Origin of the sequence: Bacillus sp. MM2020_4, assembly GCF_011250555.1 — a bacterium.
GTDB lineage: Bacteria > Bacillota > Bacilli > Bacillales > Cytobacillaceae > Neobacillus.
Genome location: NZ_JAANMZ010000039.1, coordinates 1 through 46,063, shown reverse-complemented (window position 1 = coordinate 46,063; position 46,063 = coordinate 1). Strand labels below are relative to the sequence as shown.

The 46,063-nt window shown below is 38.9% G+C and carries 44 protein-coding genes; 23 read left to right on the top strand and 21 right to left on the bottom strand.

Features of this window, described 5'->3' with window-relative positions:
• Window positions 1–303: 303 nt before the first annotated feature.
• Both G6554_RS19660 and vanR read right to left on the bottom strand, forming a co-directional pair.
• A complete protein-coding gene (locus G6554_RS19660; protein WP_166244958.1) occupies window positions 304–1,407 on the bottom strand; it encodes a sensor histidine kinase in 1,104 nt (367 codons plus the stop codon).
• Window positions 1,400–2,095: a vancomycin resistance response regulator transcription factor, VanR-F/VanR-M family gene (gene vanR / locus G6554_RS19655; protein WP_166244946.1), complete on the bottom strand. Its 696-nt coding sequence runs from the start codon at window positions 2,093–2,095 to the stop codon at window positions 1,400–1,402. Before vanR ends, G6554_RS19660 begins: the two co-directional genes overlap by 8 nt.
• Window positions 2,096–3,847: 1,752 nt before the next feature.
• Between vanR and G6554_RS19650 the strand changes: the two genes are divergently transcribed.
• Window positions 3,848–4,369: a DinB family protein gene (locus tag G6554_RS19650; protein ID WP_166244944.1), complete on the top strand. Its 522-nt coding sequence runs from the start codon at window positions 3,848–3,850 to the stop codon at window positions 4,367–4,369.
• A 434-nt stretch (window positions 4,370–4,803) separates the two neighbouring features.
• Here the strand turns inward: G6554_RS19650 and G6554_RS19645 are convergent, their stop codons facing one another.
• The gene (locus G6554_RS19645; RefSeq protein WP_166244942.1) at window positions 4,804–5,505 is read right to left on the bottom strand and encodes a Crp/Fnr family transcriptional regulator; all 702 of its coding nucleotides are present in this window, start codon (window positions 5,503–5,505) and stop codon (window positions 4,804–4,806) included.
• Between the two features lie 439 nt (window positions 5,506–5,944).
• Between G6554_RS19645 and G6554_RS19640 the strand changes: the two genes are divergently transcribed.
• The 3 genes from G6554_RS19640 (at window position 5,945) to G6554_RS19630 (ending at window position 8,052) form a co-directional block, all read left to right on the top strand.
• Window positions 5,945–6,388: a carboxymuconolactone decarboxylase family protein gene (locus tag G6554_RS19640; RefSeq protein WP_166244940.1), complete on the top strand. Its 444-nt coding sequence runs from the start codon at window positions 5,945–5,947 to the stop codon at window positions 6,386–6,388.
• A 328-nt stretch (window positions 6,389–6,716) separates the two neighbouring features.
• Window positions 6,717–7,367 (top strand): peroxiredoxin-like family protein, encoded by a 651-nt coding sequence (locus G6554_RS19635; RefSeq protein ID WP_166244939.1) that lies wholly within the window; start codon window positions 6,717–6,719, stop codon window positions 7,365–7,367.
• A 178-nt stretch (window positions 7,368–7,545) separates the two neighbouring features.
• Complete coding sequence (locus G6554_RS19630) at window positions 7,546–8,052, top strand: redoxin domain-containing protein (RefSeq protein ID WP_166244937.1); 507 nt, start codon at window positions 7,546–7,548, stop codon at window positions 8,050–8,052.
• Window positions 8,053–8,245: 193 nt separating this feature from the next.
• On the opposite strand, the gene G6554_RS19625 is transcribed toward G6554_RS19630, so the two are convergent.
• From G6554_RS19625 to G6554_RS19595, 7 genes are all read right to left on the bottom strand, one after another.
• Window positions 8,246–9,475: a molybdopterin-dependent oxidoreductase gene (locus tag G6554_RS19625; protein WP_166244935.1), complete on the bottom strand. Its 1,230-nt coding sequence runs from the start codon at window positions 9,473–9,475 to the stop codon at window positions 8,246–8,248.
• A 13-nt stretch (window positions 9,476–9,488) separates the two neighbouring features.
• Window positions 9,489–10,529: a sensor histidine kinase gene (locus G6554_RS19620; protein WP_166244933.1), complete on the bottom strand. Its 1,041-nt coding sequence runs from the start codon at window positions 10,527–10,529 to the stop codon at window positions 9,489–9,491.
• On the bottom strand, window positions 10,529–11,239 hold the full coding sequence (locus tag G6554_RS19615; RefSeq protein WP_166244931.1) for a response regulator transcription factor: 711 nt from the start codon (window positions 11,237–11,239) through the stop codon (window positions 10,529–10,531). The genes G6554_RS19620 and G6554_RS19615 overlap by 1 nt, the downstream gene beginning before the upstream one ends.
• 68 nt (window positions 11,240–11,307) lie before the next feature.
• The gene (locus G6554_RS19610; protein WP_166244929.1) at window positions 11,308–11,595 is read right to left on the bottom strand and encodes a hypothetical protein; all 288 of its coding nucleotides are present in this window, start codon (window positions 11,593–11,595) and stop codon (window positions 11,308–11,310) included.
• A 477-nt stretch (window positions 11,596–12,072) separates the two neighbouring features.
• Window positions 12,073–13,815, bottom strand: a complete 1,743-nt coding sequence (gene nagZ / locus G6554_RS19605) for a beta-N-acetylhexosaminidase (RefSeq protein ID WP_166244927.1) — start codon at window positions 13,813–13,815, stop codon at window positions 12,073–12,075.
• Window positions 13,816–13,963: 148 nt separating this feature from the next.
• The gene (locus G6554_RS19600) at window positions 13,964–15,748 is read right to left on the bottom strand and encodes a M56 family metallopeptidase (RefSeq protein WP_166244925.1); all 1,785 of its coding nucleotides are present in this window, start codon (window positions 15,746–15,748) and stop codon (window positions 13,964–13,966) included.
• A gap of 17 nt (window positions 15,749–15,765) precedes the next feature.
• Window positions 15,766–16,146 (bottom strand): BlaI/MecI/CopY family transcriptional regulator, encoded by a 381-nt coding sequence (locus G6554_RS19595; protein ID WP_166244923.1) that lies wholly within the window; start codon window positions 16,144–16,146, stop codon window positions 15,766–15,768.
• 237 nt (window positions 16,147–16,383) lie between these two features.
• Between G6554_RS19595 and G6554_RS19590 the strand changes: the two genes are divergently transcribed.
• From G6554_RS19590 to G6554_RS19575, 4 genes are all read left to right on the top strand, one after another.
• On the top strand, window positions 16,384–17,157 hold the full coding sequence (locus G6554_RS19590; protein ID WP_166244921.1) for a DUF6448 family protein: 774 nt from the start codon (window positions 16,384–16,386) through the stop codon (window positions 17,155–17,157).
• Between the two features lie 83 nt (window positions 17,158–17,240).
• Window positions 17,241–17,945 (top strand): response regulator transcription factor, encoded by a 705-nt coding sequence (locus tag G6554_RS19585; RefSeq protein ID WP_166244919.1) that lies wholly within the window; start codon window positions 17,241–17,243, stop codon window positions 17,943–17,945.
• A complete protein-coding gene (locus tag G6554_RS19580; protein WP_166244917.1) occupies window positions 17,926–19,386 on the top strand; it encodes a HAMP domain-containing sensor histidine kinase in 1,461 nt (486 codons plus the stop codon). The genes G6554_RS19585 and G6554_RS19580 overlap by 20 nt, the downstream gene beginning before the upstream one ends.
• A gap of 292 nt (window positions 19,387–19,678) precedes the next feature.
• On the top strand, window positions 19,679–20,974 hold the full coding sequence (locus G6554_RS19575; RefSeq protein ID WP_166244915.1) for a globin-coupled sensor protein: 1,296 nt from the start codon (window positions 19,679–19,681) through the stop codon (window positions 20,972–20,974).
• A 201-nt stretch (window positions 20,975–21,175) separates the two neighbouring features.
• Here the strand turns inward: G6554_RS19575 and G6554_RS19570 are convergent, their stop codons facing one another.
• The 6 genes from G6554_RS19570 to G6554_RS19545 form a co-directional block, all read right to left on the bottom strand.
• Window positions 21,176–22,399, bottom strand: a complete 1,224-nt coding sequence (locus tag G6554_RS19570; RefSeq protein WP_242637857.1) for an MFS transporter — start codon at window positions 22,397–22,399, stop codon at window positions 21,176–21,178.
• A gap of 80 nt (window positions 22,400–22,479) precedes the next feature.
• Entirely contained in the window at window positions 22,480–23,058 is a 579-nt protein-coding gene (locus tag G6554_RS19565) for a DUF2087 domain-containing protein (protein ID WP_166244912.1), read from the bottom strand.
• A gap of 420 nt (window positions 23,059–23,478) precedes the next feature.
• Entirely contained in the window at window positions 23,479–23,949 is a 471-nt protein-coding gene (locus tag G6554_RS19560) for a GNAT family N-acetyltransferase (protein WP_242637856.1), read from the bottom strand.
• Window positions 23,950–24,202: 253 nt separating this feature from the next.
• Window positions 24,203–24,880 (bottom strand): DUF4386 domain-containing protein, encoded by a 678-nt coding sequence (locus G6554_RS19555; protein ID WP_166244910.1) that lies wholly within the window; start codon window positions 24,878–24,880, stop codon window positions 24,203–24,205.
• A 48-nt stretch (window positions 24,881–24,928) separates the two neighbouring features.
• Window positions 24,929–25,162: a helix-turn-helix transcriptional regulator gene (locus G6554_RS19550; protein WP_166244908.1), complete on the bottom strand. Its 234-nt coding sequence runs from the start codon at window positions 25,160–25,162 to the stop codon at window positions 24,929–24,931.
• Between the two features lies 1 nt (window position 25,163).
• Window positions 25,164–25,610: a hypothetical protein gene (locus tag G6554_RS19545; protein WP_166244907.1), complete on the bottom strand. Its 447-nt coding sequence runs from the start codon at window positions 25,608–25,610 to the stop codon at window positions 25,164–25,166.
• A gap of 287 nt (window positions 25,611–25,897) precedes the next feature.
• Between G6554_RS19545 and G6554_RS19540 the strand changes: the two genes are divergently transcribed.
• The 11 genes from G6554_RS19540 (at window position 25,898) to G6554_RS19490 (ending at window position 36,870) form a co-directional block, all read left to right on the top strand.
• Window positions 25,898–26,623, top strand: a complete 726-nt coding sequence (locus G6554_RS19540; RefSeq protein WP_166244952.1) for a 3-ketoacyl-ACP reductase — start codon at window positions 25,898–25,900, stop codon at window positions 26,621–26,623.
• A gap of 207 nt (window positions 26,624–26,830) precedes the next feature.
• The gene (locus G6554_RS19535) at window positions 26,831–27,040 is read left to right on the top strand and encodes a hypothetical protein (protein ID WP_166244905.1); all 210 of its coding nucleotides are present in this window, start codon (window positions 26,831–26,833) and stop codon (window positions 27,038–27,040) included.
• A 354-nt stretch (window positions 27,041–27,394) separates the two neighbouring features.
• On the top strand, window positions 27,395–28,228 hold the full coding sequence (locus tag G6554_RS19530) for a hypothetical protein (RefSeq protein WP_166244903.1): 834 nt from the start codon (window positions 27,395–27,397) through the stop codon (window positions 28,226–28,228).
• Between the two features lie 105 nt (window positions 28,229–28,333).
• On the top strand, window positions 28,334–28,555 hold the full coding sequence (locus G6554_RS19525) for a heavy-metal-associated domain-containing protein (protein WP_166244901.1): 222 nt from the start codon (window positions 28,334–28,336) through the stop codon (window positions 28,553–28,555).
• Between the two features lie 18 nt (window positions 28,556–28,573).
• Entirely contained in the window at window positions 28,574–29,284 is a 711-nt protein-coding gene (locus G6554_RS19520; RefSeq protein WP_166244899.1) for a Crp/Fnr family transcriptional regulator, read from the top strand.
• Window positions 29,285–29,504: 220 nt separating this feature from the next.
• Entirely contained in the window at window positions 29,505–29,777 is a 273-nt protein-coding gene (locus G6554_RS19515) for a hypothetical protein (RefSeq protein WP_242637855.1), read from the top strand.
• Between the two features lie 4 nt (window positions 29,778–29,781).
• Window positions 29,782–31,137: a tripartite tricarboxylate transporter permease gene (locus tag G6554_RS19510; RefSeq protein WP_166244897.1), complete on the top strand. Its 1,356-nt coding sequence runs from the start codon at window positions 29,782–29,784 to the stop codon at window positions 31,135–31,137.
• 46 nt (window positions 31,138–31,183) lie between these two features.
• Window positions 31,184–32,146: a mevalonate kinase gene (mvk, locus tag G6554_RS19505; protein ID WP_166244894.1), complete on the top strand. Its 963-nt coding sequence runs from the start codon at window positions 31,184–31,186 to the stop codon at window positions 32,144–32,146.
• 22 nt (window positions 32,147–32,168) lie between these two features.
• On the top strand, window positions 32,169–33,206 hold the full coding sequence (gene mvaD, locus G6554_RS19500) for a diphosphomevalonate decarboxylase (RefSeq protein ID WP_166244892.1): 1,038 nt from the start codon (window positions 32,169–32,171) through the stop codon (window positions 33,204–33,206).
• Window positions 33,207–33,253: 47 nt separating this feature from the next.
• Complete coding sequence (locus tag G6554_RS19495; RefSeq protein ID WP_166244890.1) at window positions 33,254–34,402, top strand: phosphomevalonate kinase; 1,149 nt, start codon at window positions 33,254–33,256, stop codon at window positions 34,400–34,402.
• A 101-nt stretch (window positions 34,403–34,503) separates the two neighbouring features.
• A complete protein-coding gene (locus G6554_RS19490) occupies window positions 34,504–36,870 on the top strand; it encodes a nitric-oxide reductase large subunit (protein ID WP_166244948.1) in 2,367 nt (788 codons plus the stop codon).
• A 120-nt stretch (window positions 36,871–36,990) separates the two neighbouring features.
• On the opposite strand, the gene G6554_RS19485 is transcribed toward G6554_RS19490, so the two are convergent.
• Window positions 36,991–37,605: a DedA family protein gene (locus tag G6554_RS19485; protein WP_166244888.1), complete on the bottom strand. Its 615-nt coding sequence runs from the start codon at window positions 37,603–37,605 to the stop codon at window positions 36,991–36,993.
• Window positions 37,606–37,933: 328 nt separating this feature from the next.
• Here G6554_RS19485 and G6554_RS19480 point away from each other — a divergent pair, with 328 nt between their 5' ends.
• Window positions 37,934–38,416, top strand: a complete 483-nt coding sequence (locus G6554_RS19480; RefSeq protein WP_166244886.1) for an SRPBCC family protein — start codon at window positions 37,934–37,936, stop codon at window positions 38,414–38,416.
• 25 nt (window positions 38,417–38,441) lie between these two features.
• A complete protein-coding gene (locus tag G6554_RS19475; protein WP_166244884.1) occupies window positions 38,442–38,840 on the top strand; it encodes a VOC family protein in 399 nt (132 codons plus the stop codon).
• Between the two features lie 318 nt (window positions 38,841–39,158).
• Here the strand turns inward: G6554_RS19475 and thrS are convergent, their stop codons facing one another.
• A complete protein-coding gene (thrS, locus tag G6554_RS19470) occupies window positions 39,159–40,370 on the bottom strand; it encodes a threonine--tRNA ligase (RefSeq protein ID WP_166244882.1) in 1,212 nt (403 codons plus the stop codon).
• A 634-nt stretch (window positions 40,371–41,004) separates the two neighbouring features.
• A complete protein-coding gene (locus tag G6554_RS19465) occupies window positions 41,005–41,583 on the bottom strand; it encodes an HAD-IA family hydrolase (RefSeq protein WP_166244880.1) in 579 nt (192 codons plus the stop codon).
• Window positions 41,584–41,713: 130 nt separating this feature from the next.
• On the opposite strand from G6554_RS19465, the gene G6554_RS19460 reads away from it, so the two are divergent.
• On the top strand, window positions 41,714–42,829 hold the full coding sequence (locus G6554_RS19460) for a DUF1835 domain-containing protein (RefSeq protein WP_166244878.1): 1,116 nt from the start codon (window positions 41,714–41,716) through the stop codon (window positions 42,827–42,829).
• A 19-nt stretch (window positions 42,830–42,848) separates the two neighbouring features.
• Window positions 42,849–43,460, top strand: a complete 612-nt coding sequence (locus G6554_RS19455) for a LysE/ArgO family amino acid transporter (protein WP_166244876.1) — start codon at window positions 42,849–42,851, stop codon at window positions 43,458–43,460.
• A 156-nt stretch (window positions 43,461–43,616) separates the two neighbouring features.
• Here G6554_RS19455 and G6554_RS19450 read toward each other — a convergent pair whose 3' ends face one another.
• Both G6554_RS19450 and G6554_RS19445 read right to left on the bottom strand, forming a co-directional pair.
• Window positions 43,617–44,606: a peptidoglycan recognition protein family protein gene (locus G6554_RS19450; protein ID WP_166244874.1), complete on the bottom strand. Its 990-nt coding sequence runs from the start codon at window positions 44,604–44,606 to the stop codon at window positions 43,617–43,619.
• A gap of 189 nt (window positions 44,607–44,795) precedes the next feature.
• On the bottom strand, window positions 44,796–45,995 hold the full coding sequence (locus G6554_RS19445) for an MFS transporter (protein WP_166244872.1): 1,200 nt from the start codon (window positions 45,993–45,995) through the stop codon (window positions 44,796–44,798).
• Window positions 45,996–46,063: the final 68 nt, after the last annotated feature.

The following is a 46,063-nucleotide window of genomic DNA, read 5'->3' as shown; positions in this document are numbered from 1 at the left end:
ATATAAGGGTAGAAGGATTCTGATAACTAATTTCACCTTCGTATTTATAAATATTTGCTGTTTAACACAATAAGTAATTAAAATAAAGAGCCTAAGATATGCAATATTTGTCTATTTCGGCTCTTTTTGCTTTTATAAAATACTGCCATAATCAGCATTTATTAATTACCAAAACATTTTGGCTGGGTTAATAAGTGAATAACGTTCATAAAGCTTCCATTGAAATTGACCTTTGTTATTAACCTAGTCTCCAGTTAAGTGTTTCACTTATATGAGCAATAATTGTGTCATCTTCCTTGGCGGTTACATCTGTTCAATCTCCTGTGGAAAACGGATTTCAAACATGGTTCGTATGACATTACTTTCAGCATGTATCTTTCCGTTATGCTGCTCTACAATGTTCTTCGCAATAAATAGACCTAAACCTGTACTATCCTTTTGATCCGTTCTTGCCTTGTCACCCGTATAAAACATATCGAACAGATGGGGCAGGTCTTCTTCTGGTATATAATCTCCATAATTAATGATCTGGACAACCACTTCTTCTGCTTCCATATAGCCATTCATATCGATAAATTGACCATCATCTCCATAATAAGTGGCATTGGTTAGAATATTTTCAAACACACGTGCTAACAAGTCGCCGTCACCTAAAATCAGTAAATCAGGCGAAATATTCATGCGAACGGTCAAATTACTTTTTTCAAAAATCGGAAATAATTCCTCGTTTAGCTGAAAAAGCAGCTCACTTATATTCACTTGTTTTTGTTCAATGGGTAACATCCCATAGTTCATTCTTGTTATTTCAAATAATTCATCAATAAGCTTTTCTAAACGCTGAGATTTGGTAAAGGCAATCGTTAAAAAATGTCTAACTTGTTCTTCCGTCAAATCATTTTCTTTCAGAATTAAATCCAAATATCCTAAAACAGAGGTCAGAGGTGTACGTAAATCATGTGCTAAATTGACGACTAACTGTTCCTTGCTGCTTTCCGAGAAATCTCCTCTTGCTATCGCTTCTTGTAACTTTTCACTCGTCTGATTAATATCCCTGGCAATCTGTTCAAATTCATCATTCGATTTCAGTTGAACGCGATAGGTGAAATCCCCCTGAGCAAGATAGCGAATACCAGTGGAAATCTCCTTGAAATACATTGAATAACGCTTTGTAAATAAATAAAAGAACAGGAAGGAAAGGGGGATAAAGATCAGTAAAAAGAAATTAATATCGCCGGTATCTTTCAAGATTTGCCGATAAAAAAATAGTGTTTCACCGAATTGGACGTATGTATGATAATAAAATTGGAGTCCCTTAAAGATTAAATAGGTGATGGTTCCTGATAGCAGCATACTTAAGCCAAATAATAGAACCATCATGGATCGAAAACTGCGTACAGCCTTACCCATTGAATGCATACCCGACGCCCCATACCGTTTTGATCCATGTGTTTTTTCGGGCATCTTCTTTCAATTTTTTACGTAACGTACGTATATGTACCATAACGGTATTTCCACTTTCATAATAGGCATCTCCCCAAACTTGCTGGAAGATATTTTCCGCACTGTATACTTTCTTTGGATGGCTGGACAGTAAATACAAAATATCAAATTCTTTAGGAGTTAACTCAATATTTTCGCCATATAACGTAACGGTACGCTGCTCAGGTGAAATAACTAAGCCGCCAAATTCTAGTAAAGAATGATGATCATTTTGGGGTTGATTTAGCTTCATAAAGCGTCTTAATTGCGCATTGACACGTGCAACCAATTCAATAGGGGTAAATGGTTTGGTCATATAATCATCTGCCCCTATCACGAGTCCCTGAACCTTATCGAAATCAGAAGTTTTGGCACTTACAAATATAATCGGCATATTATGCTGTTTTCGAATCAGGCTGGTGAGTTCGTATCCATCCATTCTAGGCATCATAATATCTAAGATAAGCAAATCAATAGGTTGGGACTGGATAACTTGCAGCGCTTCTTGACCATCAGATACTTTAATAACATGGTACCCCTCTTTCTCTACATGGATGGCAATCAGATCAGCAATCTCCTGTTCATCATCCGCTATTAAAATAGATATCGGTTTCATCTATTCTCCTCCTATTTTATCGATACATTCAGTGGATGATTATCCACATTGAATATCCTAACGAAAATTCCCCCAAAGACTCATCTAGCTGGAATGTTAAATAAATCGGTTCTACTATAGTATATTCTATTATTTCCTTGTCTTTTTCAAGAATATGGCCCGATTGCGATATATGATAATAAAAGATTTAATGAATGTATTTATGGGACAAAAAATGGATGTGTTATTTTGTAAAGGGTTTCGTTTTGAGGTGCATTTCTAATAATACGTGCCGAAATGAATGCTGTATTGGCATCATGATTGGTATATAAAAAAGTAAAACTCGCCGTAATTGGCGAGAAGACAAAAACCTTTTTTAAATATAATCTCACTTTACTTGTGATGCGTTTCATCATAATCTTTTAAATATGATATCTGCTCCCTTATCTCGGAATTAGCAAAAGTAAATAAGCAGAGAATTTCCGGTTAAATGCAGAATGGAGCATGTTTAGGGGTAAATAAGGGGAGCTTTTCCGCTTATGCACAGCAAAATCCCCCATTTTTGAATTCTTCGAGTCAATAGGCGGAATCTCTCCATCTATTTCAGCCCTTTTTAATAAAAGTTACCAATTAGGCGAAATTCTTCCGTTTATTTATCAGTTAGGGGGTCTTAACCTGATCCCCTAACTGATAAGTGCGGACCCTTTTGATCCTAGATAAGGAATCAGCATTGTTCCATCAACCAGCATAAAAAATCATCGGCACTGCTAATGACAGAAATTTTGACCATCTTTATTAATTATACAATACATATTGTCCATCATAATAATGATGTCAATTGCAATGTCAATGTTAATGATATTTCGTAGAAGCGTTGATAAATAAAGGAAAAGACGTATGCCAATTCATACGTCCATTCTTGTGTCATTTATTAAGAATTCACCCGAAAACGGAACTCTTTAGTTATTTTGGGGAACGTTTAATTCTTTATTGAACAAACGATGCAGGATACTTTAAGAACGATTATAATTGAATAATGAACTTAACTAGAGATGGTGCTGTTTCATAATTAGGGAGGTATATGGTGAAGTTTTTTATAAAGTTAAATACGATTAGTATCTTAAACGCTTTGGCGTTGTTTATAGCAATAGAACTCATAGTAAATGTATCGCATATTAGTAGGTTAACTGGCTGGAAATGGGATAATGTTTACTTAATAATTGCTGTTATTAATGTTATAGGACTCCTACTTTCGACCATTTTCTTCATTTACTTAACAAAAAAATGGACTCTAGGTAGAAAATACAGCTATTTGTCACTCCTTTTGTGGTTACCATATTTTATTCTTTGTTTCTCTTTTTTCCCTGTTGTTTTTCCTATTAATGCAGGAGTAACACTTTTCCCAAGATTTAGCCTTCTGATTTATGGGTCTGTCATTCTGTATCCTGTTTACCTATTATTTATTAACCTATATGCAACACCGCTACGTACAGATTATGAGGAATAAGGTGTAAATCATGAGGGTCACTTTTAGCACCTACTCATCCTGCTTATTGAACCAACTGGTGAGTTGATTTAAGAAGGATTAACGCTTATTTTATGAATTAACGCTTATTTTTGTGGAAATTCTTCAACAACAGTCAGTTTAGTGGAAGAATCGACCGTAGCTCTTATTAAACAATCGAGCCAGATTGTGGAATATTTTTATTTAAAAGAAGGATACATCCATTTTTAATAGAATGTAAGTATTTTAATTAGAGGAGGTTGATCTTGTTGGAGAGAAGAACTTTACTGGTGACTTCATTACCAGAGTATGAAGAAGAGATTGGAAGATGGCTATGGTGTCTAGAGGATGTTCGATGTACTCTTGTAACTGAATTAACTGGAATCAGCCAAAGCTTAATTGACAGAAGATTAGGCGAAAGACAATCAATTGGGACACTTTTGTATCACATAGCATTGATCGAGGCAGATTGGTTATATGTAGAAGTACTGGGAACTGATTGGGATCCTGAAATTAGCGCATTATTTCCTTTAGAACATCGAACTGACGGCAATTTAACTCACTTTGAGGGAGAAAGTATAGAGGAACATTTTTATCGCCTTAATAAGGTACGCGAAATATTTCTTTCTCACTTTCGTTTAATGGACTTAACCGATTGGCGTAAACCGAGAGTACTTGAACATTATGACGTCACACCTGAGTGGGGTGTTTACCATTTGATTGAACATGAATCGCATCATAGAGGTCAAATTTTTCAAATGCTTCGGGATTTACGAAATGATAAGTGCTAAAGGGAGGGAACTATAATCCATCTTGAATGAACGGAATGGCTTTAGATAATTATAAAATCAATCATTGATGTTTGAGAATCGTTTGCTTATATTCCCATTAATAGATAAATCAAGTGGTGTAGTTATTTCATTAAAGGGCGCACTTCTATAATTAAGAGGTTGCCCTTTTTGAATCTTGCCAGATTATTGAACAACAACTTCCAAAGCAAACTGGATATATATGTTAAAATATAGGTATGATTGTGAACAAGGGGAATAATAATTAAGGAAAGTACAACATCAATAAGATGAAGTAATAGGGCGATACATATTAGTCATGTCTAATATATATCGCCCTTTATTTTTAAGACTTTTTACAATTTAGGTCTTGATAAATTCTAATGCTGCACTTAAGTAAAAGCCAAGACCATCGGAAATCCGGTGGTCTTGGCATATCAATGTGTAGAGTTTCGAGGAATATTTTCTTCAAGTATTGTAACAGCAAGTTGAACAGACAGGCGTGATGTCTTAACGACGCCCTCCTTGGCAAGCTCGCTCATCACGCTACTGACTGCTTCGCGGCTAGCACCGATCATATTGGCAATCTCTTGATGGGAAAGCGGCAGATCGATCAACGCATATCCGTCTTGAATGACGCCGAATTTCGCGCTCAGTGTGGAAAGGAGATGGAGAACGCGTTTTCTAAGACCATGAAGCGCAAGCTGTTCCAATTGATCCTCCCGCTCTTTTAACCGTTCACTTAGTGCTTTAAGAAATTTGAGCGCGAGCTGAGGCCGATTGATCATCAGCCGTTCGAACTGAGGCTCGGACATGGTGCAAAGAAGCGACGATTCCATCGTTTCAATATAAACTCTCCTGGTTCCGAATGAGAAGGAATTAAACTCTCCGAATATATTTCCTCTTGTAAGAATACCAAGAGTGAACTGTTTTCCGTTGTCGTTCAGTTTATAGAGTCTAAGCTTGCCCTCCTTGACGAAATAGAGTCCCTCGCGCGCGGACTCCGGGGTTTGGATCACTGTGTTTTTTGTAATCCAATTGATATGATGGATGGTATCTAGCTTATCGATCTCTCTCATTTCTTCTTGCGACATTTCTTCAAAAATACTTATTTGCGATAAATACCAAAGCTTGTTCATCGGATATATCGTTCCTCCCAATCATCCGGTCTCTGACCTCTTGTTTCAATGGTCACATCTTGGCATTCCAGAGTAATATTTGGACTAACCGGCGACCGAAAAACGCTGTTCCACCTAAAACGAGAATCTTCAGCTATATTCTCCTTTCAAGTTTGTATCCTTATTTTATTAATTGAGCGAATTTCCTCCTGCCATCCAAGACAAAATAAAATTGACTGATAACTCAATGGTACTTGGTGGTTTAGTTTACAGGTTAACATGCTAACTGAATGGGCATCTGTAATCTACATTACATTGTTTTGCCGTTTTACACAATTTCAAATATAAAATGGAGAACTGTAAACTGCATTACAGTCCTTCGATTTTTTTAGAATTATAATCATGCTATTCAAATCAATTATTTATTGAATTGAATAAACGTATTAAGGAGGAAATAACATTGACACAAAGAATTGATTATTACCATGTAGCACCAGAAGCATTTGACATCATTGGGAAGTTGGATAAGTATACGGCAACTACAGGTATAGACCGTAAACTCCGTGAACTTATTAGACTTCGTGCTTCACAAATTAACGGCTGTCCACTTTGTATGTATATGCACACAACAGATGCCCTGAAAATGGGTGAAACAGAAGAAAGAATATATTGTATTAGTGCTTGGGAAGAGTGTGAATTTTACACAGAAGCAGAAAAAGTAGCTTTAGAATTGACAGAGCACGTAACATTAATCCCGACAAAACGTGTGCCAGATCAGCTTTATCAACGAGTGCGTAACCACTATGACGAAAAACAGTATGTTGACCTTGTTCTAATCATTAATCAAATTAACACTTGGAATAGAATGGCTATTGCAATGGGGCAAACAGCAATTGAAAAATAATAACTCATAAAAGGACCGTCGGGTGTGTATATAAAATGTACCCTATAGAGTAGACACTTTGAAAAAGGACTACTTTATAGGGTACATTTTTGTGTATTTTACTTAAAAAGAAAAAGACTATGCATGCCCTTCATGACGAAATAAAGTCCCTCCTGCGCGGACTCCAGGATTTGGACCACAGTATTTTTGGTGATCCAATTGAAATGATATTGTCCACCGTTGTTCACACTTTCAAAAATAAAATGGAGAACTGTAAACTACATTACATAACTTCGATTTTCTTAGAATTATAATCAAGCTATCATTCGATATTGGAGGTTTTAAAACGATGATCAACCAAAATTTATCCGAACAGCTGGAAGTAGCCGCACAACAGTTTAAGGCCAATTCACCGATTGAAGCGCAGTTCAAGATCGGTCAAATGATTGAGGAACTTCAGAAATCGGGGATCGCTTCCGGGAAGCAACCAGGCGAAAAGGCGGTGGACTTTAAATTAACAAACGCACTAGGCGGGGATGTAATTTTATTTGAAGAGCTTGCGAAAGGGCCGGTTGTGCTGGTCTTCTATCGCGGAGGATGGTGTCCTTTTTGCAATATGCAATTAAAGGCTTACCAGCAGATATTGCCGGAAATCCAAGCGATGGGGGCGCAGCTTATAGCGATTAGCCCGCAAAAGCCGGATCATTCGTTATCCCTTCAGGAAAAGGAAGGATTGAAATTTCAAGTCCTTAGCGATCCTTACGGCTTGGTAACGGCCAAGTACAATCTGCTCTTCGATGTTCCGTCGGGAGTAAGGGAAGTCATGGAAGGTATCGGACTGGATCTTGCAGAGTACAACAATATCTCGAAATGGGTTTTGCCGGTTCCAGCTACTTTCATGATTGATGAGAGCGCCAATATTCGCTCCTCCTATGTCAATCCGAATTTCATGCAGCGTCAAAGCCCGGAAGAAATTTTGTGGGAACTAAGAAAACTGTAACGCGCGTTGGCTCTCAAAAACCGTATAAGATAAATGGATCCGGAGGAAATCAGTGCTCAATTAAAGAAGCTTTGAAAAATGCATTAAAGGGTTCGCCCACAGTAGTCTAATTGATATCTTTATAATAATAGTAACTTAATTTCAAATAAATATATAAATTACTTTAGGAGGTCTTTTTGTGAATAAATTTAATTTAGGAGATAAAGTTCCTAACTTTGAACTCCCCTCTACGTCCGGTTTCCAATATGATTTCGAATCTTTTCGTCATGATAATAAAGGCTGGCACCTAGTCATCTATTTTAGAGGTTCTTGGTGCCCTGTATGTGTGGAAGATCTAAAAGAACTAGAGAAAAACAAAGGTTATTTTGAAAGCAAGGGTGTGTATTTTACAGTTGTTTCTACAGATAACCTTGATAATTTGAACCAAATGGTTGAAAATCATAATTTTACATTCCCTGTTCTGTTTGATCAGGATTTAAACTTTTTAAAAGCTTATGATGTCTTTTACCATAATGATAATGATCTCTATGAGGACCACGGTGCTCACGGCGAACCTGCATACTTCTTAACAGATGAAGAGGGCAGCTTGCTTTATCAACAAAAGCAAACAAGCCCATTTGGTCGCCCAACAGCAACAGAGCTCCGAAAAATTGTTCAATGGATCAAAAAGAAACTTAAAGCTTAACATTTAGGAGTTGCTTAAAAAGAGGCATGAATATGCCCCATCAACGGCTTACAAAAAAGGCAACATTCATTTTATCAGTGGCATTGTGGATGGCCAACAATCACACGCAGCGCCAATGCCACTGGCAAAGAATCCGGCATTGACGCTGTATGCAAACAAGGAGGGAGGAGAAAAATGATGGATGGCAGCATCTTTATATTTTTCCAACCCAGGCATTTTCTGAGTATCCACGTTTTTCCCAGTAGCCAATATGTTTATCTTTAATGAGTTCAATCCGGTTTAACCATTTAACGGATTTGTAAGCGTACATTTTCGGGACGATTAATCGAACAGGACCGCCATTTTGGTGATCAATCAATTTTCCATCTAACAACATTGCGACCATTATATCCTCCTCAATGGCTTGCTTTATGGTTAAGGTATCGGTGTATGCGCCGTCAGCTGAATAAAATTTTACATATTTTGCCTCTTTTTTAATACCTGCATTCTCAAGAAACTTCTTTAATGGGATACCTTCCCATGTGATATTATAAACACTCCAGCCTGTTACACAATGGAAATCACTTACTTGTACATCCCGCTGAAGTTGAACAAATTCACTCCAATGAAACTGTTTCTTCGTTTCAACTAGACCGTCAATCGTCAAATTCCAATTCTCATTGGTTAAATAAGGAGCTTCTGTAACGGTATAATACCGAAATTCCCCCTTCTTACCACCTCCAATAGGGGGGGAGGAATTGGGAGCGGGTTCGGGCAATGGTGTTAATTGATTACCACCTGTTATACCAGTTTTCACCTTTGCAGGGAGATACGACTTTAACCATTTGGTGAAGCCTGGTAAAAAGGTAATTGCGATTAGGCTCCCACTTAACACTTTTAGAAAGGTTCTTCTTTTATAAATGGGGTTCAGGTCATCCATGATGAAAGGCTTCTGTAAAATGTTTTCTGGTTGTTTTCCTTTCCCTATTCGATTAAACCATTTACTGCGGGTAATACTGTGATAGATAGCATATGGGACCCCCATCCATGTGGTGATATCATGGACGAACAATGACAAGGAACTAATATACGGGGGAAATTGTCTATGAAAGGTTAACAAAAAACCTGAAACAATCAATAGCAGTAAGATGGTAAAAATTCGATAGAGATTGCGGCGATTCTTTTCCTTTTTTTGAAGGGTCCTAAGATGCTTCTTCATCTTAGGAAGATAAAATAGTAATGGTAGACAAAGAATGACTCCTAGCCAAATATGAAGATCCCTAATCCATACTCTGACGGATGGAAAAATGGAACGAAAGGAAGATGAAAAAAGGATCAAACCTGTTACACTTAATACTAGAAATAAAATGGCATTAGAATAATGTAGTCGAATCAGTCTTTTGCCGAAATTCAACTTCCTTTGAAAAAAAAGTCTATAATTCATCCCTAACACCAACCTAACATTTAATAATGGGGATCGTGACAGTAAACGTACTCCCTTTTTCAATCTCACTTGTCACATGAATAGTGCCGTCATGACTTTCCACAATCGTTTTTGCTATGGCTAACCCCAGGCCAGCCCCTCCAAACTGTTGATTACGTGACTTTTCCACACGATAGGTCCTTTCAAAAATATGTGGAAGCTCAACACTAGAGATTCCCTCACCATAATCACAAATGGAAATTTCAAGCATTTGATCCGAAGGTAGGCACACTTTGATCATAATAGTTCCATTTACTTCAGAAAACCTGATGGCATTATCTAAAAGATTAAAGAGTAATTTTTGAAAATAGGAAACATCTACATAAATGGTAGGGATCTGTTTAGGAAGGTCAGTAATTATTTCTAAGTTCTTTTTTTCTAAATGGATTTGCTCGTGCTGTAGTACGGAAAGCAATAATTCATCAACATGGATTCGTTCTTTCTTAAGCTTAATGGCTCCTGAATCTAACAGAGAAAGCTGAAAGAGCTGTTTAATAAGCTGGTCCATTCTTTCCGTCTCCAGTAAAATGGTTTTTAAATAACGTTGGAAGGTTTCTTCGTCCTCAACCACTCCATCCTCAATTGCAGTTACGAAGGCCTTGATAGATGACATCGGCGTTCGCAGGTCATGAGATATATTAGCCACTAATTGTCTTCGAGATGCCTCTGACTTTTTAATTTGAAGAAATGCCTCATCCAACTGTGTATTCATAATATTAAAGTGTCTCGTAAGTTCTTTTATCTCTGTTGGTCCTTCTTCAGGAAGAGATCCGGCAAATTTTCTTTTCGCAATTTGTTGCGACTGCATCGTGAGTAACTGAATAGAGCTTTCAATTGGTTTCGTAAATAAGTAATGGATAAAGCTCGAGAGGATCGATGAAAAAATCGTAATGAGCGATAACCACATGATCACCTTATTAGGTAAAACCATATACAAATAACTAATGAACAAGAATGTAAACATGATAAGGACACTAACACTATTAGCAATGAGAAAAATCCACTTGATCCTCATTAGCCTTCACATGGCATAAATTTATAGCCAATACCCCAAACGGTTAGAATAAATTTAGGCGAGGAAGGATTTTCTTCCACTTTCTCTCGTAATCTTCTGATATGAACGGTAACAGTGGTAGTATCACCGTCAAATTCTGTTTGCCAGACCTGGTAAAGAAGCTGCGTGCGCGAAAATACCTGCTTGGGGTGTGAAGCAAGCAGGTAAAGCAAATCAAATTCTTTCATCGTTAAATCGATTTGGCTTTGATTCAAAAAAACTTCCCGATTGACCACGTTTATCGTGAAAGGAGCGGTTGTAATCAGGGAAGATTGATCCCGATCGGTTACGTGGGAATTGTTTCGGTATTCCAATAGGCGACAAATGCTATTGACTCTCAGGACTAGTTCTCTTGGATTAAAAGGCTTGGTTATATAATCATTTGCTCCAATGGTCAGACCAACCAAACGATCATATTCCTCACCTTTAGCTGTTAAGAAAATAATTGGAATATCATCACTTTCTCGAATGGCCTCACAGACTTTCCAGCCATCCATAACAGGCATCATTAAATCTAAAATGATAAGTGTAAAATCAACATTTTCCCATAATTCAATGGCTTCTTTCCCGTTCTTTGCGGTCCAAACAAGGAAGCCCTCGCGCTCCAAATACCGCTTACAAACATCCAAAATCGAAGGCTCATCATCCACAAGTAAAATTCGCTTTTCCAAATGAGACTCACCCCTTTAAACCATTTTCCTTCATTTTATCATGCTGAGGGGGAAAGTAATAAGCTATCCTATTTCGTCTCCATTTTCTCCTTGCTCTTCATTTCTTTACTCGAATCCATCCCCTTGTCGGAATCCATCATTTCGTCCTTGTCCATGGCATCTTTGTTGCTCATTTCCTCTTTCTGATCCATCATTTCCCCTTTGTCCTTGCTATTATTGTTATCCATGTCTTCCTTCATTTCACTTTGATTCATTTCACCTGATTTTGAATCACCCATATCTCCATTTCCACACGCCGCTAGAAATAACAATCCTACCGTAGCCATCGTCATACCTAATACTTTTATATTTTTCATGTTGTTCTCTCCTTTGTTTTTTTTGATATGTCTAATCATAAAAAACACATCTTACATGGAGCATAACAAAATATTAAATAAGTCTTACAAATTTCATTGATTAAAAATATCTAACCCACACGGATTCCCGCACATGCTTGCTACATTTTTCAAATAAACAATCTAAGAAATTTGACAAATGTCTACAATATATTTAGGGGATATTATACTAAACTAATAATTCATTCTGGATATGTTTCTTTGGTATGAAACTATTACTACTGTCAGGGCCGAAGCCCATGGACAGTTACGTTCTACCCTGGCTACTGATATAATAAGACCAAAATAAATAAGGTCAACCAGAAATATTTAGCATACTGGCCAACCTTATAATATGAACGAGCAGGTTAACTAGGGATTAATTGTTGATGTGCTTACACACCTCGCTACTATAGATAAGAATCCGATTGTGAAAGAAGTAATCCTATTACCCACAAACTATTTTATAGACTCCAGAAGACTATTGATGGAGCGATTTAGTTCATTTATGTTAGCACTTTCTACAGTCGCATCTTTAAGGTTATATTTCTTTTTTAGTTGAATAATTCTTTCTATACCTTCATTTACTCTTTGTACTGAAATTTCCCCATTTTGAACGGCAGTTTTTAGAGAGGAAACAATTTTCACAACATTATTATAGTCATGCCCTACTAAAATAATATCGCTTCCTGCCTTTACTGATTCCACCGCTGCTTTGCCAATATCAAAATGTTCGGTAATGGCCCCCATTGTCATATCGTCCGTTATGATGACTCCCGTGAAACCAAGTTGTTTTCTAAGAAGATCCGTCATGACAGCTTTTGACATGGACGCTGGATTAGTTTGATCTAATTGAGGCAATAAGATATGGGCAACCATCACAACATCAGCTCCACGATCAATCGCACGTTCAAAAGGAATTAACTCTAGTTTCTTAAGCTCTTCAAGACTCTTATTTACAATTGGGAGCTCCAGATGGGAATCAACCGACGTATCTCCGTGACCGGGAAAATGCTTAACGGTAGAGATGATGTTTTGCGATTGAATTCCTTTCATCGTTTGAATCCCAAGTTCACTTACTACTTCCGGATTATCTCCAAAGGATCGATCACCGATTACGGGGTTATTGGGATTGCTGTTAATATCAAGAACAGGAGCAAAATCGAGATTTAAACCAAATTCATTTACTTCCTGACCTAAAAGTGTTCCAACTTTATAAGAAAACTGAGGACTATTTACCTTTCCAATCTGTGTATTTGGAGGAAAGTTTACAAGACCACCTGGCAATCTTGTTACTCTTCCTCCCTCTTGGTCAGTGCCTAAAAAAAGCGGTAGATTCGAACTATTTCCCTTTTTCAGTTGGTTTATAAGCTGAACGGTTTGTGCAGGAGTTTCTAAATTATTTTTGTAAAAAATAATTCCTCCGACATGGTATTGGCTTAGTAACTTTTTTGTGTTTGTATCCATCGTGGTTCCGGAAATTCCAGCAAGAATCATTTGGCCAATTTTATCTTCTAAGCTCATTTTAGAAATGGCTTCTGAAATAGTTTGATTTTCTTGTTGAATGGGTGCCTTTTCCAGCTGCGTTAAGAGTGAGATATGGTCAACTTTAGGATTTGGCTCCTGCTCTGTTTTTATTGGTAAAACCCACAATAAATCAGCAGAAGTAGTTGCATGATAGACAAGTATCATTTGGTTATGAGTTGAATCTTTATAGTATCGAATGGCATCGGGTTCTCCACCATATTTCTTAATTTCATTTAAAGAAATATTTTGTAGTTCTGAATCATAAGATCGGATATCAATCACAGTATTATTGGTATAGCCGATTGAAGCGTGATGACTTTCGTACTCCTCATACCTGCCTTTAGCAGTCTCCGAAATTTGGTCTGATTTTCCCCACTCTTGATTTACTTCCTTCCATTCTGTTTTGCCGGAAATGAAGGAAATGTTCGGAACCTTACCATCCTTAGACAAGGCAAACGTTTCTTTTACCAATCTCTTAAGACTTGAGGTCTGATCCTTGTTCGAATCCACTATATTCTTATCGGGAGGATTAGTTATAATGGGGCGATCTTTCACTGGCGTTTGTTCGCTATGATTTGCTTTTATTGCATAATAAGCTCCAATGATTAAGGCCAACAGTAGAAGTAGAATTGTCAAAACAAGTAATTTATTCCGAGAATTCCTTTGTCTTTTCATTTCCAGTTCCCCTTTCTAACCTAGTCTTTATCATAAAAAAGGATGAAACCATTATGATTTCATCCTCTATTTAAGCGTCAATTATAAAGTTTGCACCTTATAACGAAACTCGTTTTCAATAGTCAATCCTTTTTTGTTTCATATTTTATCACCATTGTCTTCCCGGATCGTTTGACATATTATTAAAGGTCCCCTTAGGGTAAAGTACGGAATAGTGGTCCATTACCGGGTTCTGATGGCTATTCGAAGGCTGAGGAAATACTAACAAGATCTTGTATTCCGAACTTGCAATATATCCTATAATTTCCTCACCATTACTCTTTACATCATATGCCGGAGTTCCATATACTTTCTTCACCATAGAAAGTGATAATTCATTTAATTTCTTATCAAAGGATCTCGCCTCAAAAATACGCTCCCCTTTGTTGAAACCAAATACCACATTGTGTTTCGAAAATACAGCATAATTCCCTTTAGCACTAGGCACCCAATCAACCTTATCCGGCTCTCCTAGCTTTTTCTCTGCGTCTTCTATAACAGTAGTTTTAACAGGAAACTCCGAATTTATGATTTTCCCTTGCTTTGCCAATTGCATGATAGTAGAGAGAAGCTGTCGCTGAATACCCTCATTAGATGATGAAGCAGCGGAATTGTCATTCGATGCTGGGGCATGGCTTGTATTGTCTTGTCCTGCATTGCTTTGTGATGCTTGGCTTGTATTATCTTGTTTTACATTGCTTTGTGATGCTTGGCTTGTATTATCTTGCTCTGCATTGCTTTGTGATGCTTGGCTTGTATTGTCTTGTTCTGAATTGCTTTGTGATGATTCATCTTGAGTTGTTTTATCCACTGATGAAGTAGAAGTATTTGTGCTGCTGTTATTATTTGGGCTAACCTCTGAACTTTCTTGTTTAATGGTGCTTGAGCAACCTACCATAATTGTAAGAAATACAGCTAAAGCGGCACATAATGCCGAACTTTTTTTAAATCCTGTAATCATAATAATTCGCCTCTTATTGTATTTACTTGCATATCCTAATGTCCCAGTAATGGTCTTTTTTTCAGAGAATAATCTAAGCATGTTGATCATAGTCTGACCGTATTTTTTGACTTCTTCTGTCTTTAAAGTTTGGAGGACAGCCGCATCACAAGCGATTTCGCAATCTTGTTTTACCTGGTTAAGTGAAAACCAGATTAAGGGATTGAACCAATGTATGGCTTTAACAAACATAAGCAAGGTGTTTACCGCTAAATCCTGGTTCTTAATATGAGTTAATTCATGGCTGAACACAAACCTAAACTCTTCCGGGGTTAATTTGTCTATAAGGTCCTCTGGAATTAAAATTTTAGGACGTATCATCCCGTAAACTGCAGGTGATTTCGAGAAATTGCTATAAATAATTTTTACCTTCGAATTTATGTTAAGCCTTGATTTTTCTGCTTCAAGAATTTCAATTACGTCTTCTTTATGACAGATTGAACACTTTTTCAATTTAGCTATCATCAAAATATTTACGCATAGCATATACAGTAAAGCTGATGAAACACCTATTATCCACAGTATTGCTGCCGTATCATAATTAAAAATAGCTCCTTTAATACCTGGGTCAGCTAATGCCTTGCTGTCTTCTTTAGACGGTGCATTTTCGGTTTTAATCGTACTGGTTGATAGTATGTTAGGAATATATTGCTCTGCTATAAGATGAGTATCAAGGTTCTTCTGCTCATTTGGAATAAAATTCAGCAAGCTTATATGACTTTGAATGCCTATTGGCAGTATTAGCCTAAGGACAAGCATAATCCATATATAATAATGAAGCCTTGCGCTAAGCCTTTGTCTAAAAATAGCCTTAATAGCAAGTATTCCTAAAGCTAAAATACTACCCATAAGTGACAGTAATAAGACTTCTTTAAATACTGCAGATAAAACCATGCATCAATACCTGCCTTTTACTCGTTAATTTTTTCATCAAGCAATCTTTGAAGTTCTTCTAATTCCTTTTCAGAAATCTTCTCATCCTTAATAAAATTGGCGAGCATAAGGTGGAGAGAACCATCGTATACCTTTTGGATAAACGACCTTGTTTCTTCCAGTATGCAGTCTCTTTTATCCACCAATGGATAAAACTCATACTGAGGCATCTCCTTATTCACACCTAATGCTCCTTTTTTTACCAGTCTGCTTATTAAGGAATGAATGGTTTTCGGGCTCCATGTCTTGATAGAACTAACTGCCTCTATAATCTTCGCAGATGTTAATGGAGCTTCCTCCCATAGAACCTTCATGACGATCCACTCTGCATCAGATATTTTGCAATCCGCTTTCTTCATCTTACTTCACCATCCTACAAGTGTAATCTGAACTTCAGACTACACTTGTAGGATGATGTTGTCAACATATATTTTTCCTAGAAAAAAAATGCACAAAAAGGCACTTTTCTTTAGACACCTTGGACGAAAAAGTTCACAAATAGTCCCTATGAAGGACAAATTTGCTTTCTATTATAAAAATATACTCAAGCAAGCTAAAAATGGACTTGGGTAATATTTTATGAGGAGGCAATATAGATGAAAAGGGTCAAAAGGTCAAAATTTATAGGGGCGCTGCTAATGGCTTTAGTTATTTTAGCCATCGTGCCGACAATGGCTAGTGCGCATTGCGATACGATGGATGGGCCTGTGGTGGGAGACGCACATAAAGCACTGGAATCGAATAATCCCAGCTATATTTTAAAGTGGGTCCAGCCAGAGGATGAAAAAGAAATGTCCCAGATCTTTGCGCTTACAATGAAAGTGAGAAATGCAAGCCCTGAAGCCCAAGAGGTCGCCGATCAGTACTTATTTGAGAATCTAATCAGAATTCATCGGGCGGGAGAGGGTGCGGCGTATACGGGTGTAAAACCCCATGGTACTCCGATTGATGAAAAGGTAGCCGCTGCGGACAAGAGTATTGAAGTCGGGAATTTATCGCCTTTAGAAAAACTTGTCCCTCAAGATCAGCTCCCTGAACTTCAAGAGCGCTTGGATAAAGTCCTTTCTTTAAAAGATTATGATGTTAATAATGTATCGGCCGGAAGAGAATATATTGAATCTTACGTGAGCTTCTTCCATTTTGCTGAAGGGGAAGAAGAGGGGCATGAAACCGGTCATACTGAACAGAGCAAAGAGGATGCACATGCAGGCGATCAACACGCTAGTGCAGATGTAAGTAAACAAATCCACGAGGAAGACAGCCAAAAGGGAGCTGGTACTTTACCGTTAATCCCATGGAGTGTCGCAGCCATCCTCTTTGTGACAACGCTAATCTTTGCTATTGCCTATCATCGGGAGCATTCAAAATAAGGAAATACCCCTAGTACTTGATACAAATCAAGTACTTTTTTTCTGAACAATGCTAAGTTACATCTAAAATGGAGGGAATTCCAATGGATAAAAAAAGGATTCTGGTGGTAGATGATGAGGAAAATGTATCCGATTTACTTGAATTGTACTTAAAGGCAGAAGATTTTGAAGTACAGACAGCAGCGGATGGTGTGAGCGCATTGACACTGGCCCATCATTTTAAGCCGGATTTAATCATCCTTGATATCATGCTTCCCTTTAAAGATGGCTGGCAAGTAGCAAAGGAACTAAGGCTGACGATGAATACACCGATTATGATGCTTTCTGCAAAGGGAGAAGAGTCCGATAAAATCCTTGGATTAACAATTGGAGGAGATGACTATGTCACGAAACCGTTCTCTCCGGGAGAAGTTGTCGCTAGAATTAAGGCCATTTTGCGAAGGTCGCAACCAGATGAACAGGCTAACAATCGACTGGAATTTCCCAACCTTGTGATTGATATGGAAAAGTATGAAATTGTCGTAGATGGAGCAAAAATCGTAAGCACGCCTAAAGAAGTAGAACTGTTATGGCTCCTTGCTAGCCATCCTGGCAAAGTATTTATTCGAGAACATTTGTTGGATAAAGTTTGGGGATATGCGTATCTTGGGGATTCTCGCACAGTTGATACCCATATGAAACGGCTGCGGCGAAAGATTGAGAGTGGACAGCCTTATACGTATCTGCAAACGGTATGGGGAGTGGGCTATAAATTTGAGGTGGTACGTAATGAAGAAAAGCCTCTTTAGTAAGCTTCTGAAAACCTATGTAATTGTGACTCTTCTTAGCATTGTCGTCGTTAGCTTTTTTTTCTACCTTTTTTTTAAAAGCTATTATTTTGGTGTAAAAGAACAGCAAATGATTGCCCAAGGTGAGAAAATGGCCGGTAGTATAAGTCCATATATCATGAATCAAGACTTTACACGAAGTAATGAAATTATCCATTATTATAATAAAATAAATAGCTCACAAATGTGGATCGTGAATAAGGACGGAAAACTGATTAACGGCTTGGAGGGACAGAAGAATTTCAATCATTTACACCCGAGAACGAATCAATTAGAGCGGGCACTTAAAGGGGAAGTTGTTGCGAATCAAGGGACGGTAAAATATGTTGAGGGTCCTGTCCTTACAGTCGCCGTACCGATCTATGCGGGGAGTCAAGTGGCGGGAGCTGTTTTTGTCTGTAATCCCCTTTCTGAGATTACAGATAGTATAATTCAGACATTGCAAATCGTGATGTTTGCCGGAATTATTTCGATTGTCATCGTAGCGGTTGTAAGTTTTTTTATCTCTCAGTCGATTACCAAACCTATAAAGGAAATAACGAAAAGCTCGTTGGAAATGATCAATGGGAATTTTACAAAACAAGCCAAAGTACATTCATCCGATGAAATAGGGATATTAGCTGGAACCTTCAATAAGATGATGAGGACGCTTGATACATCACTAAGGGATCTGGAACATGAGAAGAATAAAATGGCGGCAATGGAAAGAATGCAAAGAGAATTTGTCGCAAATGCCTCTCATGAACTTCGAACCCCTTTGACATCAGTCCGCGGATACCTTGAAGCCCTATTGGATGGTATGGTAACCAGCGAAGAACAAGAAAATCGATACCTTAGAATTACGCTAAAAGAGACCCTGAGACTGCAAAGATTGGTCAATGGTCTCCTAGATTTATCAAAAATGGAATCAGGGCAAATGAAGTTTCATAAAAAGGAATTACATCTTTCCGAAATGATCGACCGCATCGTCATCAATCTTGAATCGTTAGCCGAGGATCGTGCACTTTCTTTAAGGTCGGCTGTGCCGGAATATGTACCTGCCGTTTTGGGGGACGAGGACTTAATTGAACAAGTTCTGATTAACTACATCACGAACGCAATCCGTTTTACGCCTGAGGGTGGGGAAATTACCGTAAAGGTCGTAATCCACGAAGATGAAGTCCATGTGCATGTCATCGATACAGGGGTTGGGATTCCACCCGGTGAACTTCCACAGGTTTGGAAAAGATTTTATAAAATTAATTCCGTTAGTCCGTCTTCGAAAGAAGGGGCGGGTTTGGGGTTATCCTTAGTCAAAGAAATAATGGACCGTTTAGATGGAAAAGTTTGGGCGGAAAGTACGCCAAATCAAGGCTCTATCTTTAGTTTCAGTTTAAAAAGAATATCACTGCTGGAACTTTAATTACCATTGCAAGTGACCTTATTAAGATGGCGGTGGTTCCAGTGCTAGGCTAAGAACATAATAGGAAGCTTCTTCTTGAGGAAGAGGCTTTTTTATTATAATAAGATAAGTTTTCCTTACGGACGTAACAAGATTCTTTTCATAAAACCTTTAACTTAGTATTCATCATTTATTATAAAAATTTATATATCATTTTCCTTAGCAACATAGTAAAATGTTCACATCTATTTTAAAAAAAGATTCCCACTATAGAGAAATTTTAAAGAATTTTTAGCTAGATGGAGGAAAGTAAATGTTCCAGCAACATATAAAAATTAGCAAAAATCTTAAGTGGTTAGGTACCTCGTCAAAAAAGGGAATAATCAATGTGTCAGACCCCAAGATTAAAGAAAAACTCAACATGATTCAGCTAAACGAGGAACATCTTAGCCACGTTATATGTGTTCAACCTATTGTAGAATTACATATTGAAGAGTTAGTTGAAGAATTTTATAAGACTGTGCTGCAAGTTCAAGAACTAAGGGAAATCATTGAATCCCATAGTACCGTCAATCGATTGCGTCAAACACTACGTGTACATTTAATCGAGTTGTTTGAAGGAAGACTTAACCATGAATTTTTTGAAAAGCGAATAAGAGTGGCGAAAATCCATTATCATATTGGCCTAAAACCAGCCTGGTATATGGGGGCATTTCAGAATCTTCAATATGAGCTTTTTCAAGTTATGATAAATGAAGTGACAGATCGTGATGAGTTCCGTTTGATTTGGGCATCGATAATGAAATTACTTAGCCTTGAACAGCAATTAGTTTTAGAAGCTTATAACCAAGAGACAGAACAAAAGATTCAAGAAATATTTGCGGAAGGTCAAAAGGATTTACAGAATAAGATCTTGGAAGTTAGTGAAGGGTTGGTAGCTGTATCAGAACAAACCCATGCTTCAGTGGAAAATCTTATCTCAAACAGCAGAGATGTCAACTTTTTAGTCGAAGGAAGTTACGAACAAGCCAAAGAGATTCAATCTCAAGTTAGAGAAGGGGAGAATGTCGTTCACACACTCCTAGAACAAATGAATACAGTTGAGATGGACACGCAAATTATGAGGCACACGGTTAAGCTGTTAGAAAGTTCATCCCAAAAGATAACCGAAGTGGTTCAGATGGTTCATGCAATTGCCAATCAAACAAATCTCTTGGCCTTGAATTCGGCAATTGAAGCCGCAAGAGCTGGGGAGCATGGCAGAGGATTTTCAGTTATCGCTAAAGAGGTTAAGAAACTTGCAGAGAGAGCCAAAGATTCGATTGGAGTTATTCAGAAGCTTGTAGACTCATCGCAAACGTATACAGATGAGGTAACTACTGTACTAAAACGTGTAGAAGCTGCGGTTAAATCTGGTGCGGATGCATCGAATTCGACGAACACAACTTTCCAAGCGATACGAGCTTCCATCGAAACGAATGAATCAAATCTAAGTTCTATGAATCTACAAATAGAGGGACTGGTCAAGGTTATTGAGGGAATTGGGGATGCCACGACAAATGTAAAAAAATCGGCTGAAAAGTTAACTCAAGCAACTCAAATATTATAATTATTGCAGAGGTCGGTTGTCAGAAAGATGGGGAAGAAGAAAAAACCAACGACATTGGCAAATCGAGATACCAGAAACTAATCAATAGTAGGTATAATAAACGGCAGCCCATATTCACCGAATAAATCCCGTGTTTAACCATTACAATAGTGGATATCTTTGTACATGGGATCTACTTCGATGAATACGGAGATGAAGAGTCTAATAATGAAGGGATTGGCTCCTCTTCTGATAGGCTTTTGATGAAATGACTGCTAGTAAGAGCATGGCTATTAGAATATAGGCCCCACCGCCAATCATGCCCAAAGAGCGTGGGGCAAGATAGTTTAGAGCAATACCTGATAAAAACATAGATAGGCCTAAAATGGTGTTCCCGATGGTGGCTAACAGGCCAAACATCATTCCCCGGTGTTCCTCCGGAATCTCTTTCATTAAAATGGTATCAAAACAGGCATTTCCAATCCCGGACATAAATGCCACACTGCAAAATAGTAGAAAAGCCAGCCCGACGATATGGATTCTACTTAATAGTAACAGCGAAGCTCCCTCTATCATTAAGCAGACTAAACCCGTGACCAGGAAATTTTTCCTCAAGCGATTTGCAATGAAGTAGCTTAAGGTTAAACCAATCCCTAAGGCTCCATAAAATAGACCGACACCGATATCGCCCAGTTGAAACTCATTTACGGCATATACGCTAATGAGGACATTATCGATTCCGTTCATGGAGGCAATTAAGACTTCGCAAATCAGGAGGATGAGAACAGAAGCGGACATCAAAATGACTTTTTTGAATACAGTGAACGGGGCTTCCATTTTAGGCACAGCACCTTCCTGCGCTCGTTTGTGCTCGGGAAACCTTATTGTTGAGATAATAGCAGCTGCTCCTAGGAAAGAGGCGGCATTGAACCAAAAGGTTACATGGGCTCCAAAAATAAACGACACAATTCCTCCGGAAAAGGCCCCTCCGATTAAGACAATCCCGATTAAAACTTGTTCTAAACTATTTACTTTTATCAGCTTTTCCTTGTTTACAAGAAGAGGAATGGCAGACTTTCTCGCCGGGCTATAAATAGCTTCACCGGCTGCTAAAAAAAATGAACTGAGATACACGATCCACAGATCCTCTTCGCTATGAACCCATAAAAAGGATAGGGCAAATAGGATACGAAACAGATCGGTTGCCACTAATATCGACTTTTTAGGAACCCTGTCAGCCAGCCAGCCCCCTAATGGTCCGAAAAAGACAAATGGGATTAATCGAATAGCTAACGTCATGCCTACTGCCAAGCCTGATCCGGTTATCTGTAATAGCATCGCCAATATGGCAACGGAACTAAAACGATCGCCAATCCCATTCACAACCCCAGCCAAGAATAATTTCCGATATTCTTTTTCAACTTTGATCATGGAATTTTCCATCATTATTACCTTCTTTCATCATAGTCTAATTTTATATATATCTAATTGGATTGGTGTAAAAAAGAGGCGCCGGGTGACGCCCTTTAACTTAACCACCATAATTCAACAGGATTTAATTCATATAGATTATTTTCCCGGTACATATACTGACACATGATGAGTTCACGCCGTAATGTTGCATAATCTTCATGGAATTGCTTTAAATAGTCATTGATTTCTTTCTCTTGATATACTTTTCCAAATTCTAATCCCTTTGCCATTTGTTCCAGGACAACAAGCTTTTTCTTTCGTTGAGCAGGGTAATTTTTCAATTTCCCTTCTTTTGTGAAGAAGTTGTGGAGAATGACAGCTCGTTCCTCAGCAGTTACGGACATTTCCACGCGAGCTTCACCACCTGTTCCAACCGTGAGAATGGCTTTGGCATTACTTTCTAATGCCTTTAGGTTAAGTGAAAAATAGATGGTGTTTTTGTCACGTTGTTCCTTGATCAGGCCAACTTCTCGCAACTTTGCCATATGATGGGTAATCGTCGGCGGTTTGAGCCCGAGCTTTCCCGCAATTGCTTGCCCGTGTAAAGGGCCTTGTTGGAGGAGGCCAATAATCCGAACACGAGTAAGGTCCCCCAATGCTTTATGAAATTCAACAATTTTATTTAATTGCATAATCAACACACCTTATTCAATTAGTATCTAATTAGATACTAATGGAATTGGGGCGACTTTGCAATAGGTAAAATAGTTGGAATATTACTTGACTCCCTATTAAATAAGATGACTCGTCCTTAATCGAGTAACCAGCAAAAGAAAAATAAGCGGAGATTTTCCGGTAATATACAGAACGGGGCTCGTTTTTAGGAAAATATGGGGAGATTTTCCGCTTATGCAAAGAAAAACCTCCTATTTTTGAATTTTTCAAGTCAATAGGCGGAATCTCTCCGCCTAATTAGGTCTTTTTTAATAGTAATTACCAATTAAGCGGAATTTTTCCGTCTATTGATCAGCTCGGGTGCCTACCTGAACCCCCAACCGATAAGTGCGGATCCGCTATTTAATTGTACAATACTTATTATCCATCATAATTTCCTAGGTTACCTTTTTACTCATTCTCCATAATGGATATTTTTCATGTTCCTCTCTAACCTTGGTCATTCCGGCTTTTGTATACAAGCGAATTGCCGGCAGATTGGTTGGAGAGACACGTAAGTGATATTCAGAGACATTCGCTTGTTTGAAAAAATCCTCGGCATAGTGGATGAACTCCATTCCTAGCCCTTTATTGCGATATTCGGGGATTAAATAGTATAGATTTACATATCCAATCGAAGTTCCTTCAAATTCTTGAATATGCAGTTCCATTTGACCGATAGGTATGCCGTCTAATTCCACTATTACGTGTCCATCTGGGAATTTCACAACTTTTTCACTCATACGCTGAAGGTAATTGGTTTCATCTCCGAATCCATCTTCCGAACCGAAACTTACAGCAAAAGCATCCTTCCTATACTTGATCATTATCTCTTTGTCATCTTCAACATTCATCCTCCGAAAGTACAAATGAATCCACCTCTTTTCTTTTTGTTTTAAAGTGAAATATTAAGGATGTCCTTGTAAGATGAAAATAATTAAAGTATTATACCAATATATTCCTATTTTAAATAATATAAAATTTTGTGACTGACCCCCAATGCAAAATATAAAAAATGGACTTGGTATTGGAGTTTTATAACGATTTGGATAACGGATTACCTAACACAAGCTTTTCACAACTGTTTTTTTAAAACTAAATTTCTTGAATAAAAAGGGGCAGTTAGACTGCCCCTTCTTTGAATCCTTTAACGAGGAGCCATACCGCTAAAATCATTTCATTAGCTGCTACTGGGAGGGCCAATATCCCACCCCAAACAGAAACCTGCTGAATAACACCAAACATGACTAACAAGGCACAAATAAAAACGAGAGCTGCCCCTGTCAAACCCAATATGGATATAAACCTCGGTACGAGCTTGGTTTTATAAAAGATAAAACTGTACATCATCGTATTGATCCCAAGCATGAAAAGGGGGCCAAGCATAAATGTCCAGTCATGGATTGCTTTTAATACTGTACCGGAAGTTTGAAACGAGACGGAATCCGGAGCTCCTGCGGCTACAAATTCCCGGCTTAAGGTTAATAGTGATAATATGCTGATTACACCAACTGTTATGATAATGGCTTCAAGGAACCGGAAACAAACATGCCAGAGCGCAATCGTTTCATTATACTTTCTTAATATGGGAAACATGGTCGCTGCCGTTCCTATTGCTGATGCGACAAGAATTAACTCCATTAGCGCTCCTACTATCACCTGATTGGAGTTTTCAGCACCTTCCATCAGGTAGTTGGGGCCTTTTAGTATGGGATTATATAATTTAAGACCTATTACTGCTGTTACGGCAGCAAGTATAAACAGCACACCCACAATTTTTGCCGCTCTGTTTGAATTCATTATTTATCTCCCCTTCATTTAATAAATTCATTACCGTAAAAAAAACGATTATAAGCTCTTACCGCTTGTGTGATCCCCGTAAAAAAATACTTCTTCCAACGGTAAGTTAAAGGCAATGGCAATGCGAAAAGCGAGTTCTAGAGAAGGGGAGTAATTTCCCTTTTCGAGTGCCACGATGGTTTGTCTTGTTACGCCTACCTTGTCAGCTAATTGCTGCTGGGTCATTTCATTTTGGTTGAATCGTAATTTACGGATATGATTGCCGACAAGCTTTTTTCCCATATTAGACTCCTTTCCGATAGTGATAGAGTTTGGTAATGGAGCCGGTTACATCGGAAAGGAATCCTGAAATGACTAGGATAATGAACATTATCTGTGACGGCTGATAGATAATCAGCGATGCCATGGCAATAAGAAAGCCGAAGATGAACACAAAAAAGGAAATTCGGTTCGCTTTCAAGTCTATTAACCTATCCAATTCATCTGCAAATGCTGGTTCTCTTTCTTTAGTCGTCATTCTAAATACGATGTTAAAAATAATGCTGATTATGATATGCGCAACAATTGAAACCAAAGTCAGATAGAGAACGAAGGATCCCCAATAGCGGAAGGTTTCTGCTGACTCCAGGCCCCCTTCTGGGTAGCGCGGGTACATGTACAAGCAATAGAAGCCGAAAATGAGTATTGCACTAATTAACGTGACGATGCTCTTCTTTTCTTGGTAGGTCATGGTTTCCACCTCCTGTAAGGTCACATTTACATCAAGTAAGGTATTCTATGCATGATGTAAAGGAAAGTATACATCATGTTATGCACAGCTTACATTGAATATGACGGACACAAAAAAGAACCTGTTCCCCCGATGCGTTAAAGATTTAATACGCTGGGGGGACAGGCACTTTTTTTTCGGATCTGTTCAACAAAGGAGGTTAGTCTGCCTCTTTTTATTTTTGTGAGCATACTGTTAGAATAATTTTCTCAAAATAATATAATGAGAGCTAGAAGGAGTTGTTGATGATGACACAATCATTAAAAGGAAAAGTAGCGTTTGTAACAGGAGCAGGAAGAGGTATTGGAAGGGCAGTTGCAATCGCTTTAGCAAATGAAGGTGTAAACATTGGTTTACTCGCTAGAACAGAAGCTGACTTAAAGAAAGTCGGAAACGAAGTGGAAGGATTAGGAGTTAAAGCAGCTTATGCGGCTGTTGATATTTCATCACAGGAAGAAGTAGAACAAGCGATTAAAAAAATAACAGGCGAGTTGGGCACCGCTGATATTCTGATAAATAATGCAGGAATTGGAAAGTTTGAATCACTTTTAGAGATGGATCCACAAGAATGGAAGAGAATCATTGATGTGAACTTAATGGGCCCCTATTATGTAACAAAAGCGGTTCTTCCTCAACTTATTGAAAAAAATGGAGGTGATATCATCAACATTTCATCTACGAATGGGTTAAGCGGGGCTGCCACATCCAGTGCCTATAGTGCCTCCAAATTTGGTGTCATCGGCTTATCTGAATCATTAGCACAAGAAGTGCGAAGAAATAATATCCGCGTTACCGCATTAACGCCGAGTACCGTAGCTACTGAACTTGCGGTTAAAACGAACTTAATCGCTGAAAACAATGATGAGAAATATATGCAGCCGGAAGACATTGCTGAATTTATCGTTGCTCAATTAAAATTGCATCCACGTATTTATGTGAAAACAGCAAGCATGCTGGCGACGAACCCATTCTAATTGAAGCGTGTAGAACAATAGGTTACTCGTAAAGGCCCAGCTACGAAGTTGGGCCTTTTGTGCTGCCTTTATATTAAAAAGTGTTAGAGGTAATTTTAACTGCTCATGTTATAATAGGTAACTTAGGATAATTACTTCTTATACGTATAAATGAACGGAAGCCAAGAAAAGCCTCCGTATAGCGATAAAATATGGAGGTGTCAAAGAATGAATAAAAAATGGACGATTGGTAAAATACAAGAATTTGTTGAGAAAAATTCGGAAAGTAAATTGCTATCGACGGAATATCACGGTTTTTCTCAAAAGTTACGATTTCAATGTGCATGTGGTAGCAACTTTGAAAAAACATTTACTAAATTTAAAAATAATAACCAACGTAAATGTGACGCGTGTCAACCGCCAAAAGCGGCACGATAGCATATAGTGAATTAATGAAGTGGTGCCAATTTCTTTAGAAGTTGGCACTATTTTATTTTAAAACTAAACAACGAGGATTTCACTAATGGGATCATTCTATTAAAAAGTGTGGGGATAAGATATATATGGTAAATCTAATAAGCCTAGTTAAGTAGACCATTTAGGAGTGGTAGTAATTATCCATAATTTTCGACGTGACTTTGGATAAAATGAAGTGAAATAATAGTAAAGTGTTGTTTTTAGAAATTGACTGTGGTCAATTTCTTTTTTGTAAAGTGGTCTATTATTTGATGTAGGGGATTTTCTTTCGTATCACCCGCCAGCTATGGAAAGAATCAAATAGGGGGGGACAGCATGCTTGAATTTGATTTGACACATAATACTGAAATGCCCTCTATGTGTTCCCACCAACCTAATGCCGGAGAACGTATGGAGGAATTTATTGAATCTGGTTCTTACAAGCATTTGAAAATAGTATCAAGCGAAAAAGAAGCTATAAATAAAAATATATATCAGCACTTAATTGATTCTGAATCGAAAAGGCATGAAATAGGAAATAACTTAGTTGCGAAATTTATCCCAAAGAAGATTTATCACTATGATTATCCTGGTTTAAATGAATACTTGTATGATCGGGGCCTGCTGCAGAAGCTGATCAAGCTATCGAGTTCAGATTTGAAAAAGAATCAGCAAATGTTGGATTTGTTTGAGCCATTTGCTGATACTCCCAGTTACTATACAAAGCCGTCATTTAATAAAGTGGGAAGAGAGTTTGTCAAAATAGAAGAACATCCGGACTTACAGCTAACGCTGGAAGAAGCATCTACAAGAAAACGTCATAATATGATTTGTTTGCGTAAAGCTCAAAAAGAATATGAAACGTTAAAAAGGGAAATGGGTTTTTGCCAGAAGCTGATTGCTGAAGGGAAAATGAATCATAAGTATGGTTCTATCACGAGAGTGCAAAAGCCATTCATCTATAATCCAAAAGAAATAATGGACAAGCTAGCGATAAAGCAACTAATTGAATATGGAAAACCAGATGTTGGTCGGTTAATGGAATATGTATATAAGGGATTTATATCAAAAAGTGAATTGGAATCATTCAGACAATTGATCGATATCCAGCTAACTTTTGTCATTCTTGATTTAGACGAAGAAGCAAGGATATTGCAAAACCGGAAGTGAATAAATGTTTGCGTGGTTCTTGATGCCCATCAATGATTAGTTGTGATGTTCATTTTATAATAAAGGAAACAGGTAATGATTATGAAATAGAGAGGAGAACTAAAAATGACAAAAGCTGTATTTCAAGTTGCATTACTGGATTGTGCGGGTTGTTTCAAAGAAGTGGAAACTCAATTATATCACCAGAATGGAGTCGTATCTGTCAAGGTTTTTCCACAATTAGGAAAGGTCCGAACAGAATTTGATGAAGCGAAAATAAATGCAGAACAACTAAGAGGATTCATGACAAACCAGGGTTATATGGTTCAATCAATAAGAGTAAATTAGACTAAGGAGTGTTATTCAATGGGGTTAAAGGCAACAAATTCCCATGATCATAATTGTGTCAAAGGATCACCGAAAGCATGTGTTTCGCTGGTTCCCATTTTTAATCATTTGGAAGCAGAACAAATGGATGAAATTATGGTGACGACGAATTCCGTTTCATACAAAAGAGGGGAGATTATTTACCGGGCAGGTGACCAATCAGATTCCCTTTATATTGTAAATAAAGGGAAAATTAGAATCTACCGAATATCTGAATCTGGAAAAGAGCAGCTGGTTCGTATTCTAAATTCAGGTGACTTTACGGGTGAACTTGCTTTATTTAACGATGCTACCCACGAATCATTTGCCGAAGCAATGATGGAGACGCAAGTGTGTATGATCAAACGCTCGGACTTACAAGAATTTCTTTTAAAATACCCATCGATTTCATTGAAGATCCTAGCGGAGTTCTCAAACCGATTAGAGCAATCGGAAAAACAAACCACACGTTTTGCAACAGAGAATGTGGAAACGAGAATTGCTCTTTTCTTAGCAGAATGTATTGAAAATGAAGGGAATTCACAAGAATTCGTCCTGCCAATGAGTAAAAAGGATTTAGCATCCTATTTAGGGACCACACCGGAGACGATTAGCCGCAAGCTAGCTGATCTTGAAAATGCAGGGTTTATTAAACAAAAGCCGCATAAGCGAATGGAAATTTTAGATTTAGATGGATTACTTTTGTTATAGGTAGTGAAAATTCAATGAAGTACAATCTAACGAATAATGGACTAGGTTAAGGAGCAGAGAAGCTCGTTTAGCCTAGTCTTCTTTTTTGAAAAAATAATAGAAACTTGATTTACGTCAATTAATAATGATAATCATTATCATTATAATGTGGATAAAGATCATTCCTCTTTCAGGAAACAATGATCTGATTTGCTGGTATTAAAGGAGTTGAGTCAGATAGATGGCGGATATGAAGATAAAGGAAATGCTGCCAAATAAGGTGGAAAATACATCAGATAACATTGAGGTATGGGAGGATCTTGTCAACATTAAAAGTATGGCTCTATCCTTACTTGTCTGCAGCATTACCGCGCTTGGAGGGTATTTCATTGCCCCCAATGAACCACCGAAACCATTATTTTATGGTCTAATTGGTGCTTTTTTCGGTTTTATTCTATGTAGTTTGGTAGTAAAACCAAAAAGAATAATTCGTGAGATACAAAGGGAGGACTAAGGAATTGGATTCAGTATTAATTTTTCAAATGGTTGTTGCAGCTTTGTTGGCCGCGGCAGCCTACACGGTGATTGGGATCGCACCAGGAACAGATGAAACGGCAACCATTGCACCGGTCACACTCGTGTTAGTACTATCCGGTTTACCGCCAGCTGTGATCTTGTCCTTCTTTATTTCGGCTATTGTTGCCAGTAAACTAACAGATTCGATCCCGGTAGCGGTGGCAGGAATTCCCGGTGGGGTCATGGCGACCCCTGCGGTGGAACATGCGATGATTCTAAAGAAATTCGGCATGTCCGATGTCAGTATTCGGAAGATGGCCTCGGGTTCTGTCATTGGGACGATAGTGGCTGTTCCAGTCAGTTTACTACTAGCCAATGCCCTCATCCCTGTTGCGGATGTTATAAAAGAATATGCCAATCCACTCTTTTTCATTGGTGCCATATTCCTTGCACTTATGTGTAAAAATAGATGGATTGCCCTGGCATCCATTGTTCCCTTTGCCTTATTGATTCAAGGTTTGCGTTATTTATATTGGGGAGTAGGGGTTGTACCGGAGGGGACAAATGTATTTGTTTCCTTTTTCCTGGGGATTACCATTGGCCCCATTATTTTGACTTTATTTGAACTATTGAACAAACAAAAAAGAGAAAGTCTAGAACGTTTTGATAAAAAAACAATCATGATAAATAAAGCAAGTCGTACTAAGGGCTTTCCAAATCCATTTACCATTTTATCAAAAAGGGAGCTAGGAATGAGTGCCTTGTCTTCTCTAATTGGATCCATTACTTTCATTATGAGTCCAGTGGGGATGACCATCTTTTTAGGGGAAATGTTCTCGAGCCGGGAGAAAGATCCGGTGAAGAAAGCATCACTTGCCATCTCGTGTATGGAAGCATTAGCAAACGCAACTTATATTGCTGGAACATTAATTCCATTAATTGCCTTAGGTATTCCGCTTTCACCAATGGCCATTGGTCCGGCTAATGCCCTATTTAATGCCCCGCCGAGGTTTACGTTAGAGCATAATATGCACCATCTTCTATCATCTTCTGCTTTTGTTTGGGCAACTCTTATTGGGGCTGGCATTGCGGTAGGGATTACCTACTTTATTACGATAAAGTATTCTCAGCAAATCTGCGCGTTTGTTTTTAGAAGAATTCCTCATGAAGCCATATTAGGATTATTCTTCAGTCTCGTATTATTGCTGGCGTTTATGGATGCCGGGTGGATCAATATAGGAGGAGTCATATTAATCGGATTAGTTGCCGGGGTGCTTCACCGCTGGGGTATAAATTACGGAGTTCAATTTATGGTGCTCTACTCTGCACCATGGATTATTACAAATATTGTTGGGTAAGGCATGTAGCATGGGGGTGCTCCCCGTAAATAAGGGAGGTAATAAAATGAGGCAACTCATGCAAAAGGTGGCAGTGGGCAGTGCTCACGGTAAATTAATTCTAGTTGGTGAACATTCTGTCGTTTATGGGATGCCTGCCATTGCCCTGCCGTTTCCAGTACTTGAGGCAACAGCAACGGTTGAGGAAAATTTTGAAGGAATTTTTCTTGCTAGTGATTATTATGATGGACCGCTTAAAGGGGTACCAAAGAAATTCTGGGGAATAGCCGCTTGTGTAGAAGAAACACTTAAACTTTTAAACAAACATAATCAGGGACTTTTGATCCGCCTTCATTCTTCCATACCAATAGGGAGAGGATTGGGTTCTAGTGCTGCGATTGCGATTGCAATTGTAAAAAGCTTGTTCGCTTTTTATGGGAAAAAGGCTCAACCAGATGAAGTCATGCCACTTGTCCATATAGCTGAAACATTTGCACATGGGAATCCTAGTGGACTTGATATGGTTACGGCATTTAGTGAGTATCCAATTTGGTTTCAAAAAGGGAAAAAGATAGAGTCGTTACAAATGGGTGGGCCTCTTTTTCTAGTGGTGGCTGATACGGGTCATTTTGGTGATACCCGTGGAGCCGTCTTAAGTATCAAAGCGAAGCATGCTGCAAATCCCGAAAGGACACAGAAATCGTTGAACCAGCTTGGTACAGTTACCCTTGAAGCTAGAAGGGCTATTTCTAAGGGGGATCTAAGGTTATTAGGTCAATTATTTGATTTAGCCCAATCAGAGCTGACGGATCTAGGTGTTAGTAATGAGAAGATTAATAGACTCGTTGAGGCCGCACGAAAAGCAGGGGCACTTGGGGCAAAATTAACTGGTGGAGGCCGGGGTGGATGTATAGTGGCACTCGCTCAAACTGCCACACATGCCCAGGTGATTGCTAAAGCATTAATGAAAGCGGGGGCGTGTAACACCTGGTCTTTTGTACAGATGACAAGGGGAGCGGAAATTAACTAAATGATGAAAGTGGGGGGTACAGATGAAAGCAACTGCACAGGCAAATACAAATATTGCTTTGATCAAATACTGGGGTAAACGGGATGAGTCAAAGATCCTGCCAATGAACAGCAGTCTCTCGCTAACCCTCAATAAGTTTTATACAACGACGACTGTAGAGTTCTGTACATGTCTTTCAGTCGATGTATTTATTATAAATAATCAATTAGCAAATGAATTCGAAATGAGCAAGGTTACCCGTTTCCTTGATCGAATTAGAGAAATGTCGGGAAAAGATTTTCATGCGGTTGTCAATTCAACGAACCATGTTCCAACTGCAGCTGGTTTTGCTTCCTCCGCATCTGGTTATGCTGCCTTAGCAGCAGCGGCAACGAAAGCAATCGGTTTGAATTTAGATCAAAAGGCATTATCTCAATTAGCACGTCTTGGATCGGGTTCTGCCTGCCGCTCAATCTATGGCGGGTTCGTAGAATGGCAAAAAGGAATAGAAGATGATGGAACAGACTCCTTTGCTCAACCGCTTAAAGGCGGACAAGATTGGGACCTTAGCGTCCTTTCTGTGCTACTTACATCGAAGCCTAAGGAGATATCAAGCAGTGAGGGAATGAAGCGTGCGGTGGAGACCTCCTCCTTATATTCCCATTGGCTTGATACAGTTGAAAAAGACCTTCTAGTTGCCAAAGAGGCCATTAAGAATCGTGACTTTGACATGCTGGGAAGTGTCGTGGAAGCCAATGCCCTTAAGATGCATGCAACTACATTTGCATCTCAACCACCCTTTTCGTATTGGAATAGCGCAACAGTTGAGGTAATAAGGGGAGTAAAGAACCTTCGCTCCTCAGGTATTCAAGCCTACTTTACGATTGATGCTGGACCGAATGTTAAGGTGCTTTGTCAGCCAAAGGATGAGCAGGTGGTTAGGGAGGCCCTGATCCGTATACCAGGTGTACAGGAAATCTATCATTGCCAGCCAGGGCCGGGAATTTCGTATTTGTCTAATTCAGGGAAAAGAGAAATTGCAAACATTCAATCATTCAGAAATAGGAAAGTAGCAAAATAAACTCATTTGCAAGGGTAAAGGCCTTGTTTTTGAAGGGATGAAGGATCATGACTTATTCAAGCTATCGTGTGACAGTTCCGGGAAAACTAGTCATTGCCGGTGAATACGCTGTTCTGGAAAATCAGCAGGCTGTTGTAGCAGCGATTGATCGGTATATGACGGCTACTATTGAACCAAATGAAATAAATGTCCTTTCGCTTCCACTGTTAGGACTCGGGCAAGTATCTTGGGATATAAGTGGAAAAACTGTTTTATTTAGTTTACCAGATCCACGCTTGCGATTTATTAAAAACGCAATCACCATTGCCTATCAGTATTTGCAGGAGCAATCAGTATCCATAAAGCCATGTCATTTAACCGTAAAAAGTGGATTAGCGGATCGTCTAACAGGGAGAAAATACGGTCTAGGTTCAAGTGCTGCTGTTGTTGTTGCGGTTATTTCCGCCATTTTAAGGTTCCATTGTGAGAGGGAAGAAGAGGCTCCATCGCTTGATCAAATTTTTAAACTTTCAGCGATGGCTCATTTACAAGCGCAAAAAAATGGTTCTGGAGTAGATATTGCTGCATCTACCTATGGTGGATGGCTTGTGTATACTCCATTTAATCAAAATTGGCTACGAAATGAATTACTGCATGGGACGAAACTAAGTCAACTCATTGAAAAACCGTGGCCTAATTTATCGATTATTCCTATTAAAGCACCCCTACAACTTACATTTTGTGTTGGTTGGACGAAGGAGGCAGCGTCGACAGCACCTATGATTAATCAGTTTAAAGCATTTCGTAATCGGAATAGGGAAGCTTACTCCCTGTTTTTGAAAGAAAGTTCCCAGGCTGTTGCCGGATTGATTCAAAGCTTTGAGGAAAATGATTGCGCCGCAGCTATTTCAAGCCTTACAGAAAATCGGAAAGTCCTTAAGCAGCTGGGTAAGGCTGCTGCGATATCCATTGAAACCACAAGATTAATGGACTTATGTGATACCGCAGAATCGTTTGGCAGTGGTAAATCATCTGGTGCCGGCGGAGGAGATTGTGGAATTGCCTTCCTAAAAGGGGAAGCCCAAATGGAGGAACTGAATAAAGCGTGGCGGAGTATTGGTGTTCAACCAATAGACATGAGGATTTCGGAAATGGGAGCATATGTAACCGAATATGACTGTGAGCCATCTTTAAAAGAATATTTTGTATGCGTGTAAAAGAGCGCATGAAGGACATTCCCCCATTGTTGGGGGTATTACTTGTGATTAAGTTCACAATGAAAAAAGCAGCTCTAAATTTTGAAGAGAGGTGTAAAGTCATGGAAGTTGTAAAAGTAACGAAGACTCAAGGAAAGAAACAAAACCAGGTTAAATACAGTTTAATTAAATCAATCTGTGTCGCAACGTTATTATTAGTGTTTACCGTGTTATTAGTTGGAGGATACTGGATTTTTAAAACGGAGGCACCAAGACCATTGGTGACCAACGAAAATGGTGAAGTGCTGTTTACCAAGGATTCCATTAAAGGCGGGCAAGCTGTTTTTCAAAAATATGCCTTGATGGACTATGGCACCGTATTAGGGAATGGCTCATACATGGGCCCGGATTATACGGCTGAAGCCTTAAAAATCTACACGGAGGGTATGCAAGATTTCTACGCAATGGAAGCGGAAGGAGTTCCCTTTGCAGATCTTTCGAAAAATACGAAAGCGGCGATTCGTGAAGATGTAACAAAGGAAATACGAAAAAACCGCTATATCAAAAAGACTGACACACTTGTATTAACAGATGCGCAGGTTAATGGTCTAAAACAAGTGAGGAAATATTACCGCAAAGTATTTACGGAAGGTGATGGGTGGGGAATACAACCCAATTTGATTAAGGAAAAAGACCTACCCGTGAAGAACCGCGCATGGGTAGATGAAGGGGATCAGATCACACAGGTTTCTGATTTCTTTTTCTGGACTGCTTGGTTATCAAGTACCAATCGTCCTCATGATAAGATTTCATTTACCAACAACTGGCCATATTATAAGGATGCTGGGAATGTGATGAGTTATTCTACCGTTCTTTGGAGTGGAGTAAGTATTACGGTTTTATCACTATTCATGGCACTTATCTTGTATGTATTCTATCGGTATCATTTAGGAATGAAAGAGGCCTATACGCCTGGAAATTTCCCGAAAATAGATTTATATAAAATACCCGTTACATTGTCGCAAGTCAAAGGCAGTAAATACTTTGTGATCGTCTCGATTCTATTCTTTATCCAAGTCATGTTTGGAGCATTATTGGCACACTATTATACAGAACCTGAAAGCTTCTTTGGAATGAAGTGGATTGCGGAATTGCTGCCATTTAGTATTTCTAAAGGGATCCACCTTCAATTGGCGATTTTCTGGATTGCCACCGCTTGGCTGGGATTAGGTATTTATGTAGCGCCGCTTGTTGGCGGACATGAACCAAGGCGTCAAGGTTTATTAGTAGATATCTTATTTTGGGCATTGGTTGTATTAGTATTTGGCAGTATGCTCGGACAATGGTTAGGTGTGAAGGGTTACTTAGGTAACAAATGGTTTTTATTTGGCCATCAGGGCTGGGAGTACCTAGAGTTAGGGAGATTCTGGCAATATATTTTGGCAATCGGAATGATTATTTGGCTTGTTATTGTGTTTAGAGGAATCAGGAGTGCATTAAAACGAGAAACCGATCGAGGGGGCCTTGTTCATCTCCTCTTTTATGCATCCATTGCTGTTCCATTATTCTATGGCTTTGCCTTCTTCATCCAACCGGATACTAGCTACACAATGGCTGACTACTGGCGATGGTGGATTGTGCATTTATGGGTAGAAGGTATTTTTGAAGTCTTTGCGGTTGTCATTATTGGGTTCCTAATGGTTCAAATGAAGCTGGTAACAAAGAGTTCAACAATAAAAGCCCTATATTTTCAGATTACGATTTTATTAGGAAGTGGAGTTATTGGGATTGGCCACCATTATTACTATAATGGTTCGGCAGAAGTGTGGATTGCTCTAGGCTCTGTTTTCTCAGCATTAGAGATTATTCCTCTTACCTTGTTGATTCTTGAAGCCTATGAGCAATATAAAATGCTCCGTGACGGGGGAGTGGACTTCCCGTACAAGTCCACATTCTGGTTCTTGATTTCTACTGCCCTCTGGAATTTAGTGGGTGCAGGGGTATTGGGATTCCTGATTAACCTTCCTGCTGTCAATTACTTTGAACATGGTCAGCAGTTAACACCAGCACATGGTCATGCAGCAATGATGGGTGTGTACGGTATGTTTGCTATTTCACTGCTCCTGTTCGCACTTAGAAATGTTGTCAATCCTAAAGCATGGAATGATAAGTTGTTAAAGTTTGTTTGCTGGATGTTAAATATCGGTTTGGCCGGAATGGTCTTTGTTTCCTTATTGCCAATCGGATTTATCCAATTAAAGATCGCTTATGAAAAAGGATACTGGGCATCAAGAGATCCTGGGATTTTTTACGGGAAAGAAATTGTTCATAATTTACTCCTATGGAGAGCCGTTCCAGACACGATTTTCTTAATCGGGGTTATTGGGCTAGTCTATTTCTGTATTAAAGCGTTCTTCAATCTACGCAAACCAACCCATGGGGAGAACGAGCCTTTGCCTGTAAAAGATTTTACATTGGATGAAGAGTAAAGAAGGCATGCATTAATAAAGAAGGGGACTGTTCCCACAAAAAGACCTTGACTACAACTAGTTGTAGTCAAGGTCCTTTTTCAACTTTGGGCAAAAATGGATCTTCTATCTTGTTCCACGTTATTTTTGGAATTTCCTTTTATTTTTACTATAAAGGATCAAGAATATGACCAGAAGCACTCCAAAAATAAGATAGACGACATTTGAGTACACATCCATATAGCGGGTGATGTCATCCCATGAGGCACCTACTGCCGCTCCTACATTTACTAAGATCGTGTTCCAAATAAATGTGCCCATTGTCGTAAACAATAAAAACGTCCCCATGTTCATCCGAGCCATGCCCGCGGGAATGGAGATCAAACTCCGAATCAGTGGAATCAGCCTGCCGAAGAACACTGCCCAAACACCAAAGCGTTGAAACCAGGCAATCGCTTTATGTATGTCTTTTTTCGTTAGCCTAAGTATATGTCCCCACTTGTCTACGATTCTTTCGAGGCGGTTGGTATCGAGCAGTAGGCCAATCCGATATAAAACCACTGCACCTGCAACAGAACCAACCGTTGAAACAGCAATTACGCCGAAGATGCTCATATGGGTTGTCGTGGTCATAAAGCCGCCAAAGGTTAATATCACCTCAGAGGGAATAGGTGGGAAAATATTTTCTACTGCAATCAAGAGAAAAATCCCCAAATAGCCATATGTATCCATCGTTTCTGTTATCCAAGCTTCCATTTATAGACCCCTTACCTTGAAATGATGATTACTATTTATAGTAAATGAAAAATATGTACAGACTATGACTCTCATTTTAGAAAAATAATGATTTTAGTCTACCGACTATTTTCTATCAGTAAGATATTTATTTCAGTAGCTTGATTGTGCCCGTGGGACCGACTTTTTGAGGACAACGGTAACAAATGAACCTTAGGGGGAGGTTTATAAGGCCCCCTTTTTTAAATGAATGACATGCATTTATGCACTGATACCCAGAAGAGACCCCTTGTAAGGCATGGCCCATAATGATTAAAATAAGAATAACGACAAATAAGGAGGACGTGAAATGATTGCTTCTATTAAAAAGGTAGAACAAGGGTGGATTGCCCAATTTGAGCGTCAACTAAACCATTCCGTTGAAGAGACATGGTCCTGGCTTACGGACAATGAAAAACTGGTGAAATGGTTCCCTGAACTCCAGGTGGGCGGACTTCAAGAAGGTGGTTTTATGCAGTTTGACATGCAAAACGGCACCTTTGAGAAACTTTCCATAACGGAGCTCAACCCGAATTCTGTCTTGGAATTTGATTGGTGGGCTGATAGTGTTCGTTTCGAAATCATGCCTGAAGCGGAAGGTTGTCAGTTAATCTTGAAGGAAAGAATTGAAACAATCACCGATCATACCCCAAGAGACCTTGCTGGTTGGCACCTTTGTCTTGATGTCATCAAAGCCCTAATGGACGCCCAAAGTATCGAATGGCGGGCAGAAGAATGGAAGAAATGGTATGAAGAATATGTAAAGCATGTAAATGCTCTAGGTACAAAATAATAAGTATTGAGGAGGAGTCATAAGTATGGAAAAGGTGATCCCATTTTTAATGTTCCAAGATGGCAAGGCGGAAGAAGCGATGAATTATTATACATCTCTCATCGAGGATTCTGAAATTACAAGTATTGCTCGGTATGGAGCAAATGAAGCAGGTAAAGAAGGAACCGTGTTTCAGGCTACCTTCTCTTTAAAAGGGCAAGAATTCTTTTGCATTGACAGTCATGTGAAACATCAGTTTTCCTTCACACCTTCTTTTTCCATCTATGTTACGTGTGATTCAGAAGAAGAAATTGACCAGTTGTTTCAGAAATTAAGCGAAGGTGGACAAGCTCTTATGCCATTAGGCAATTACGGTTTCAGTAAGAAGTTCGGCTGGCTAAATGATCGGTTTGGCGTTTCATGGCAAATAACCCTTCCTAACTAAAAATGATTAGAGTGAGTAACCAGCGAAACCAAAACAAGCGGAGATTTTCCGGTTAGATGCAGAATGGAGCTCGATTCGGGGAAAATAAGTGGAGATTTTCCGGTTATGCAAAGGAAAATCTCCCATTTTCACATTTTTTGAGTCCATAGACGGAATGACTCCGGCTATTTAAGCTATTTTTTACTTTATTTTATAATTAAGCGGAATTACTCCGACTATTTATCAGATCAGGTGCTTAACCTAATCCCCCAACCAATAAGTGCAGACCCTCTTGATCCGTCTTAAAACTCACTAATTCTTTCGGTTGTGTGTAATGATTTATTTCCCTCTGTTGATCTCATTCCTGAAACGGTCAATTGTTTCTGAAATGCTCATCACACCAAGGTTCCCTTCTTTGCGTTTTCTTAAAGCTAAAGATTGATTCGCCCCCTCCTGATCACCAATCACGAGCATGTAGGGGATCTTTTGCTTTTCCGCTTCTCTAATCTTCAACCCCATTTTCTCTGTCCTGACATCGACCTCCACACGGATTCCTGCTGCTTCCAATTGGGATTTCACATCATTTGCATAATCTGAATGCGAATCTGAAATAGGAACTATTTTTGCTTGCACGGGTGATAACCAAAGTGGAAATTCTCCGGCAAAATGTTCAATTAAAATGGCCATAAAACGTTCAACAGAACCATAGATAGCTCGATGAATCATGACAGGACAATGTGGTTTATTATCTTCACCCACGTATGCACAATTGAACTTTTGCGGCATTTGAAAATCTAATTGGACCGTTCCGCATTGCCAGCTTCGTCCAAGTGAATCTAAAATATGAAAATCTATCTTCGGACCATAGAAAGCTCCGTCACCTGGATTTAGTTGATAATTAATATTTTTATCCTTTAAAACAGTTTCCAATGCTAGCTCAGCTTGATCCCAGATTTCTTCTGAACCCATGTATTCTTCAGGTCTTGTTGAAAGCTCTACTTTATATTCAAACCCAAAGTGGGAGTAAAACTCATCAACTAATGTTAAAACCTTATCAATTTCAGATTCAATCTGGTCTTCTCGAACAAATAAATGGGCATCGTCTTGCGTAAAGGAACGAACCCTCAAAAGCCCATTTAACGAACCTGACAGCTCATGCCGGTGCACTAATCCAAGTTCTGCGAAACGAATCGGCAATTCGCGATAACTTCTTCGTTTGCTGTTGAAAATTAATAAGGCTCCAGGACAATTCATCGGTTTAATCGCATAATTTTGTTCATCCACATTAGAGAAATACATATTTTCGTGATAGTGATCCCAATGACCTGATTGTTCCCACAGTTCCTGCTTCATCATAATCGGTGTTTTAATTTCCTGATAGCCCGCCTTTTGGTGTTTTTTTCTCCAAAGATTTTCAAGTTCATTTCGAATCACCATTCCATTTGGTAAGAAAAAGGGCATTCCAGGGGCCTCTTCCAATGATGTGAATAGATCCAATTCTTGACCTAACTTCCGATGATTCCTTTTTTCAGCTTCCAATTGATTAGACATGCTTATTCCCCCTGATTTTTAAAATTGTATAAAAAAAGACCGCGCTCATCCCAACAATAGGGACGAGTGCGGTCGTGATACCACCCTAATTCCAAAAAACACAAAATAGTGTGTTTTAAGCTCGAAAAGATAACGGATTTACCGATTACAGATACTCTGGTTGCCCATTTCCCGATAATAGCTCCAAGGTGGTAAACCATTCGTGCTCCTTCAGGGCTTCCAGCCATTGACCCTTTTCTCTGGTAAGAATTTATCCGAATGATTCATGTCCTTTTCAACGCCATTCGTATGAAAGGTTTGTAAAAATAAAAAACCGCACTCATCCCAACAATAGGGACGAGTGCGGTCGTGATACCACCCTAATTCCAAAAAACACAAAATCTAGTGTGTTTTAAGCTCGAAAAGATAACGGATTTACCGATTACAGATACTCTGGTTGCCCATTTCCCGATAATAGCTCCAAGGTGGTAAACCATTCGCTGCTTCTTCAGGGCTTCCAGCCGATGACCCTGTTCTCTGGTTAGAAAAAATACGAATGACTCATGTCCTTATCATAGCTTCAATAGATTTCTGATTAATATTGTTGGTAATCATAATACAAATATTTGAAAAGGTCAATAGGCAATTTACCTTGTTATTCTTGAAGTGGAGCAAGAACCATCGGAATAAAGTCTGCATAACTCTCAATATGAAAATCTGCTTCAATATTTTGATTCTGGAAGGCTACCGTTTTAATCTTTAGTTGTCTTGCGGGAATTAAATCTAACTCTCGGTCACCCACGACCAAATCAATAGAAAAGCGTTTTAGAACATATTCATACGAGGAAACATGGGGTTTTCTCGTAAAACCGTCTTCTTCTACAGAAACAATTTCTTTAAAGTATTTAGCTAAATTAAATTTTTCAAGGAGATACTTGGTAGATTCTTTATCGCGATGAGTCACGATAATATTTTGATCAACAGAAGATAATGCATCCTCCAAGTGGATGAATGGCCTGCTGCTCTCTCTCGAATAATGATTATGATATTTTTCAAATTCGCCTCTTTGATCCTCGCTTATGCCATAGTGCTTAAAGGCAGTTTTAGAATCAATTTTAAGGCATTTCAAGACTTCAATGCGGTCGAGGTCCTTTTGACTAACTTGGACAAACCCCTCTACAAGTGATGGATAAGTGTCAAATATGGTTCCATCAAAATCCCATAAAACGTTCATAATTCTCTCTCCCTACAAAAAATATATGCTAAAGATGTTACCATATATTTTGATAATGGCATAATTATGAAGGTGAAAACAGTAACTTAATAGCCTGAATATGGTAATATTCTTAAATAAGAAGGGGCTGATGACCATTAAATCGAGAGAGAAATTTCCGTTTATCTATTTTTTCTTGGAGCCAAATATTGTGTTTGTTTATCGTGTGGGAGAGTTACGCTACTTAACGGTAAAAGAAATGTTCGATTGCGGGGAATGGCAAAAATATGAACTCAACCACGAAGGGGAGTTTGCAACCTTTAACCATGAAGAAATGGAACCACTGATTGGCAGAGGCTACTCAGTCAGTCTGGAAGTGAACAACATGATGGTAGAAAAAATTAATCAACTCATACATAAGAATCGATTAGCCGCCTTTCCAATAGAGGGGGAGGTCCATCTTGTCTGTTCCGAATCGACAGCTGGTGCACTTAGGGTTGGGCTGGACCGACCTAAAACGGTAATTGGTTTCCAGGTTTTTTTTAGCATCGGACCAGTGTGGCAGCTTGACCAGAAACAAGGGCAAACGAATCGGTTTGGGTGGATAAATGAAAATATCAATTTGGAGCAGGATCATTTTGACATTGAAAATACCTTTAACAAAACGCTTTTAGAGATTTCGGAGATACCAGAGAATAAACCCATTTATATTTGGACGGCTGATAATGGAGAGGAACAAACAGGTGTCCGATTTATCCTTCAATTGCTAAAGGATAAAGCCAATGAAGTGATCTTATTGAATACAACTGAGCTTTTTCAAAAAGGGAACCTTTTAAACGAAGATGAATTTCAGATCATGCACCATTCAAGTGGGGTTCACCCGAAGAACCTAAAACTTTTATTTCAGCAAAATAAAACGAGGGCACCATTATCTAATCAGGAGCGAGCGCGATTCCAACTTGAATGGGAATCACTGGCGCAAACAGTGGATGTCCTTCGTATTTGGCAAAATGGAAGAGTAGAGGGTATTTCTGAAGATTATTATGATCAGTTCATTATCAAGACGATTGAAAGAATGCACAGCGGGCAGCAGCAGAAGGACTTTATTTTGGCCGCTAGAGTGATTGGTGAAATAATAGGTCAGTTGGACTTTATCGTTGGTGATTTTTATTTAGAATACCGGATTAGGCATTTAATCTATAGTGGAGTACTGGAGTTAAAAGGTGTGCCAAGATCTATGAGGCATTACCGTGTGAAATTACGTTAGCTCGTAAGGGGGGAATCGGATGATGGAACCATTTTTTCATGGATTTATACTTGCACTTGGACTTATTTTGCCTCTTGGGGTCCAAAATGTTTTTGTTTTCAATCAAGGGGCCATGCAGCCGCGTTATACAAAAGCATTACCTGTTGTGATTACGGCTGCTTTGTGTGATACCCTTTTAATCCTGGTATCTGTTTTAGGTGTATCTATACTGATTTTGAGCTCCGTTTGGATAAAAACAATTCTGATCGGGGGAGGGATTGTCTTTTTACTTTACATGGGTTGGTCGACATGGAATAGCCAACCAAGTATGGACCGTGAAGAGGTGGCTAAGAAGTTTCCCTTAAAAAAACAAGTGGTGTTTGCGGCCTCTGTTTCGTTACTGAACCCGCATGCCATTCTGGACACGATAGGAGTAATTGGTACGAGTTCGTTAAGTTACCAAGGAGAAGAAAAAGTCATCTTTACTGTTTCCTGTATTTTGGTTTCGTGGATTTGGTTTTTGGGCTTAGCATTAATGGGGCGTCTAAGTGGAAAACTCGATAAATCGGGAAGGTTTATGCTCGTTTTGAATAAAATCTCTGCCGTGGTCATGTGGGGAGCAGCGGTTTATCTGGTTTTGTCCTTATTTTAGGCTGTTTTTTATAATTAATATTAGGTTGTGAGTGGATCCAGTATGTTTATTTGCGAAACGGGGAAGTTTGTTTGCGAAACCACGGGATTTGTTTGCGAAACGGGCAAGTTTATTTGCGAAACGAAATAATGGCGAACAGTGACTGTCACTGTTCGCTTATTTTGATTCTGCTATTTCTTGCATCTTCCGTGATACGAGGGGATATAAGTTATTCCTTGCACTAACCGTAGAATTTCCACCGAAAAATCCAGTACCCGGGCAAGTTTTAACATTATAGTCCGGGCCGTTATCTAATACCCTTTCACCCGTTCTCAAATTCCACCAATGATGGTACGTGATACTGTCAATAGAGGGAGTTAATCCAAATTTAATACAAAGCAATGCCGTGATAGTCACAATGGTATCCCTTTGTGCCTGTGTCATCACATCATGACCGATATCAAAGTTCCCTACATTTTCGATGGTGAGCCCTGGGGTGTTGGCTTTGGCCCCGATTGTACCTTCAGGAGCAATGTTAAATGGTCTAGAAACAGCTATTTTTCCATCTGGAAACGTAGTGATATTTTGCGCGATCGTTTTCCAACCCATTTTTTCTATATGGAAATTTTCCATACCTTTCAGCATGGCAAAATGATTGGAACCATGGAAATGCTTATATGAAGGCAGCCAGGTATGATGATGTTGGATGAGCGTAATTTTTCTAGAAAATTGATGATGGAATAACCAGTTCTTAAATTCCTCCTTCGTCATTAGAATATACTGCCCATCCATGTTCATTCTTTGAGGAGGAATCAATAACTTTTGTCCTAAATAAAGCTGAGTAGCTGAAAGTCCATTTGCTGCTTTTATTCTCTCGACTGAAGAATGATAGGCCGATGAAATTTTATCCAGGCTATCCCCGGCCATTACTTCGTAGACAAAAGGAACATATAATTTCTGATCTACTACTACTGTATCGGATTGTAATCCATTTGTTAGTTTCAGGTCTTCTACGGTTGTCCCGAATGTATGTGCAATTGCCGGTAGCGAATCCCCGGATTTGACTACATACAAATTGCTGGGGTTCTTTCCAATGGCATGTGCTGGTGCTGTATTTATCAGCAAAAGGAAAATGATGCTAAAAAAAAGTAAAGGTTTTTTTTCCATTTTATGTCCTTCCATTGTGTGCAGTATAACGTTTTGCTATTAGTTTGCAGAACAACAATAGGATTATTCAAATGAATGAGAGTTAATTTTTGAGAGGAGGATTTAAGGGGGCGTCCAATTAAGATGTACCTGTACGGTCACAAAAAGAAAAAAGACGAACAGCAATTGGTACTGTACGTCTGATAAATATTAAACAAATCGATTACGGCCCGATAACATCGCAAAAACCATCATGATTATCGAGATCACTATTAACGTCGTCAGCGGAACGGTCCATATATGGGTAAGATCATACAAATAGCCAATAAACAGGGGACCTATTGCCGCCAAGATATAACCAGTTGATTGTGCCATTCCTGATAATTCCACCGCTTGATTGGCATTCCGAGCGCGAAGACCGATATAGCTTAAAGCCAATGGAAACATTCCCCCTAACCCGACCCCAATTAAAGTAATACTTGTAATTAAAATGGGATAGGACGAACCCAAAAGTAATCCACCATAGCCAAAAACAGAGCACAAACTTAACATGAAAGCAATCCATACCTGTGAACGAAACCGTCCGGCGATGACAGGGATGAAAAAACTAGCAGGTAATCCCACTAATTGGGTAAATGAAAGCATCCAGCCAGCAGTTCCCATACTCATCCCGCGACTATGTAAGATTTCAGGTAACCATGAAATCGTTACATAAAACAAAAAGGACTGAAATCCCATAAAGATAGCGATTTGCCAAGCAAGAGATGAACGCCAGATTAGTGTCGAGTCAGAAGTAGCTCTTTTTATCCCATTTTGACTTCCTTGATTCATTTTGAGAAGAAAGGTCCAAACCAAAATACCAGCCACAACCGGTATTCCCCATACGATGAGGGCACCTTGCCATCCAAGATGTAAACCCGTAGCAAATGGAACACTAATACCTGATGCTAATGAGGCAATCAGACCCATAGAAGTGGAATAAACGCTTGTCATTAGACCAAATTTTTGTGGGAATTTATCCTTTACAACAGCTGGTAAAAGAACATTTCCAATGGCAATTCCGGCACCAACAAGAAGAGTTCCGGTGAAAAGAAAAAAGGTCATCGGGATGGACCGAATAGTGATGCCGATGAAAAGGAAGATTAATCCCAGGAGTAAAGTCTTCTCATTTGTTAGCCGATTAGCAAGTTTTGGGACAATGGGTGACATGGCGGCAAAAACCAGTAGGGGCAAGCTCATTAATAAGCCTGCGCTCCAATGTGCCAGTCCAACACTTTCCTGGATCATCCCAATTAACGGGCCAACAGATGTAATTGAAGGGCGTAAATTAAAGGCAACAAGCACGATCCCTGTAACGAGTAAAAATATATATGTCGATTTTGTTTTAGCAGCTGATTTTTGTAACGGCACTAAATGAACTCCTCTCTGACGAGCAAACTTTCTAAAGTATATCATAGTAAACAAGGATAGATATATAT

Coding starts and splice junctions, on each gene's coding strand:
- G6554_RS19660 (WP_166244958.1), bottom strand. CDS start 1,407: ATGGGTAAGGCTGTACGCAGTTTTCGATCCATGATGGTTCTATTATTT.
- vanR (WP_166244946.1), bottom strand. CDS start 2,095: ATGAAACCGATATCTATTTTAATAGCGGATGATGAACAGGAGATTGCT.
- G6554_RS19645 (WP_166244942.1), bottom strand. CDS start 5,505: ATGAACAAGCTTTGGTATTTATCGCAAATAAGTATTTTTGAAGAAATG.
- G6554_RS19635 (WP_166244939.1), top strand. CDS start 6,717: ATGATCAACCAAAATTTATCCGAACAGCTGGAAGTAGCCGCACAACAG.
- G6554_RS19625 (WP_166244935.1), bottom strand. CDS start 9,475: ATGAATTATAGACTTTTTTTTCAAAGGAAGTTGAATTTCGGCAAAAGA.
- G6554_RS19620 (WP_166244933.1), bottom strand. CDS start 10,529: ATGAGGATCAAGTGGATTTTTCTCATTGCTAATAGTGTTAGTGTCCTT.
- G6554_RS19610 (WP_166244929.1), bottom strand. CDS start 11,595: ATGAAAAATATAAAAGTATTAGGTATGACGATGGCTACGGTAGGATTG.
- nagZ (WP_166244927.1), bottom strand. CDS start 13,815: ATGAAAAGACAAAGGAATTCTCGGAATAAATTACTTGTTTTGACAATT.
- G6554_RS19600 (WP_166244925.1), bottom strand. CDS start 15,748: ATGGTTTTATCTGCAGTATTTAAAGAAGTCTTATTACTGTCACTTATG.
- G6554_RS19595 (WP_166244923.1), bottom strand. CDS start 16,146: ATGAAGAAAGCGGATTGCAAAATATCTGATGCAGAGTGGATCGTCATG.
- G6554_RS19590 (WP_166244921.1), top strand. CDS start 16,384: ATGAAAAGGGTCAAAAGGTCAAAATTTATAGGGGCGCTGCTAATGGCT.
- G6554_RS19585 (WP_166244919.1), top strand. CDS start 17,241: ATGGATAAAAAAAGGATTCTGGTGGTAGATGATGAGGAAAATGTATCC.
- G6554_RS19580 (WP_166244917.1), top strand. CDS start 17,926: ATGAAGAAAAGCCTCTTTAGTAAGCTTCTGAAAACCTATGTAATTGTG.
- G6554_RS19575 (WP_166244915.1), top strand. CDS start 19,679: ATGTTCCAGCAACATATAAAAATTAGCAAAAATCTTAAGTGGTTAGGT.
- G6554_RS19570 (WP_242637857.1), bottom strand. CDS start 22,399: ATGATGGAAAATTCCATGATCAAAGTTGAAAAAGAATATCGGAAATTA.
- G6554_RS19565 (WP_166244912.1), bottom strand. CDS start 23,058: ATGCAATTAAATAAAATTGTTGAATTTCATAAAGCATTGGGGGACCTT.
- G6554_RS19555 (WP_166244910.1), bottom strand. CDS start 24,880: ATGAATTCAAACAGAGCGGCAAAAATTGTGGGTGTGCTGTTTATACTT.
- G6554_RS19550 (WP_166244908.1), bottom strand. CDS start 25,162: ATGGGAAAAAAGCTTGTCGGCAATCATATCCGTAAATTACGATTCAAC.
- G6554_RS19545 (WP_166244907.1), bottom strand. CDS start 25,610: ATGACCTACCAAGAAAAGAAGAGCATCGTCACGTTAATTAGTGCAATA.
- G6554_RS19540 (WP_166244952.1), top strand. CDS start 25,898: ATGACACAATCATTAAAAGGAAAAGTAGCGTTTGTAACAGGAGCAGGA.
- G6554_RS19535 (WP_166244905.1), top strand. CDS start 26,831: ATGAATAAAAAATGGACGATTGGTAAAATACAAGAATTTGTTGAGAAA.
- G6554_RS19530 (WP_166244903.1), top strand. CDS start 27,395: ATGCTTGAATTTGATTTGACACATAATACTGAAATGCCCTCTATGTGT.
- G6554_RS19525 (WP_166244901.1), top strand. CDS start 28,334: ATGACAAAAGCTGTATTTCAAGTTGCATTACTGGATTGTGCGGGTTGT.
- G6554_RS19520 (WP_166244899.1), top strand. CDS start 28,574: ATGGGGTTAAAGGCAACAAATTCCCATGATCATAATTGTGTCAAAGGA.
- G6554_RS19515 (WP_242637855.1), top strand. CDS start 29,505: ATGGCGGATATGAAGATAAAGGAAATGCTGCCAAATAAGGTGGAAAAT.
- mvk (WP_166244894.1), top strand. CDS start 31,184: ATGAGGCAACTCATGCAAAAGGTGGCAGTGGGCAGTGCTCACGGTAAA.
- mvaD (WP_166244892.1), top strand. CDS start 32,169: ATGAAAGCAACTGCACAGGCAAATACAAATATTGCTTTGATCAAATAC.
- G6554_RS19495 (WP_166244890.1), top strand. CDS start 33,254: ATGACTTATTCAAGCTATCGTGTGACAGTTCCGGGAAAACTAGTCATT.
- G6554_RS19490 (WP_166244948.1), top strand. CDS start 34,504: ATGGAAGTTGTAAAAGTAACGAAGACTCAAGGAAAGAAACAAAACCAG.
- G6554_RS19485 (WP_166244888.1), bottom strand. CDS start 37,605: ATGGAAGCTTGGATAACAGAAACGATGGATACATATGGCTATTTGGGG.
- G6554_RS19480 (WP_166244886.1), top strand. CDS start 37,934: ATGATTGCTTCTATTAAAAAGGTAGAACAAGGGTGGATTGCCCAATTT.
- G6554_RS19475 (WP_166244884.1), top strand. CDS start 38,442: ATGGAAAAGGTGATCCCATTTTTAATGTTCCAAGATGGCAAGGCGGAA.
- thrS (WP_166244882.1), bottom strand. CDS start 40,370: ATGTCTAATCAATTGGAAGCTGAAAAAAGGAATCATCGGAAGTTAGGT.
- G6554_RS19465 (WP_166244880.1), bottom strand. CDS start 41,583: ATGAACGTTTTATGGGATTTTGATGGAACCATATTTGACACTTATCCA.
- G6554_RS19460 (WP_166244878.1), top strand. CDS start 41,714: ATGACCATTAAATCGAGAGAGAAATTTCCGTTTATCTATTTTTTCTTG.
- G6554_RS19455 (WP_166244876.1), top strand. CDS start 42,849: ATGATGGAACCATTTTTTCATGGATTTATACTTGCACTTGGACTTATT.
- G6554_RS19450 (WP_166244874.1), bottom strand. CDS start 44,606: ATGGAAAAAAAACCTTTACTTTTTTTTAGCATCATTTTCCTTTTGCTG.